This is a genomic window from Streptomyces sp. SAS_281, assembly GCF_052542855.1.
The window spans coordinates 1-47,286 of sequence record NZ_JBMNDO010000062.1; the positions used below are offsets into that span (position 1 = coordinate 1).

General features: G+C 72.6%; 32 protein-coding genes and 2 pseudogenes. 22 read left to right on the forward strand and 12 right to left on the reverse strand.

Annotation, left to right across the window (positions count from 1 at the left end; genetic code table 11):
* Positions 1 to 44: 44 nt before the first annotated feature.
* Complete coding sequence (locus tag ACN6LM_RS22665; protein WP_445067208.1) at positions 45 to 449, reverse strand: DUF5997 family protein; 405 nt, start codon at positions 447 to 449, stop codon at positions 45 to 47.
* Between the two features lie 58 nt (positions 450 to 507).
* Here ACN6LM_RS22665 and ACN6LM_RS22670 point away from each other — a divergent pair, with 58 nt between their 5' ends.
* From ACN6LM_RS22670 to ACN6LM_RS22685, 4 genes are all read left to right on the forward strand, one after another.
* Entirely contained in the window at positions 508 to 1,287 is a 780-nt protein-coding gene (locus ACN6LM_RS22670) for a LysR family substrate-binding domain-containing protein (RefSeq protein WP_445067209.1), read from the forward strand.
* A 38-nt stretch (positions 1,288 to 1,325) separates the two neighbouring features.
* Entirely contained in the window at positions 1,326 to 1,838 is a 513-nt protein-coding gene (locus tag ACN6LM_RS22675; RefSeq protein ID WP_445067210.1) for a DinB family protein, read from the forward strand.
* Between the two features lie 45 nt (positions 1,839 to 1,883).
* On the forward strand, positions 1,884 to 2,381 hold the full coding sequence (locus ACN6LM_RS22680) for a peptidylprolyl isomerase (RefSeq protein ID WP_445067211.1): 498 nt from the start codon (positions 1,884 to 1,886) through the stop codon (positions 2,379 to 2,381).
* A 129-nt stretch (positions 2,382 to 2,510) separates the two neighbouring features.
* Positions 2,511 to 3,266: a Clp protease N-terminal domain-containing protein gene (locus tag ACN6LM_RS22685; RefSeq protein ID WP_445067212.1), complete on the forward strand. Its 756-nt coding sequence runs from the start codon at positions 2,511 to 2,513 to the stop codon at positions 3,264 to 3,266.
* Positions 3,267 to 3,282: 16 nt separating this feature from the next.
* Here ACN6LM_RS22685 and ACN6LM_RS22690 read toward each other — a convergent pair whose 3' ends face one another.
* Together ACN6LM_RS22690 and ACN6LM_RS22695 are read right to left on the reverse strand one after the other, a co-directional pair.
* A complete protein-coding gene (locus ACN6LM_RS22690; RefSeq protein ID WP_445067213.1) occupies positions 3,283 to 3,846 on the reverse strand; it encodes a histidine phosphatase family protein in 564 nt (187 codons plus the stop codon).
* Between the two features lie 54 nt (positions 3,847 to 3,900).
* Positions 3,901 to 5,373 (reverse strand): aminotransferase-like domain-containing protein, encoded by a 1,473-nt coding sequence (locus ACN6LM_RS22695; RefSeq protein WP_445067214.1) that lies wholly within the window; start codon positions 5,371 to 5,373, stop codon positions 3,901 to 3,903.
* Between ACN6LM_RS22695 and ACN6LM_RS22700 the strand changes: the two genes are divergently transcribed.
* Together ACN6LM_RS22700 and ACN6LM_RS22705 are read left to right on the forward strand one after the other, a co-directional pair.
* Entirely contained in the window at positions 5,372 to 6,316 is a 945-nt protein-coding gene (locus ACN6LM_RS22700; RefSeq protein ID WP_445067215.1) for a DMT family transporter, read from the forward strand. The two genes, ACN6LM_RS22695 and ACN6LM_RS22700, sit on opposite strands and share 2 nt — an antisense overlap.
* Positions 6,317 to 6,367: 51 nt before the next feature.
* A complete protein-coding gene (locus tag ACN6LM_RS22705) occupies positions 6,368 to 6,583 on the forward strand; it encodes a DUF1918 domain-containing protein (RefSeq protein WP_161212815.1) in 216 nt (71 codons plus the stop codon).
* Between the two features lie 3 nt (positions 6,584 to 6,586).
* Here the strand turns inward: ACN6LM_RS22705 and ACN6LM_RS22710 are convergent, their stop codons facing one another.
* Positions 6,587 to 7,864: a glycoside hydrolase family 10 protein gene (locus tag ACN6LM_RS22710; protein WP_445067216.1), complete on the reverse strand. Its 1,278-nt coding sequence runs from the start codon at positions 7,862 to 7,864 to the stop codon at positions 6,587 to 6,589.
* Between the two features lie 208 nt (positions 7,865 to 8,072).
* On the opposite strand from ACN6LM_RS22710, the gene ACN6LM_RS22715 reads away from it, so the two are divergent.
* Positions 8,073 to 8,933 (forward strand): 3-hydroxybutyryl-CoA dehydrogenase, encoded by an 861-nt coding sequence (locus tag ACN6LM_RS22715; protein WP_073967866.1) that lies wholly within the window; start codon positions 8,073 to 8,075, stop codon positions 8,931 to 8,933.
* Positions 8,934 to 9,011: 78 nt separating this feature from the next.
* On the opposite strand, the gene ACN6LM_RS22720 is transcribed toward ACN6LM_RS22715, so the two are convergent.
* The 4 genes and pseudogenes from ACN6LM_RS22720 to ACN6LM_RS22735 all read right to left on the reverse strand — a co-directional run bounded on the left by ACN6LM_RS22720 (position 9,012) and on the right by ACN6LM_RS22735 (position 21,732).
* On the reverse strand, positions 9,012 to 10,370 hold the full coding sequence (locus ACN6LM_RS22720) for an MFS transporter (protein ID WP_445067217.1): 1,359 nt from the start codon (positions 10,368 to 10,370) through the stop codon (positions 9,012 to 9,014).
* Positions 10,371 to 10,416: 46 nt separating this feature from the next.
* The gene (gene dpgD / locus ACN6LM_RS22725; RefSeq protein WP_445067218.1) at positions 10,417 to 11,220 is read right to left on the reverse strand and encodes an enoyl-CoA-hydratase DpgD; all 804 of its coding nucleotides are present in this window, start codon (positions 11,218 to 11,220) and stop codon (positions 10,417 to 10,419) included.
* A gap of 74 nt (positions 11,221 to 11,294) precedes the next feature.
* Positions 11,295 to 15,164 (reverse strand): annotated as a pseudogene (locus tag ACN6LM_RS22730) (type I polyketide synthase); the annotation flags it as partial.
* Between the two features lie 43 nt (positions 15,165 to 15,207).
* A complete protein-coding gene (locus ACN6LM_RS22735) occupies positions 15,208 to 21,732 on the reverse strand; it encodes a beta-ketoacyl synthase N-terminal-like domain-containing protein (RefSeq protein WP_445067219.1) in 6,525 nt (2,174 codons plus the stop codon).
* A gap of 269 nt (positions 21,733 to 22,001) precedes the next feature.
* Here ACN6LM_RS22735 and ACN6LM_RS22740 point away from each other — a divergent pair, with 269 nt between their 5' ends.
* The 12 genes and pseudogenes from ACN6LM_RS22740 to ACN6LM_RS22795 all read left to right on the forward strand — a co-directional run.
* Positions 22,002 to 23,279: an NAD(P)/FAD-dependent oxidoreductase gene (locus ACN6LM_RS22740; protein ID WP_445067220.1), complete on the forward strand. Its 1,278-nt coding sequence runs from the start codon at positions 22,002 to 22,004 to the stop codon at positions 23,277 to 23,279.
* 37 nt (positions 23,280 to 23,316) lie between these two features.
* Positions 23,317 to 25,002: an NAD(P)/FAD-dependent oxidoreductase gene (locus tag ACN6LM_RS22745; protein WP_445067221.1), complete on the forward strand. Its 1,686-nt coding sequence runs from the start codon at positions 23,317 to 23,319 to the stop codon at positions 25,000 to 25,002.
* A 149-nt stretch (positions 25,003 to 25,151) separates the two neighbouring features.
* A complete protein-coding gene (locus tag ACN6LM_RS22750) occupies positions 25,152 to 25,682 on the forward strand; it encodes a flavin reductase family protein (RefSeq protein WP_445067222.1) in 531 nt (176 codons plus the stop codon).
* Positions 25,683 to 25,710: 28 nt separating this feature from the next.
* The gene (locus tag ACN6LM_RS22755; RefSeq protein ID WP_445067223.1) at positions 25,711 to 26,370 is read left to right on the forward strand and encodes an isochorismatase family protein; all 660 of its coding nucleotides are present in this window, start codon (positions 25,711 to 25,713) and stop codon (positions 26,368 to 26,370) included.
* An 80-nt stretch (positions 26,371 to 26,450) separates the two neighbouring features.
* A complete protein-coding gene (locus tag ACN6LM_RS22760; protein ID WP_445067224.1) occupies positions 26,451 to 27,962 on the forward strand; it encodes an MFS transporter in 1,512 nt (503 codons plus the stop codon).
* 211 nt (positions 27,963 to 28,173) lie between these two features.
* Positions 28,174 to 30,969 carry an AAA family ATPase gene (locus tag ACN6LM_RS22765; RefSeq protein WP_445067225.1) on the forward strand — a complete coding sequence of 932 codons (2,796 nt, stop codon included), beginning with the start codon at positions 28,174 to 28,176 and terminating at the stop codon, positions 30,967 to 30,969.
* Positions 30,970 to 31,098: 129 nt separating this feature from the next.
* Complete coding sequence (dpgA, locus tag ACN6LM_RS22770; RefSeq protein WP_445067226.1) at positions 31,099 to 32,184, forward strand: 3,5-dihydroxyphenylacetyl-CoA synthase DpgA; 1,086 nt, start codon at positions 31,099 to 31,101, stop codon at positions 32,182 to 32,184.
* Positions 32,185 to 32,239: 55 nt separating this feature from the next.
* A complete protein-coding gene (gene dpgB / locus ACN6LM_RS22775) occupies positions 32,240 to 32,947 on the forward strand; it encodes an enoyl-CoA-hydratase DpgB (protein WP_445067227.1) in 708 nt (235 codons plus the stop codon).
* 26 nt (positions 32,948 to 32,973) lie between these two features.
* Positions 32,974 to 34,338, forward strand: a complete 1,365-nt coding sequence (dpgC, locus tag ACN6LM_RS22780) for a (3,5-dihydroxyphenyl)acetyl-CoA 1,2-dioxygenase DpgC (RefSeq protein WP_445067228.1) — start codon at positions 32,974 to 32,976, stop codon at positions 34,336 to 34,338.
* A complete protein-coding gene (locus ACN6LM_RS22785; protein ID WP_445067229.1) occupies positions 34,335 to 36,071 on the forward strand; it encodes a thiamine pyrophosphate-binding protein in 1,737 nt (578 codons plus the stop codon). Before dpgC ends, ACN6LM_RS22785 begins: the two co-directional genes overlap by 4 nt.
* Before the next feature lie 45 nt (positions 36,072 to 36,116).
* The gene (locus ACN6LM_RS22790) at positions 36,117 to 37,568 is read left to right on the forward strand and encodes a benzaldehyde dehydrogenase (RefSeq protein WP_445067230.1); all 1,452 of its coding nucleotides are present in this window, start codon (positions 36,117 to 36,119) and stop codon (positions 37,566 to 37,568) included.
* 114 nt (positions 37,569 to 37,682) lie between these two features.
* A pseudogene (locus ACN6LM_RS22795) lies at positions 37,683 to 37,781 on the forward strand (IS481 family transposase); the annotation flags it as partial.
* Positions 37,782 to 37,824: 43 nt separating this feature from the next.
* Here the strand turns inward: ACN6LM_RS22795 and ACN6LM_RS22800 are convergent.
* The 4 genes from ACN6LM_RS22800 to ACN6LM_RS22815 form a co-directional block, all read right to left on the reverse strand.
* Positions 37,825 to 39,051 (reverse strand): AMP-binding protein, encoded by a 1,227-nt coding sequence (locus ACN6LM_RS22800; RefSeq protein WP_445067231.1) that lies wholly within the window; start codon positions 39,049 to 39,051, stop codon positions 37,825 to 37,827.
* A 68-nt stretch (positions 39,052 to 39,119) separates the two neighbouring features.
* Positions 39,120 to 40,388: a cation:proton antiporter gene (locus ACN6LM_RS22805; protein ID WP_445067232.1), complete on the reverse strand. Its 1,269-nt coding sequence runs from the start codon at positions 40,386 to 40,388 to the stop codon at positions 39,120 to 39,122.
* Between the two features lie 142 nt (positions 40,389 to 40,530).
* Positions 40,531 to 42,429: a BTAD domain-containing putative transcriptional regulator gene (locus tag ACN6LM_RS22810; RefSeq protein WP_445067237.1), complete on the reverse strand. Its 1,899-nt coding sequence runs from the start codon at positions 42,427 to 42,429 to the stop codon at positions 40,531 to 40,533.
* Between the two features lie 85 nt (positions 42,430 to 42,514).
* Positions 42,515 to 43,858, reverse strand: a complete 1,344-nt coding sequence (locus ACN6LM_RS22815) for a salicylate synthase (RefSeq protein ID WP_445067233.1) — start codon at positions 43,856 to 43,858, stop codon at positions 42,515 to 42,517.
* Positions 43,859 to 44,620: 762 nt separating this feature from the next.
* Between ACN6LM_RS22815 and ACN6LM_RS22820 the strand changes: the two genes are divergently transcribed.
* The 3 genes from ACN6LM_RS22820 (at position 44,621) to ACN6LM_RS22830 (ending at position 47,231) form a co-directional block, all read left to right on the forward strand.
* The gene (locus ACN6LM_RS22820; RefSeq protein WP_445067234.1) at positions 44,621 to 45,310 is read left to right on the forward strand and encodes a TetR/AcrR family transcriptional regulator; all 690 of its coding nucleotides are present in this window, start codon (positions 44,621 to 44,623) and stop codon (positions 45,308 to 45,310) included.
* Positions 45,307 to 46,461 (forward strand): saccharopine dehydrogenase NADP-binding domain-containing protein, encoded by a 1,155-nt coding sequence (locus tag ACN6LM_RS22825; protein ID WP_445067235.1) that lies wholly within the window; start codon positions 45,307 to 45,309, stop codon positions 46,459 to 46,461. Before ACN6LM_RS22820 ends, ACN6LM_RS22825 begins: the two co-directional genes overlap by 4 nt.
* An 83-nt stretch (positions 46,462 to 46,544) precedes the next feature.
* The gene (locus ACN6LM_RS22830; protein ID WP_445067236.1) at positions 46,545 to 47,231 is read left to right on the forward strand and encodes a TetR/AcrR family transcriptional regulator; all 687 of its coding nucleotides are present in this window, start codon (positions 46,545 to 46,547) and stop codon (positions 47,229 to 47,231) included.
* The last annotated feature ends 55 nt before the right edge of the window (positions 47,232 to 47,286 follow it).

A 47,286-nucleotide genomic window follows, 5' to 3' on the forward strand; every position in this document is an offset into this window, starting at 1 on the left:
CCTTCCGCGAGCGCGGAAGGGGCCCCCTCATACGTTCTGCGGTGTCAGGCGCGCTCGTCGCGCGCCTTCGCCTCGCGCTCGGCGTTCCGCTCCTTGATGCGGATGTTCTCCTTGCGGACGTCCGCCTGGGTGGCACGCTCCTGCTGCAGCCACTCGGGGTTGTCCTGCTTCAGGGCGTCGATCTGCTCGGTGGTCAGCGCCTCGGTGACCCCGCCGCGGGCCAGGCCCGAGATGGAGACGCCCAGCTTCGACGCGACGACCGGGCGGGGGTGCGGGCCGTTGTTCCGCAGGTCGCGCAGCCACTGGGGCGGATCGGCCTGGAGGGCCGCCAGCTCGGCGCGCGAGACAACACCCTCCTGGAATTCGGCGGGGGTGGCGTCGAGGTACACACCCAGCTTCTTCGCCGCGGTCGCGGGCTTCATCGTCTGGGCGGTCTGGTGGGACTTCATGAGGTCAAGGGTATCCAGCGCGTGCGGCGCCTCCGACCACGGCCGGTAACCTGGCCGGGTGACAGGCCCCGAAACCACCCCCTCGTTCCGGCTGGCGTACGTCCCCGGAGTGACCCCCGCCAAATGGGTGCGGATCTGGAACGAGCGCCTGCCGGACGTCCCCCTGGCCCTCGTCCAGGTCCCCGCGCACGGCGCCCAGGAGCTGCTGCGCGCAGGTGACGCCGACGCGGCGTTCCTCCGGCTGCCGGTCGAGGGCACCGACCTCAGCGCGATCCCGCTGTACACGGAGACCACGGTCGTCGTGGTTCCCAAGGACCACCTGTTCGCGGCGGTGGAAGAGCTGTCGGTCGCGGAGCTGGCCGACGAGATCGTGCTCCACCCGATGGACGACGCCCTGCCCTGGGAGCAGCTGCCCGGCCGCCCCGCGCTGGAGCGGCCGGCGACCACGGCGGACGCCGTCGAGCTGGTCGCTGCGGGCATCGGCGTGCTCGTCGTCCCCCAGTCGCTGGCCCGGCTGCACCACCGCAAGGACCTGACGTACCGGCCGCTGACGGACGCGCCGGAGTCGCGCGTCGCGCTTTCGTGGCCGCAGGAGAAGACCACCGACCAGGTGGAGGACTTCATCGGCATCGTCCGCGGCCGTACGGTGAACAGCTCGCGCGGCCGGGCGGGGGCGGCGCCCGCCGCACAGCCGAAGACCAAGGACAAGGACAAGGGCAGGCGCGCTTCCGGTACGGGGGCGGGGAAGGGCTCCCGGGGCGGCTCGGGAGGCTCCAAGGCCGCCAAGGGCGCTCGCGGCGGCGCCGCCAAGCGCGGCAAGCCCCGCCGGAGGCCGTGACCGCCCCGTTGTCGGACCCGCCTGGCAGCATCGGGAGCATGACGCACACCGAACGCCCGATGCCGCCCCTCGACGCCGACGAGCGCACCGGCCTGGAGAGCTGGCTCGACTTCTACCGGGCCACCGTGGCCCGGAAGGTCGAGGACCTCACCGACGAGCAGGCGCGCAGCGCCTCCGTGCCGCCGTCGTCGCTGACGCCCACGGGGCTCGTCCAGCACCTCGCGGAGGTCGAGCGGAACTGGTTCCGGCGGGTCCTGACCGGCGAGGACGTCCCGCCGGTGCACGGCGGACCGGTCCGGCCCGAGGGCCATGACGGGGGCTTCGAGCTCGCCGGGGGCGCCACGCTCGCCGGTGCCCTCGCGGCCTGGCGGGAGGAGGTCGCGGTGGCCCGCGCGGTCTGCGCCGAGCGCTCCCTGGAGGACTCGGCGCCCTTCATGGGCGGCGAGGTGAAGCTCCGCTGGATCTACCACCACATGATCGGCGAGTACGCCCGCCACAGCGGTCACGCCGATCTCCTCCGGGAGCGGATCGACGGAAGCACCGGTGTCTGACGGGCCGGGCGTCGGGACCGTTCGGGCGGATGTCAGGATGGTTGTATGACGAGCCAGGTTTACTTCGACATCACCATCAACGACGAGCCCGCCGGGCGGATCGTCTTCAATCTGTTCGACGACATCGTTCCCAAGACCGCCGAGAACTTCCGCCAGCTGGCGACCGGCCAGAACGGCTTCGGTTACAAGGGCTCCTCCTTCCACCGGGTCATCCCGCAGTTCATGCTCCAGGGCGGCGACTTCACGCGCGGCGACGGCACGGGCGGCAAGAGCATCTACGGCAACAAGTTCGCCGACGAGAACTTCCAGCTGAAGCACACCAAGCCGGGTCTGCTCTCGATGGCCAACGCCGGACCGAACTCGAACGGTTCGCAGTTCTTCATCACGACGATCGTGACGTCCTGGCTGGACGGCAAGCACGTCGTCTTCGGCGAGGTCGCCGACGAGGACAGCATGATCCTGGTCAAGCGCATCGAGGGCCTCGGCTCGCAGAGCGGCCGCACCCAGGCGAAGATCACCATCGCGGACTCCGGCATCCTCTGATCCCGGATCCCCGGCGCACCGAACGCGCCGTCCGACGTCTTCCGTCGGGCGGCGCGTTTCTGCATTCGACAACACGTTTGCTGTCAACCATCAGTTGACACTCAGGGACTGTCAACTTACGGTTGACACATGACGAATCCCGTAGTCCCCTCGCAGCCCGTCCGGCTCGACGACCTGATCGCGGCCATCAAGAAGGTGCACTCCGACGCCCTGGACCAGCTCCAGGACGCCGTCATCGCCGCCGACCACCTCGGCGACGTCGCCGACCACCTGATCGGCCACTTCGTGGACCAGGCCCGCCGCTCCGGCGCCTCCTGGACCGACATCGGCAAGAGCATGGGCGTGACCCGGCAGGCCGCCCAGAAGCGCTTCGTCGCCAAGGACCCCGGCGAGGGCGCCGCCCTCGACCCGAGCCAGGGCTTCGGCCGCTTCACGCAGCGCGCCAAGAACGTGGTGATGGCGGCCCAGAACGAGGCCCGGGCGGCCGGCAACACCGAGATCGGCACCGCCCACCTCGTCCTCGGCCTGCTCAGCGAGCCCGAAGCCCTCGCGGCGGTGTTCATCAAGGCCCAGGGCGTGGTCCTGGACTCCGTCCGGCAGGCGGCCACCGAGGCGCTGCCCCCGGCCACCGAGGGCGAGATCCCCGAGCTGATCCCGTACAACGCCGACGCGCGCAAGGCGCTGGAGCTCACCTTCCGCGAGGCCCTGCGGATGGGGCACAACTACGTCGGCACCGAGCACATCCTGCTCGCCCTGCTGGAGCACGAGGACGGCTCCGGCGTACTGAGCGGCCTCGGCATCGACAAGGCGGCCGCCGAGCAGGCCATCGCCGAGGCGCTGTCGATCCTCACGGTCGGCAAGGAGACGCCCGCCCAGGAGGGATGAGCCGCCCGGCGCGTCGCTACTCCAGGCGCAGGCTCCAGCGGCGGGAGCGGCCGGTGAGGGTGAGGGTCGAGAGCGGGCCTACGTCGACGTTCCAGTACGTGGCCGGCGGGGCCTTCAGCGCGTACACGAGGGCGGCGCGGACCACGGCGGGTTCGGCGACGGCGACGATCGCACCGTCGCAGGCGGGGCGGGTGTCCAGCCAGCCGCCTATCCGCGAGATGAAGGCGAGCAGCGGCTCGCCGCCGTGCGGCGCGGACCGCGGGTCCGCCAGCCAGGCGTCCACGGCCGCCGGCTCCCTGGCGGTGATCTCGGCGAGGGTGCGGCCCCGCCACCGCCCCATGTCGCAGTCGCGCAGGGCGGGCTGGACCAGGGGGTGGAAGCCCAGCGCCTCACCGGTGGCGCGGCTGCGCGGGGTCGGCGAGCAGTAGCGCAGCTCGGCGGAGCCCAGGGGCGCCAGGGCCGGAGCGGCGAACCGCACCGCGTACCAGCCGGCCTCGTCGAGCGGCCGGTCGTCATCGAATCGCTCGCCGAGCAGGGCGGAGCCGCGCGCCGCGGCGAGGAGCGTGACCCGAACACTCATGGCCGCGATCGTGGGGCGGATCGCGGCGCGGGTCAAGAGGTCGTTCGCGCAGACCTACGCCCGAGTGGACCGGGGGCGAGCGGCCGGGGTGCCCTCCCAGGCCCTGCGCAGTCGGTGGACGCCCTCCGTGATCTCCGGCGGCCCGGCGACCGAGGCGAAGCTCAGGCGGATGTGCGATGCCGGCGGTTCGGCCGAGAAGTACGGGCGCCCCGGGGCGACGGCCACGCCCGCACGCAGGGCGGACTGGACCATCGCGGACTCGTCCGTGCCCGCCTCGGAGCCGGGCAGGGTCAGCCAGAGGTAGCCGCCGCCGGCCGGGACGTGGGGCAGTCCGAGGCCCGGCAGGGCCGTCCGCAGGGCCGCCGTCATCGCCGTGCGGCGGGCGGCGAGTTCGGCCGACACGGCGCGCAGGTGGCGTGCCCAGGCGGGCGAGCCGACCAGTTCGAGCGCCGCCTCCTGGAGCGGCCGGGGAACGAAGAAACTGTCCACGATCTGGATGGAGCGCAGCCGCTCCAGGGCCGGGCCGCGGGCGGCCAGCGCGCCCACCCGCAGGCTGGGCGACGCGGCCTTGGTGAGCGAGCGGGTGTGGACGACGACGCCGTCGGGGTCGTCGGCGGCGAGCGGCGCCGGCAGCGGGCCCGCGTCGTCGTGCGCCAGGAGGCGGGCGAAGTCGTCCTCGATGACGAAGGCCCCCGCCTCCCGGGCGATCCGGACCACCTCGGGGCGCCGGGCCTCGGAGAGCACCGTGCCCGTCGGGTTCTGGAACAGCGGCTGGCAGACGAAGACGCGGGCCCCGGTCGCCCGGAACGCGGCGGCGAGCAGGTCGGGCCGGACGCCCTCGGAGTCCACCGGGACCGGCACCGGCCGCAGCCCGGCCGCGCGGGCGGCCGCCAGCATGCCGGGGTACGTGGGCGACTCCACCAGCACGGGGGCACCGGGCGGGGCGAGGGCCCGCAGCGCGGTGGCCAGGGCGCTCTGCCCGCCCGCGGTGATCAGCACGTCGGCGGCGCCGAGCGAGGGCCCGATGTCGCGGGCGAACCAGGCGCGCAGTTCGGTGAGCCCGTCGATGGGCGGGCGGCTCCACGCGCCCGGGCGGCGGCCGGCCCGGGCCAGGGCGGCGGCCAGGGCCCGTTCGGGCTGGATGGAGGCGTGCAGATAGCCGCCGTTGAGCTCGATGACCCCGGTGGGCGGGGTGGCGAGGCTGAACAGGAGGCCGGAGACGTCGACGCTGCGGGGCACCGCCTCGGGGGCGCCGTCGCCGCTGAGCGAGACCTCCTGCCAGGAGGTGTCCCCGGCCGGGGGCACCGGCCGGGCGGAGGGGTGCGCCCGGTAGGCGCCGGAACCGGGGCGGGTCACGACGAGCCCTTCGGCGGCGAGCTGGGCGACGGCCCGCGACACGGTCACGGGGCCGGCCCGGAAGCGCTCCACCAGAGCCCGGCTCGACGGCAGCTTCTCCCCCGGCGAGTAGCGGTCGAGCTCGGACCGCAGGGCTTTCACCAGTTCCGCCACACTGCTACGCTCATGCATGAGAGCAGAGAGTAGCGCTACTGAGCCGAACACGAAAGCGGTCGCCCCCGCCGGCCTCCGCCCGCTCCCGTCCGCCCCGGCCCGGCGGGGAACGCTGCTCGCGCTGCTGGGCGTGGTGACGTTCTCGCTGACCTTCCCCTCCACCGCCTGGGGCCTGGAGAGCTTCGGCCCCTGGTCCCTGGTCGCGCTGCGCAGCCTGCTGGCCGCCGCGCTGGCCGGCGGCTTCCTGCTCGCGGGCCGGGTCCGGGTGCCGGCCCGGGAGCACTGGGCGGGGCTGGCCGTCGTGGCCGGCGGGGTGGTGGTCGGCTTCCCGCTGCTGACGACGCTGGCGCTGCGGACGTCCACGACCTCGCACGCCGCGGTGGTCGTGGGGCTGCTTCCGCTCACCACGGCGGTCTTCTCCTCGCTGCGGACCGGGACCCGTCCGCCCCGCGCCTTCTGGGCGGCCGCGGTGGCCGGGGCGGCCGTGGTGATCGCCTTCACCGTGGCGCAGAGCGGCGGGGCGCTGTCGGCCGGGGACCTCTTCCTGTTCGGTGCGCTGCTGGTGTGCGCGGCCGGGTACACGGAGGGCGGCAGGCTGGCGAAGGCGATGCCGGGCTGGCAGGTGACCGGCTGGGCGCTGATCCTCACGCTGCCGCTCAACCTCGCGGGCGCGGCCGTCGCGCTGGCGTACGAACCGGTGCGGCTGAGCGTGCACGGGGTCGTCGGCCTGGTCTGGGTGGCAGCCGGCTCCACCTTCCTCGGGCTGTACGTCTGGTACCGGGGCATGGCGGAGATCGGGGTGGCCCGGGCCAGCCAGCTCCAGCTCGCCCAGCCGCTGCTCACCCTGTTCTGGTCGTTCTTCCTGCTCGACGAGGAGGTCTCGGCGGCGGCCCCGGTGGCGGCCGTCGCGGTCCTGGTCTGCATCGCGCTCACCCAGCGCGCGGCACGCACCCGGTCCTAGACTGGTCAGCAGCACGGCACGCAACGCCACCCCGCGAGGAGGTCACTCCCGATGGAGGCACACAAGGGCGACCGGCTGCTGACGCACGGCAGGACCGTGGGCCAACACGACCGGGTCGCGGAGATCGTGGAAGTGCTCGGAGACCGGGGCACTCCCCCGTACCGCGTCCGCTTCGGCGACGGACACGAACATCTGCTCGCACCGGGCCCCGACACCGTCGTCCAGCACACCGGGTGCACGGCGGGCCGGGACGCGGACATCACATAACCCTCAGCGCGGCGGCCTCGCGCGGCTCCGGTAGTGGTCGGCGACCACCCGGTCCATCGCGCCGATCCGGTCCGCCGCCACGCTCTTCGCCGAGAAGTACGCGTGGCCGCGGACCTGGTCGTGCCCGGCCGCCAGGCCGATGTGGCGGGTCAGCTCCGCCGGGTCCTGCCAGGCGGCGGGCTGGGCCGGGTCGCCGCACTTGTACAGCGCCTCGCCGATGAAGAGGTCGACGCCCGTCCCCCGTACGGTGTCGGACCACCACGGCACGAGCTCGGCGTAGTCCGCGGCGGCGTTGCCGATGTGCCAGTACAGCTGCGGGACGACGTAGTCCAGCCAGCCCTTCTGGATCCAGCCGCGCGTGTCGGCGTACAGGTCGTCGTACGTCTGCACCCCCGCCCTCGTCGGTGAGCCCGCCGGGTCCGTGTCCGCGTTGCGCCAGACGCCGAACGGGCTGATCCCGAAGCGGACGCCGGGCTTCAGCGCCCTGACGCGCTCGGACATCTCGCGCACCAGCCGGTCCGTGTTGTCGCGGCGCCAGGCCGCCCGGTCGGGAAAACCGGCGCCGTACTTCTCGTAGGCGGCCCCGTCCGCGAAGCTCTGGCCGGCCACCGGGTACGGGTAGAAGTAGTCGTCCCAGTGCACGGCGTCGATGTCGTAGCGGCGGACCGCGTCGAGCATCGCGTCCTGGACGAAGGCGCGGACCTCGGGCAGGCCCGGGTCGTAGTAGAGCTTGCCGCCGTACGGGAGCACCCAGCCGGGATTGCGGCGCGCGGGGTGGGAGGCGGCCAGGCGGGACGGGTCGGTGTGGTTGGCGACCCGGTACGGGTTGAACCAGGCGTGCAGCTCCAGGCCCCGGTCGTGCGCCTCCCGCACGGCGGTGCCGAGCGGGTCCCAGCCGGGGTCCTTGCCCTGCGTCCCGGTCAGGCACTCTGCCCACGGCTCGTACGCCGACGGCCACAGCGCGTCGGCGGTCGGGCGGACCTGGAGGATCACCGCGTTCAGCTTCCGCGCCACGGCCCGGTCGAGGACGGCGGCCAGCTCGTCCCGCTGCGCGGCGGCGGACAGACCCGGCTTCGACGGCCAGTCCGTGTTGGCAACGGTCGCCACCCACATGCCGCGCAGCTCGCGGCGCACCACATCGTGTCCGGCGGCCGGACCGGGCAGGGGCCGCGCCCGCCCGGGCCGGGCGACCGCGTCACCGGCCACCGCCGCCGCTCCCGCCACCCCGGCGACCGCCCCGGCCGCACCCGTCACGAACCCTCTCCGGGCCATTCCTCGCATCGCGTCGTACCCGCTCTCTCTGCGTACACGTCCGAGCCCCGCCGTATCCTCGCAATCCGGGCACAGGGGGTGTCCAGAGCCGAGCATGCACGCCCCGGCCTGCTATCCCTGGTAAGGCGCGGAGTAACGTCGGGGAGTCGTGGTGGAGCCCGGAACCAGACGGAAGCCGCCGAACGGGAACAGCGAAAGGCACGAGGTGACGGACTCTATGGCCGACATTGCACGCGTCGGAGTGGTGGGCTGCGGCCAGATGGGCGCGGGCATCGCGGAGGTGTGCGCGCGCAGCGGCCTCGACGTCAAGGTGGCCGAGACGACCGGCGAGGCGCTGGAGATCGGCCGGACCCGGCTCCACAACTCCCTGTCGAAGGCCGCCGAGCGCGGCAAGATCACGGCGGAGGAGCGCGACGAGACCCTGGCCCGGCTCAGCTTCACCACGGACCTCGGCGAGTTCGCCGACCGCGACCTGGTCATCGAGGCCGTCGTGGAGAACGAGCAGGTCAAGACCGAGATCTTCCAGGTGCTCGACCAGGTGGTGACCCGCCCGGACGCGATCCTGGCCTCCAACACCTCCTCGATCCCGCTGGTGAAGCTGGCCGTCGCGACCTCCCGCCCGGACCAGGTCATCGGCATCCACTTCTTCAACCCGGCGCCGGTGCAGCGGCTCGTGGAGCTGATCCCCGCGCTGACCACCTCGGACGAGACGATCAAGCGCTCGGAGGCCGTGGTCCAGGACATACTGGGCAAGCACCCGATCCGCGCCCAGGACCGCTCCGGCTTCGTCGTCAACGCGCTGCTGATCCCGTACCTCCTCTCGGCGATCCGGATGTTCGAGTCGGGCATCGCCAGCCGCGAGGACATCGACAACGGCATGGAGATGGGCTGCGCCCACCCCATGGGCCCGCTCAAGCTCGCGGACCTCATCGGCCTGGACACGGTCGCCTCGGTCGCCGACTCCATGTACGCCGAGTACAAGGAGCCCCTGTACGCCGCTCCCCCGCTGCTCCAGCGGATGGTGGACGCGGGCCGGCTGGGCCGGAAGTCGGGGTCGGGGTTCTACCCGTACGCGTGACACGTCCCGGCAGGCCCGGCGCCGATGCCGGCGGGCCTGCCCGGCGCGCGTGCCCGGGCCGGATGCGGCTCCCGGGAATCAGGGACGCCGGCCTTCCCCGTCGTGGAGCAGCAGCGCGGCCACGGCGGTGAGAGCCAGTGGGGCGCTGAGCGCGTAGAGAATGCCCGAGATGCCCCATCCCGCGCCGATCAGCATGCCGCCCAGCAGACCGCTGGCGAGCGTGCCGACGCGGCCGACGCCGGTCATCCAGCCCATGCCGGTGGCCCGCAGCGCCGCCGGATAGGCCAGCGCCCCGACGGCCTGGAGCGAGCCCATGGAGCCGCCCAGGAACACACCGAGGGCGAAGACGAGGGCGTACATCCGGGCATGCCCGGTCCCCGCGGCCGCGGCGGCGCAGACGGCGACCGCGCTCAGCGCCGCGGCGAGCGCGAGGAAGCGGAAGCGGTCGTACCGTCGCAGGCCGAACGACGCGAGCAGCTGTCCGCACAGGGTGCCCACACCGAACAGGGCCACGACGGCCCCGGTGCGCGCCGCGGTCAGTCCGGCTCGCGCGGTCATGAGCGGCAGGTAGTTGAGGAGCAGGTAGACGACGCCCAGCAGGGCGAAGTAGCAGACCCAGATGAGCAGCGTGATCCGCGTGTAGGAGCGCGACAGCACGATCTCCCTGAGCTGCTCCGGCTCCCGCTCCTCGTGCCGGACCCGCGTCAGGTCGACGTGGGACATGTCCCTGCCCGGCACCAGCAGCGCGAGACTCGTGTGGATGTCCTCGACCGGGCGGCCACGCGCGACGAGAACGCTCACCGATTCCGGGACGCAGGTCACCACGAGGGGGACGAGCAGGAGGGGTGCCAGGCCGCAGAGGGCCAGCAGGAGCTGCCAGCCGTGGCCGGGGATGACCGCCGATGCGAGGAACCCGCCCGCGACCGTTCCCGCCGCGATGCCGGAGAAGGCGAGGGCGACGACCGAAGCCCGGCAGCGCGCCGGTGTCGCGTCGGCGACGATCGCCATGACGCCGGGGGCCACGGCGCCGAGTCCGAGGCACGCCACGACGCGCAGGAGCGCGAAGAGGCCGATGCCGGTGGCGAGCGCCATCGCCGCCGTGGCCGCGCCGAAGACGAGGACTCCGGCTGTGGTCACGCCCTTGCGCCCGTACCTGTCGGCCAGCGGTCCGGCCACCACGCCGCCGATCGCCATACTCAGCACGCCGGTGGTCACGATGGTGGTCACCACACCGATCGGCGTTCCCCAGTCGTGCATGACGTGGGGGTACACGAAGCTCGCGATGGTGATGTCGAGGCCTTCCGCGACCATCACCACGAGGCCGATGAGGGCGACCAGCCGCTGTCGCGCCCCTACGGGGGCCGAGTCGATGAACTCCTGGACGCTCAGTCGCGCCGCGGGCGTCCGGCCGGCGTCCGGCAGGGAGTCGAGGGACATGGGTAACCTTTCGTCGCGCGGGGGGGGGGCATTTCCTACGGTCCGGTCAGCGTCCGGTCCACTTCGGGGTGCGCTTCTCGACAAAGGCGCGCGGGCCCTCCAGGGCGTCCCGGCTGTGCATGCGCCGCTCCTCCCACGCGTACCGGGTGGCGAACGCCCGGTGCAGCGGCATCGTGGCCGAGACCGCCGCGGCCTCCTTGGCGGCCCGCAGGGACAGCGGAGCGCAGCTGAGGACGTCCTCCAGCCAGCCGTTCAGACAGGCGTCGAGACCGTCGGCCGGCACCACCTCGTTGACCAGGCCCAGCTCGTACGCGCGCGCAGCGGTCATGCGGCGGCCGGTCAGCAGATACCCCATGGCCGCGCGGTAAGGCGCCTGCCGGGTCAGCCGGAACACGCCCCCGGCGCCCGCGACCAGGCCCAGTCTCGCCTCGGTCAGCGCGAACTCGGCGTGTTCCGCGGCGATCACGATGTCGCAGGCCAGGGCCAGTTCGAAGCCGCCGCCGAAGGCGTAGCCGTTCACCCGGGCGATCAGTGGTTTGAACAGGGAGAACCGCTCGGTGAGCCGGGGCCAGCCCGGCTTGTCCCGGCTGCCGAAGGTCGAGGTGGCGGTGCCCTCCTCGACCCGGCGGACCAGCTCCTTGAGGTCCTGCCCCACGGAGAAGGACCGGTCGCCGGCTCCGGTGAGCACGCCCACCCAGAGGGCGTCGTCCTTCTCGAAATCGTCCCAGACCTCGGCCAGTTCGGCATGCGTCCGCAGGTCCATGGCGTTGAGCACGTGCGGACGGTCCAGGGTGATGTACGCGACGTGGTCGCGCTTCTCGTAGCGGACGCACTGCAAGGCGTCGAGCATCCGTCATTCCTCATTCGTCGGCCGGGCACTGATACGGGGGATGTCCGCGCTGCGGGACCACGGCAGTCGCCGGGTCACACCAGCGGGCTCGCCCACCTCTCCACCGCCTCGGCCGTGGTCGTGGAGTGCTCCTCCAGCATCGTGAAGTGATCGCCCGTCACCTCGGCGGCCTCGTGCGGGTGATGCCAGGAGGCGATCCGCCGTGCGTCGGGCCCGTACGGGGTGGCGGCGTGCACCAGCAGAGTGGGGGCCGCGATCGGCTCGGGCCTCCAGCCGCCGAAGAGACGCGCGTAGGCCGCCATCGCGGTCAGCCGGTAGTCGTCGACCGTGACGAGCCGGCTGTCGCGCTCCAGCATGCCGCCGACCATCACCCCGTGCCCCCGCGGGTCCTCCCCGCCTGCCGGGGTGTCGAGCAGCACGACGCCGACGGGCTTCTCGCCCATCCGCTCCAGGGCGGCCGCCACCTCATGGGCCACCCAGCCTCCCGCGGAGCGGCCGACCAGCAGGAGCGGGGCGCCCTGCGCCAGCTCATGGACCGTCCGGGCGTGCAGCTGGGCCAGGACTTCGACCGACTCGGGCAGCGGCTCGCCCGGCGAGAACCCCGGATGGGCCAGCGCCGCCACCTTCCACGCGTCGCTGAACCCGTCGGCGAAGCGGGCGTACACGTGGACGCCCGCTATCGCGCTGAAGGAGGGCAGGCAGACGACCGTGGGACGGGCCGCCCGTCGCCCGAGCCGGACCGGGACGCGCCGGACGGCGGGGTCCGCGGGGTCGGTGAACCTCCTGCGCATCCGCGCGGCGGCATCGGCCAGCTCCGCCGCGTCCTCGATCCGCCCGGCCGCGACCGCTTCCCGGAACAGCTCGGTGAGCAGCCCGGTGCGCTCCACCCCGGACCCGGCGTCGTCCGCGCGCCGTCCGGCGGAGGCGTCCTCCAGGCGGGCGTCGATGAAGGCCGCGACGGAGGCCAGGTCCTCGTGGTCCAGGACCAGCGTGGCGGGCAGTCGCAGCCCTAGGGCGCGGCTGAGCCGGTTGCTCAGCTCGATCGAGGTCAGCGAGTCGAAGCCGAGCTCCTGGCGGGTCATGCCCGCCGTGATCGTCGTACCGGTGTGACCGAGGGCGTCCGAGGCCTCGTTCCGTACGAGCTCCACCAGGGCGGCCAGTCGCTCGGCGCCGGTCAGCCCGGCCGGAGATCCCGCCGCCCCGTCCTCCGCGCCCGCTCCTGCGCCGGCGTCCCCGACGGCCTCTTCGTCGGGGGCGGTGGCCCGACGGCCCGTGGACGGCGACGGCGACGGCGACGGGGAGGTCGTCGTCGACACGTGGTCCTCGACCCAGAAGTGCTGGTACTGGAAGGGGTAGGTCGGAAGGTTCACCAGCGTGCCGGGGCCGGGCATCAGCCGGCTCCAGTCGACCGTCCCGCCGTCGACATGCGTCTGGGCCAGGGCTGTCACGAGCGACTCGGTCTCCGGGCGGTCCGCGCGCAGGGCCGCCGCGAAGACCTGCCCCTCGTCCTCGGGCACGATCCGCTGTGCCAGGGCGGCCAGGACGCCCCCCGGCCCGACCTCCAGCCAGCGCACGGCCCCGGACTCGCGGGCCTGGGCCACGGCGTCGGCGAAGCGCACGGGCCGGCGCACGTGCCGCACCCAGTACTCGGGGTCCACCACCTCGGCGGGCAGACCCGCCGCCACGGGTTCACGCAGTTCGATGCCTGCCACGACCCGGCGGAACTCCGCCAGCATCGGGTCCATCAGCGGTGAGTGAAACGCATGACTGACCGTCAGCCAGTGCGTGCGCACGCCTCGTTCGCGCCAGCCGTCGATGAGCTTGCGGACCTCGGCCTCCTCGCCGGACAGGACGACGGAGGTGGGGCCGTTGACGGCGGCCAGCGCCACCCGGTCCTCCAGTCCGGCCAGGGCCGCCATCGCCTCGTTCTCGGACACCTCGGCCGCCGCCATCGCGCCCCCCTCCGGGAGCGCCTCCATCAGCCGGCCGCGTGCCTCCACCAGTCGGCACGCGTCCTCCAGGGACATCACGCCGGCCGCATGGGCCGCGGCCACCTCGCCCACCGAGTGGCCGACGACGGCGTGGACCTCGACACCCAGATCACGTATCAGCCGGTACAGCGACACCTCCACGGCGAACAGGGCCACCTGCGCGTAGCGCGTACGGTCGAGGGCTCCGTCCCGTACAGGGCCGAAGACCACGTCCTTCAAGGGCAGCCCGGTGTGCTCCGCAATGGCGTCGAACGATTCCCCGAAGACGGGATGGGCGTCGTACAGTTCCCGGCCCATGCCGAGCCGTTGGCTGCCCTGGCCGGGGAACAGCAGGGCCGTGCCGCCAGGCCGCGCCACGCCGGTGATCTCGCGGATGCCCGCGGCGCTCCGGAGAAGCACCGCGCGGTGCCGGAAGACCGCGCGCCGCGCGAGCGTGAAGCCCACGTCCCGGGGGTCGGCCGGGGCCTCGCCGAGGGAGGCCCGCAGCCGCGTGATCTGTTCCCGCAGCGCTCCGGCGGTGAGCCCGGACAGCGGCCACGGCACCGGCGCAGGTACGGAGGATTCCACCGCCGGGCCTTCTGTTGCGGCGTCCGGCGGCGTCTGCGCGTCCGGTGCCGGCGCCGCTTCCAGTATGACGTGGGCGTTGGTGCCACTGATCCCGAAGGAGGAGACCGCCGCCCGGCGGGGCCGGCCCGTCTCCGGCCAGTCGCGCCGGCTCGTCAGGAGCTCGACCGCTCCCGCCGACCAGTCGACATGCGGGGTGGCCTCGTCCGCATGCAGGGTCCTGGGGAGGATCCCGTGCCGCATCGCCTCGACCATCTTGATCACTCCGCCGACTCCGGCCGCGGCCTGCGTGTGACCCACATTGGACTTCATCGACCCCAGGTAGAGGGGCAGGTCGGCGTCGTGTTCCAGGCCGTACGTGGCCAGCAGCGCCTGGGCCTCGATCGGATCCCCGAGCCTGGTGCCGGTGCCATGGCCCTCGACGGCGTCGACGTCCCGGGCGGAGAGCCCCGCATGGGCCAGGGCCTTGCGGATCACCCGCTGCTGGGACGGGCCGTTGGGCGCCGAGAGTCCGTTGGAGGCGCCGTCCTGGTTCACCGCGGACCCCCGCAGGACCGCGAGCACCGGGTGGCCGTTCCGCCGGGCGTCCGACAACCGCTCGACGAGCAGCATGCCCACCCCCTCGGCCCATCCCGTGCCGTCGGCCCCGGCCCCGAACGCGCGGCACCGGCCATCGGGCGACAGGCCGCGCTGCCGGCTGAAGGAGAGGAACGCGCGCGGTGTCGCCATGACCGTGACGCCGCCCGCCAGCGCGAGCCCGCACTCCCCGGAGCGCAGCGCCTGCGCCGCCTGGTGCAGGGCGACCAACGAGGACGAGCACGCGGTGTCCACGGTCACCGCCGGCCCCTCGAAGCCGAAGGTGTACGCGATGCGGCCCGAGGCCACCCCGCCGGACAGGCCGGTGACCAGATAGGGCTCCAGAGCGTCCGGCACCGCCGCGGTCGCGTAGTCGTGGTGGACGACCCCGGCGAACACGCCCGTGTCGCTGCCGCGCAGTGAGGCCGGGTCGATCCCGGCGCGCTCGAACGCCTCCCAGGCGGCCTCCAGGAGCAGCCGCTGCTGCGGGTCCATCGCCTGCGCCTCACGGGGCGAGACTCCGAAGAACTGCGCGTCGAAGAGACCGGCATCGTGCAGGAAGCCACCCTCACGGGCGTTGCAGGTCCCCGGCCGGTCGGGGTCCGGGTCGTAGATGCCCTCCAGGTCCCAGCCCCGGTTCGACGGGAATCCGGAGATGGCGTCCCGCTCCTCCAGGACCAGCCGCCACAGATCCTCGGGGGACCGTATGCCGCCGGGATAGTGGCAGGCCATGCCCACGATGGCGATCGGCTCGCGACTCGCCGCGGTGGCGTTGCGGAGCTTCCGACGGGTCTCCTGCAACTCGGCGGTGACCTTCTTGAGGTAGTCGACCAGCTTCTCCTCGTTGCCCGTCACGTCACAGTCCCTTCAGTTCGTCGTCGATGAGGTCGAAGAGCTGGTCGACCGTCGTGGCCTGGAGGATCCGCTCGCCGGGCGCCCCGTCGTCCGCGCTCCCGGGGGACCCCGCCGGGCCCTCCACGAGGTGCGTGGTCAGGGCGCGCAGCCGCTCCACGAGCCGGTCCCGGGTGGCGGCGTCGGGACGGTCGCGTTCGACGGACGCCTCGAACCGGGCCAGTTCCCCGAAGACCGTGCCTTCCGGTGCCCGGGCGGCCTCACCGTCCCGGGCGAGGCCGGAGGCGTGGAGTGCGGCGAGCACGTGGCGTGCGATGGCCGTCGATGTCGGGTGGTCGAAGGCCAGGGAGGCGGGCAGTCCGAGCCCGGTCCGCTTGCCGAGGCGATCGCTCAGGTCGACGACGGAGACGGAGTCGAGCCCGAGTTCGGTCATGCTGCTGTGCGCCTCGAACTCATGGGGACCGTCGAAGCCTGCCACCTCGGCGACCTCCTTGCGGACGAGATCGGTCAGCTTCCTCTCCCTCAGCTCGTCGGAGAGGCGTGCCAGTTCGGCGCGGAGCCGTTCCACGGCCGAGGGGTCGTCCCGCGCGGGCGGCGGTTCCGGGGCCCGGGCCTGCGCGCTTGCCCGCGTCTGCTCCGCGGTGGTCCCCGCCGGAACGGAGGCGAGCCAGTAACGCCGGTGCTCGAACGGGTAGACGGGCAGGTCGACCGGGCGTGCGGGGCGCCCGGCGAAGAACGCCGGCCAGTCCACGGGAACGCCGTGCGTATGGGCCCGCGCCACCGCGTCGAGCAGGGAACGCGCTTCGGACCGGCCGCGGCGCAGTCCGCCGCACAGGTCCAGTTCGCCGCCGGGCAGGCTGTCGCGCACCATCCCGGTGAGCAGCCGGTCGGGCCCGAGTTCGAGGAAGGCGGTGACCCCCTGGGACGGGAGGGCGGTCACCGCGTCCGCGAAGCGGACGGTCCCGCGCACATGGCGCACCCAGTAGTCGGGCGAGCAGAGTTGGGACGTCTCCGCGAGCCGCCCGGTCAGGTCGGAGATCATCGGGATCACCGGCGGCCGGTAGACCGCCTGCTTCGCCACCGCCCGGAATTCCTCCAGCATGGGTTCGATCAGCGGCGAGTGGAAGGCATGACTGACCCGGAGTCCGGTGACCCGCCGCTGCCGTGACCGGAACGCCTCACCGACGGCTCGTACCGCCTCTCGGGTGCCGGACACCACGACCGAGCGCGGACCGTTGACGGCGGCGACGGCCACGGCCTCGGCGCCCGCCCCGCCGACGGTGGCGCACGTGTCTCGGGCCTCGTCGTCGGTCGCCTCGATCGCCGCCATGGCGCCTGTGGAGGGCAGCGCGGCCATCAGCCGGCCGCGCGAGGCGACGAGCGACGCCGCGTCCTGGAGGGACAGCACCCCGGCCGCGTGCGCGGCGGCCAGCGCCCCGACGGAATGGCCCATGACGAGATCGGGAACCACACCCCACGACTCGACGAGCCGGAAGAGCGCGGTCTCCAGGGCGAACAGCGCGACCTGGGTGAAGTCGGTGCGGTCGAGGAGCGCGGCCCCGGGGGTGTCCCCGGGGGCCCACATGACGTCGCGCAGCGCACGGTCCAGGTGCGGGTCGAGCGCGGCGCAGGCCGCGTCGAGCGCGGCGGCGAAGACGGGATAGGAGTCGTACAACTCCTTTCCCATGCCCGGTCGTTGACTGCCCTGCCCGGTGAATCCGAGGGCCAGGGACGGCTCGCCGCGGGCCCCGTCCGGTGCGACTCCGCGATCCTCGCCGGCGGCGACGGCCGCCAGGTGGCGCTCCAGTTCCGCCGCGCCGTCCACGACGAACGCGGCGCGCCGCGGGAATGCCGTACGGGTGGTGGCCAGGGCGGCCGCGAGGTCGGGGACGCGGACGTCCGATTCGGTCCGGACCAGGTCGAGCAGGAGTCCGGCCTGGTGGCGCAGCGCCGGCCCGGTGCGGGCGGACAGTACGACCGGCACGGTGCCGGGCGTTCCGGCCGGATCGGGGGCGGGCGGTGTTTCCGGGGCCTGTTCCAGGATGAGGTGGGCGTTGGTGCCGCTCACCCCGAACGAGGACACGGCGGCACGTCGGCGGTCCGCCGTCCCGGGCCAGACGGTGTGCTCCTGGAGCAGGCCGACCGCGCCCGAGGCCCAGTCGACGGCAGGGGTCGGCCGGTCGGCATGCAGGGTGCGGGGCAGTTCGCCGTGCCGGATCGCCTGCACCATCTTGATGACGGCGCCGACGCCGGCCGCTGACTGGGCGTGGCCGATGTTGGATTTGAACGAGCCTACGAGCAGCGGGTTCTTCGGGTCCCGGCCGCGTCCGTAGGTCGCGAGGAGGGCGTTGGCCTCGATCGGATCGCCGAGCACGGTACCGGTGCCGTGGGCCTCGACGGCGTCGATGTCGTCGGGGGCCAGGCCCGCGTCGGCAAGGGCCCGGCGGATGACCTGCTGCTGTGCCGGCCCGCTGGGCGCGGTGAGGCCGTTGCTGGAGCCGTCCTGGTTGACCGCGCTGCCACGGATCACGGCGAGGACGGGATGGCCGTTGCGTCGTGCGTCGGAGAGCCGTTCCAGGACGACGACGCCGACGCCCTCGGACCAGCCGGTGCCGTCGGCATCCGCGCCGAAGGGCTTGCACCGGCCGTCCGGTGCCAGGCCGTGCTGCCGGCTGAACTCCACGAAGGTGGCAGGGGTGGCCATCACCGCCACACCACCGGCCAGCGCGAGCGAGCAGTCGCCGCGGTGCAGTGCCTGCGCGGCCAGGTGCAGGGCGACGAGCGAGGAGGAGCAGGCGGTGTCGACCGTGAGGGCGGGGCCGTGGAGGCCCAGCGTGTAGGCGAGGCGCCCGGAGGCGACACTGCCCGCGGTGCCCGTGCCGAGGAGTCGTTCCAGGTCCTCGGGGAGGGGGCCGGGGTTCTTGGCGTAGTCGTGGAACATCAGCCCCATGTACACGCCGGTGTCGGTCTGCCGCAGGGCGGTCGGATCGATGCCGGAGCGCTCCACCGCCTCCCAGCCGACCTCCAGGAGCAGTCGCTGCTGCGGGTCCATGGCGAGGGCCTCGCGGGGGCTGATGCCGAAGAACGCGGCGTCGAAGTCGCCGGGCGCGTCGAGGAATCCTCCCTTGCCGGTCGCCGAGGTTCCGGGCTCCTTGCCGTCGCCGGACAGCAGCCGCTCCAGGTCCCAGCCGCGGTCGGTGGGGAACGGGCCGATCGCGTCGCGGCCCTCGGCCACGAGCCGCCACAGGTCCTCGGGGGAGGCGACGCCGCCCGGGTAGCGGCAGCCCATCCCGATGATGACGACGGGGTCGTCGTCGGCGCGCGTGGGGGCCGGGCCGGAGTCCTCGTCCGGTCGGCGGCCGAAGAGCTCGCGGTCCAGGGCCGCGGCCAGCGCCCCGGCCGTCGGATGGTCGAAGGCCAGGGTCACGGACAGCCGCAGACCGGTACGGGCGGCCAGCCGGTCGCGCAGGGCGACGGCGGTGAGCGAGGTGAGCCCGAGGTGGGTCAGGGCACGGTCGGCCTCGATGCGCTGAGGCTCGTCGAGGCCGAGGACGTGCGCCGCCTCGGCCCGTACGAGCTCGGTGAGCGCCCGCTGTCGCGCCCGGTGGGGCAGGCCGCCGACCCGCTGCCGGAGCCCTTCGTGGTCTGTGCCGGCGGGGTCGTCGGCGGGCGTGTGGAGCAGTCTGCGGAGCGGGGCGGCCTCCGGGGACCGTACGGCCCAGGGGTCGGTGCGCAGTACGAGCGCCCGGCCGCCCCCCGCCGCCCGCGCGGCGTCGAATGCGTCGCCCGCCTCCCGCGGGGTGAGTGCGGCGAGGCCGGGCGGCGGGGTGTCGGAGACCTCCCCGTCCACGGCGACCGGCCCGAAGGCCAGGAAGGTGACGTGGCCGGCGTCGTGGGCGAGGGCGGCGGCACGGGCCGCGGCCGCCGCCGCGGTGGCCGCGCCCGGCCGGGCGGAGGCGCAGTCCGGGAAGCGGGCGAAGAGACCGTCGGGCGTGCCCAGCAGCGTGACGGTGGTGCGCCCGGCTCCTCGGGTGAGGGCGACCAGCCGCTCGGCGGCCGAAGCGTCGGCGGATGTGGCCACCGGGTGGACGATCGTGTCGGGTGCGCGGTCCGGGCCGAGGGCGGCGATCAGGGCGGCGGCGCCCTCGGCGGTGTCCGGCCGTTCGGTGCGTACGGTCACGGTGGCGCCGAGTTCCGTCAGCCGGGCGGCCAGGGATGCGGCCGCGGCCGGGTCGGTGTCCGTCACGGTGATGTCGCGGACGCCCTCGTCCACCACCAGGTGAGCCGCGACGATCCGGGTGAGGGCCGTGCTCGCGCCGGTCACGAGGGCCGTGCCGCCGGCCCGTGGCGCGCCGGCGGCGACCGCGGCCGACGCCCGTGCGCGCCTGAGCCGCGGCACGAGGACCGTCCCGGCGCGGACGGCGAACTCCGGCTCCTGCGGCAGGGCTTGCAGAATGGTGCGCCAGGCGGCGACGTGCGTCTCCCCGGCCGGCTCCCCCGGTTCGAGGTCGACCACGGCGGCCCGGCCGACGCCATCGGCGAGCATCCGTGCACGGGCGGCCGCCGCGGTGGGGTCCACCCGGTCCTCGGGACGGGCGGCCGTGGCGCCCCGGGTGACGACGACGATCCGGCCGTCGGAGGGGACGTCCCGCTGCCATGCGGGCGGCCCGTCGATCGCACCGTACGGCGGGGCGAGGTCCGACGGCCCGGTGCCGGAGGTGCGGTCGTCCGGCGTGCCCGGTGTCAGCAGATAGCCGTGGAACGGTCCGGCCGCGTGCGCCGCCGCCAGGTCCGGGAAGACATCGGTGGTGCCGCCTGCCTGGCGCAGGGCCTGCGCGAACGCGGGTTCCCCGGGCCCGATCACGGCCCAGCGTGCGGTCGTGTGGTCCGCCCTCGCCGCGCCGCCGTCCGGGCCGGCCGGCTCCCACGGAACCCAGGCCGCGCGCCAGAGGTGCTCGTGGTGGCTCGTGCCGACGCCCCGCAGCCGGGCGGGCACCTGGGCGAGCCGGCGGCGGCTGACCTTGCCGGAGCCGGTCAGCGGAAGCGCGGCGACCTCGTAGAGTGCCGCCGGTACCTTGAAGTAGCTGAGCTTGTCCCGGCACGCCGCCAGGGCCTCGGCCGGCGACCACGACCCGGGCGCGGGGACCACGTAGGCGACGGGGACTTCACCGAGCTCCTCGTCCGGACGGCCGGTCACGGCCGCGTCCTCGATGCCCGGGACGCTCCGCAGGACCTCCTCGATCTCGCCCGGGTGAATGTTCTCGCCGGCGCGGATGACGAGCTCCTTGACGCGGCCCGTGATGGTCACGGACCCGGCTGCGTCGATCCGGGCCAGGTCTCCGGTGTGGTACCAGCCGTCGCGCAACGCGGCCGCGGTCTCCTCCGGCCGGCCGTGGTAGCCGAGCAGCAGGCTCGGGCTCCTGACGAGGACCTCGCCCTCGTCGCCGGGGCGTACGTCGAGGCCGGTGCGCGGATCGGCCAGGCGCAGCGTCGTGCCGGGCACCGGGGTACCGCAGCTGCCGGGCGGCCGCGGGGAGCCGGGACGGCTGAGGGTGATCGCGCCGCAGGTCTCGGTGGCGCCGTAGCTGTTCACGAGCGGTGCGCCGAGCACGCGCTCGACGGCCGAGGCGAGCGCCGCACCCGTCGCGGCACCCGAGACCACGCAGACCCGGGGCCTCGGGACCGTGCGGCCGGCCGCCTCGGCCTCCTCCACCGCCTCGACCAGCTGGAAGTACATCGACGGGACGCCGACCAGCAGGGTGAACGACCCGGTGTGCAGGGCGTCGAGCACGTCGCCGACGCCGAAGCCGGGGAGGATGCGCGCGGTGGCCCCGGTGGTGGTGACGCCCAGGACGCAGAGCATGTGTGCGAGGCTGTGGAACAGCGGAAGGGGCCACAACACCCGGTCGTCCGGCGCGAGTCCGAGGACTCCCTGATAGGAGGAGTGGACCGACCACAAGCACGCCCGCTGGTGGGAGACCACGCCCTTGGCCGGTCCGGTGGTGCCGGAGGTGTAGAGGATCCAGGCCGGCTCGTCGAGGCCCAGGTCGTCCCGCGGCGCCTGCTCGGGCTCGCTCTCCGCGAGCTCCTCGAAGGCGTGGACGTCACTGCCGAAGGCGCTGCCGTGCGCGAGGACGACGGTCATGCCGGCCCGGGTGGCCCGCATGCGTTCGACCTGCTCCGTGTGCGCGGCGTCGGTGATGACGAACCGGGCGCCGCTGTCGTCCAGTTGGTGTGCCAGTTCGGCGTCCGATGACCGGGGGTTGACCGGCACGCCCACGGCGGCGGCGCGGGTGACGGCGAGATAGCTCTCGACGGTCGTCACGCTGTTGCCGAGCAGGATCACGATCCGGTCGCCGCGTTCCGCCCCGAGCCCGGCCAGGTGGCCGGCCAGCCGCCCCGTGCGCTCGGCGAGCCGGGCATAGGTGACCTGGCGCTCCTCGTCGGCGAAGGCGACTTTGTCCGGACGGTCGAGCGCATGCCCGCGCAGTACCTCGGAAAGTGGCCGAATGTCTTCGACGTGCGTCACTCGTACGCTCCTGCCTGCTTGAGCCTGCCCATCCCTCTGCCGCAACCGGCGAGCACACTTCGAGGAAGACTAGAAAGGCGGTCTCAGGGAATGCAACCCCTATTTATTGCCCTGATCCAGTGCGCCTTCCGAATTCCACAAGGAGTTGTCCAGATGCTGTACAGAAGGCATTCAGCACGTCTCGCCGAACCTGACTGAGTCCAGCCAACGCAGTGCTGCGGATGCCCGCTCGACGGGATGTGGCACGTTTCGGATCGGGAAGGTCGAGCATGCCCTCCACTCTCACTGGCATACCCTCTGAATTCGATGTCGTCGTCATCGGTGGCGGGCCGGCCGGTGCCACCACCGCCGGCCTTCTGGCAAAACGCGGCCACCGGGTACTGATTCTCGACCGGGAGCGTTTTCCGCGTTATCACGTCGGCGAATCACTTATTCCGGTCGTCATGGCCCCCATGGAGGAAATGGGGCTGACGGAACGTCTCGAACAGCGTGGCTTCGAGCGCAAGTACGGCGGCACTTTCGTCTGGGGCAGCGAGGAGGCCGCCTGGGACTTCTCCTTCGTCGACGGCGGCGACTACCCCTTCGCCTACCACACCCGGCGCGCCGACCTGGACGCGGTGATCCTCGACCGGGCGCGGGAGTTGGGCGCGTACGTCGTCGAGGACGCGACGGTGAAGGAGCCCGTCGAGGAGGACGGCCGGGTCACGGGCGTCCGCTTCACCGTGCGCGGGTCCAAGGAGCCGTACGAGGTCGGCTCCCGGATGGTGGTGGACGCGTCGGGCCAGGCCCGCGTGCTCACCCGCAAGTACTCGGAGATCCACTGGCACGACAATCTCCGCAACGTCGCCGTGTGGACGTACTTCGACAACTGCGAGCGGCTGCCCGGCGATCAGTACTCGAACATCCTCATCGAGGGCATCGAGAACGGCTGGTTCTGGGGGATTCCGCTGGACAAGGGGACGGTCAGCGTCGGCTTCGTGACGCCGAGCACGGTCGCCGGCGAGTCCGACCAGAACCTGGAGCAGCTGTTCCGCGACGAGGTCGAGAAGACCTCGAAGCTCAAGCACATGCTGCGGGACGCCCGCCAGTCGGCCGGCTTTCGCAGTGCCCGCGACTGGTCGTACACGAACCAGACCATCTACGGGAAGGGCTGGGCCGCGGTCGGTGACGCGGCCGCCTTCGTCGACCCGCTGATCTCGACCGGGGTCGCGCTGGCGACGACGGCGGGCAGCATCCTGTCGCGGGTCATCGACAAGGTCCTGCTCCACCCGGAGATCGAGGAGGCGGCCTTCAAGCGCTACGCCACCGCGTATCTGAGCTTCTTCAACGAGGTCCGTTCCTTCGTGGAGCGCTTCTACGACCGGTCGCTGAAGAAGGACGACTACCACAAGCTGGCCCAGTCGGTCATCGACCCGGAGGAGAAGAACGCGCCGGCGCAGGACTTCGTCACCCTCCTCGCCGGTATGCGCGGCAAGCACCTCGCGCTGGACATCTCCGTCGACGACCTGATCCCGCAGCCCGGGCCCTCCGCCACCGTCGAGAACTGAGCCGACCGGAACGAACGCCCAAGGGAAGGAAGAACTGGTGCAGGACAAGAACTCCGCCTCCGCGGCGGCGGACCGGTACGACGTGGTGATCCTCGGCAGCGGCATGGCCGGGGGCATGCTGGGCGCGGTGCTCGCCCGCAACGGGGTGAAGACCCTCATCCTGGACGCCGGCACCCACCCGCGCTTCGCGGTCGGCGAGTCGACCATCCCGTACACCTCGGGCATGGCGAGGCTCATCGCCAAGCGTTACGACGTGCCCGAGCTGAAGGCGTTGTCGAACTACAAGGGGACCATCGAGGAGATCTCCCCCAACTGCGGCCAGAAGCAGAACTTCGGGTTCGTCTACCACCGCGAGGGGCAGCCGCAGAATCCGCAGGAGATCAATCAGCTCGTCGTCCCCATGGACCTGCGCACGGAGACCCATCTGTTCCGGCAGGACGTCGACGCGCATCTGTTCCACGTGGCGCTCACCTACGGCGCGGAGGCGCGGCTCTCGACGCGGGTCACCGAGATCGACATCGATCCGGACGAGGGTGCGGTCCTGCGCACGGAGCACGGTGAGGAGTTCCGGGCCTCCTACGTAGTGGACGGCAGCGGGTTCCGCTCGCCGCTCGCGGAGAAGTTCGACCTGCGTGAGACGCCGACCCGCGCCCGGACCCACTCGCGCTGCCTCTTCACGCACATGATCGGCGTGAAGCCGTTCGACGACTCGCCCACGGCGCGGCCCCACGACCAGCCGAGCCCGTGGCATCACGGCACGCTGCACCACGTCTTCGACGGGGGCTGGCTCTGGGTGATCCCCTTCGACAACCACGACAAGGCCCGCAACCCGCTGTGCAGCGTGGGCCTGACACTGGACCCGCGGAAGTATCCGAAGGGCCACCTCCCGCCGGAGCAGGAGTTCCAGGACTTCCTCGCACGGTTCCCCGAGATCGCCTGGCAGTTCGAGGGGGCGAAGACGGTCCGCCCCTGGGTGTCCACGGGCCGGCTCCAGTACTCCGCCAAGACCGTCGTCGGTGACCGGTACTGCCTGACGTCCCACGCGGCCGGATTCATCGACGCCCTGTACTCCCGCGGTCTGGCCAACACCCTGGAGCTCGTCAACGCACTCGGCTGGCGGCTCATCGCGGCCTCCCGGGACGGGGACTGGTCCAAGGAGCGGTTCGCCCACGTGGAGGCGCTGCAGCAGGGGCTGTTCGACTTCCACGACGACCTGGTCTACAGCTCGTTCGTCGGCTTCGGCCACTACGAGCTGTGGAACGCGGTCAACCGCACCTGGATGCTCGGCACGATGAGCGGCAACATGATGGTCGAGGACGCCTACTACCGGTTCAGCGAGACCGGCGACCCCGATGTCTTCCTGGAGGCCGAGCGGTCCGGGAACCCGGGTTCCCCGCTGCCCATCAGCGAGACCTTCGTCCGGCTGGGCACACTGACCCGTGAACTGTGCGAGGCCGTCGAGGGCGGCACGCTGGAACCGGACGCGGCGGCCGCGCGCATCCACGAATACATCCGCAAGGAAGTGGACTTCATCGCGCACGCCGACAAGTTCGGACTGCCCGAGAACCGCTGCTTCAACATGACGCGGGAGCGGATGGAGGCGGCCGAGGAGTGGTCGCGCACCCAGGCGCCGCCGGAGATCGGCAAGCGCATGCTCAACGCCGCACGCGGCATGGCGCTCGCCAAGGAGGCCGAGGCCGGGACCGGTTCCGCGGGCTACTGATCCCGGTCCGCCCGACCCCCGCGGCCGGCTCACCGGCCCGGTCCACCCCTCCCCCACCCGCCGGACGGCCCCGTGGCCGAGCCTTACGAGCCCGCGCGGCCGTCCGGCCCCTCCTGTTCGCACCTCCGTCACCGAGGCGAGTGAGGACCATGTCACACCAGCCGCACCAAGCCGACCTGCGCCGACTGATGGCCGGATTCCCCACGGGCGTCTCGGTCGTCACCGCGCTGGCCCCCGATGGCACCCCCTGGGGGATGACCTGCACCTCCTTGTGCAGCGTCGCCCTCGACCCGCCCACGCTGCTCGTCTGCCTGCGGGCCGGCAGCCCGACCCTCCGCGCGGTCCTGGACAGCGGGGAGCTCTCGGTGAACCTGCTCCACCAGCGCGCACGCGCCACCTCCGAGCTGTTCGGTTCGGGGGCCCCGGACCGGTTCGGCCAGGTGCCGTGGGTTCCGGCCCCGAACGAGGGCGGCCCGCATCTGATCGAGGCGGCGCACACGATCGCCGACTGCGTGGTCACCGCCGAACAGGCCGTCGGCGACCACGCCGTGGTCATGGCCCACGTCACCCTCGTCACGTCGCTGCGCCGGCCGATTCCCCTGCTCTACGGCATGCGCCGCTACGGGTCCTGGGCGGAGGACGCGGAGAACGGCTTCCTGTCGTACGACTTCATCTCCTGACGGCGGCGGCGGAGAGGAACGGCGGACCATGGACGCCTTCGTGATCGATCCCTATGCGATGCCCGGCGGGGACCCGCTCGTCGAGAACAGGGCCACCTGGACCGTGGACGCCCGGCGCTCCGCCCTGGTCGTCCTGAACATGCAGGGGTTCTTCCTCCGGCCGTACGCACGCGGCACCTCGCCGCTCGATCCCCTGCTCGCCACCTGTTCGGACCTTCTCAGGACGTGTCGCCGCCTGCGGGTACCGGTCGTGCACATGGTGCAGCCGGGCACCCAGGCGCCGGGCGAGCGCGGTCTGCTCACCGACTTCTGGGGGAAGGGCCCGGACGACGCGCTGGAGGACGCGGCCATCGCGCACGAGCTCGCACCGGATGCGAGCGGTGCCGTGCTGACCGCGTGGCGGTACAGCGCCTTCTTCGGCTCGGGCCTGGAGCGGCATCTGAGGTCGCTGGGCCGGGACCAGATCGTGATCTGCGGCCTGTACGCGCACCTGAGCTGCGTCGCCACGGCGCTGGACGCCTTCAGCCACAACCTGGAGGTCTTCCTGGCGGCCGACGCGGTCGCGGACTTCAGCGCCGAGGAGCACCGGGCGGCGCTCGCCTGGGCGGCGAGCTGCTGCGCGGTCGTGAAGCCCGCGGCGGCGTTCACGGCCCAGTTGCTCGGTGCCGCACGCCCGGTCCCGGAGTGACCTGCCTGAAGGCCCCCGTACAGGCCGTGGGCGCACGGTTTTCGCTCGACAAGGCCTACCCCCCGGGCTACTATTTTTACATGTACAAAAACTCTGTACGAGAGGAACAGGCCGTCAGCCCCGGCGGCGTCCTGTGGACCGTCTCCGTGGCCCAACTCATGGTTTCGCTCGACGTCTCGGTGGTGAACGTCGCCCTGCCGTCGATGCGCACGGCACTCGGCTTCGACGAGTCGGGACTGTCCTGGGTGGTCAACGCCTACACGCTCACCTTCGGCGGACTACTGCTCCTGGGAGGCCGGGCAGCCGACCGCTTCGGCCGCAGGCCCCTGCTCCTGATCGGACTCGTGCTCTTCGGCATCACCTCGCTCCTGGGCGGCCTCGCTCAGGCCCCGGGCCAGCTGATCGCCGCACGCGCGGTCCAGGGGGTGGGCGCCGCTCTGATCGCCCCGGCCGCTCTCGCGGTCCTGACGACGAGTTTCCCGGCCGGCCCCCAGCGGGGTAAGGCCCTCGGCGTGTACAGCGCCGTCACGGCCGGAGGTGCCGCCGTCGGCGTGGTCGTGGGCGGTCTGCTCACGGAGTACATCAACTGGCGCTGGGTCATGCTCGTGAACGTCCCCATGGCGGTCATCGGTGTCTGGCTCGCCCGCCGGCACGTGGCGAGGGCCACCGCGGGCGACACGGCACGCCGGCTCGACGTCGTCGGCGCCGTCCTGGCCACCCTGGGGACGTCCCTGCTGGTCTTCGCGCTGGTGAGGACCGAGAGCGAGTCCTGGGGATCGGCGGCCACGATCGGCAGTCTCGCCGTCGCGGCGGTCCTGCTCGCCGGGTTCTTCGTGTACGAGGGCACGTGGGCCAAGGAGCCGCTGCTGCGGCTGCGGGTGCTCACCAACCGGTCCGTGTCCGGCTCGAACCTCTACATGATGATGGTCTCCATCACGATCTTCACCTCCTTCTACTTCGTCTCCCTCTACCTGCAGCAGGTTCTCGGGATGGGCGCGCTCAGCGCAGGGCTCTCGTTCCTGCCGTTCTGCCTGGGCCTCGTGGTGGGGTCGCTGTACGCGGTGAAGCTGCTCGCCCGGTACTCGGCGCGGCAGCTGCTCATCGTCGGCGGCATCATCGGCGCCGCCGGCATGGCCTGGTTCAGCCAGATCCGGCCGACCGGGAACTTCCTGGTCGACGTCCTGGGCCCGTCCCTGGTGACCAGCTTCGGCATCGGGCCGCTCCTCGTCCCGATCGCCAACGCGGCGACCGCGGGAGTCGCACCGCACGAGGCCGGCATGGCGTCGGGCCTGCTCAACAGCGCACGGCAGCTCGGCGGCAGCATCGGCCTGGCCGCCATGAGCACGGTCGCGGCCACCGCGACGGCTAACGCGGCCGCTTCGGACTCCGCGGACCAGCGGCTCGCCCACGGGTACGGCATGGTGTTCGCGTGCAACAGCGGTCTGCTGCTCTTCGCGGTGCTCGTCGCCGTGTTCCTGCTCCCCCGCCAGAGCCCCAGCCCCATGCCGGGGCCGGCGCCCCGCCAGGGCGCGGGCGGGGACGCCCCCCGCGACGCACGACGCGGGGAGGCGGCTCCGGCGGAGCGCGGCTGAGGCACCGGCCACCGCCACCGCCGCACGCCGCGGCGCCCCCCATCCGACCCCCGACCATCCGACCGGCCGTGAACGGGATCTCCCGCGCGGCCGGTCCGTCGTGTGTGCGACCTGCCGCGCTCCGCTCCGGCCACGGGGAGAGAACGTCCAGCACTCCTTCAGACGAGCCCGCGCAGACTGAAGCCGTCACGGCCCCAGGAGGTGCACACGGATGGTGTTGGTCGAGCGGGAGCGCCAACTCGCCGAGCTCGCAGGACTGCTGGAGGAGTGCCTGCACGGAACCGGCAGCGTCGTCGTACTCCGCGGCCCGGTGGCGGTCGGCAAGACGGAACTGCTGCACACCCTCGCCGAACAGGTGGCGGGCGACCGGGTGCGCGTCCTCGCCGCCGCCGCCTCACCGGTGGAGCGGCACCTGTCCTTCGGTCTGCTCAGCCAGCTCATGCACGGCGCCGACCCGGCGTACGCGCGACGGGCCGAGGCCGTCATGCGCGGCGGAGTCCGCGAGGAGGGCGAGGTCGGCCCCCAGGTGCTGGAGGAGATGTCCCGGGTCTTCCTCGACATGAGCGCCGGGGAACCCCTGCTCATCGAGGTCGACGACGTCTGCCACGCGGACATGGACTCCTTGCAGTGTCTGCTCTTCCTCGCCCGGCGGCTGCGCCGGTCGCGCATCATGCTGCTGCTGAGCGACCAGGACCGCTCCGGCATCCGGCACCCGGACTTCCGCACCGAGCTGTCGCGCCACCCGTACTGCACGCAGATCCGGCTCGCCCCTCTCACGCACGACGGCGTCGCGGCGCTCCTCGCCCACGACCTCGACGCGCATGTGGCCCACAGTCTCGCCCCGGCGGCGTTCGCCCTCTCCGGCGGCAACCCGCTCCTCGTCCGGGCGCTGGCCGAGGACTGGGAGGCGTCCACCCGCTCGGCGGGCAAGGAGCCGCCCACCGGCCCCGTGGTCGGGGACCGGTTCGCCGAACGGGTCGTCAGCTGCCTCCACCGGCTCGAACCGGACGCGCTCGACGTGGCGAGGGCCGTCGCCGTGGTCGGCGAGGCGACCCGCCCGGAGCTCGTCGCCCGGCTCAGCGGGGTGGGCGCCATCGAGACCCGCGCCCTCGTCGACCTGCTCGACGAGTCGGGGCTGCTGCACCAGGGCCGCTACCGGCACCACGCCGCCCAGGACGCCGTCCTGAGGGACTTCGGGGCGCCCGCGCGCATCGCCTGGCACCGGCGCGCCGCCGCGCTGCTGCACGCGGAGGGGGGCCGCTCCACGTCGATCGCCCACCAGCTGATCGCCGCCGGGGAGGCCGAGCAGCCATGGGCGGCGGCGGTGCTGAGGGAGTCCGCGGCCAGCGCGACCGCCAGCGGCCAGATCGACTTCGCCCTCGACTGCCTCGAACTGGCCCACTCCCTCGCCGACGACGAGCAGCAGCGCGCCGTGAGCCGCGCGGTGCTCGCCGAGACGGAGTGGCGCGTCGACCCCGCGGGCGCCGTCCGCCATCTCGGGGCGCTCACGGACGCTTCCCGGCGCGGTCTGCTGACCGGTCGACAGCCGGTGGCGGTCGTCGAGTACCTGCTGTGGCACGGCCGCGTGGACGAGGCGGCCGCCGCGCTCGACCGGCTCGCCGCCACCGCGTCCGGGCCGGAGGCCGTGGAACTCGACGCCGTGCGCGCCTGCCTGGAGCTCTGCTACCCGGCCCAGCGCCGGCGGACGGGCCCCGGCGCCGTGCCGCCCCCGCGCCCGGAACCGCGCGCCGACGGACCCGCTTCGCTGGTCGCCACCGCTCTCGCCGCCGTACGGGGGGACGTGGCGGTGTCGAGCGATCATCTCGGCCAGGGCCTGCACACCGACGCGCCGCTCACCCGGATCGCGCTGGGCCTGCTGGCGCTGGCCCGGCCCGAGCGGCTGTCGACCGTGGCGCCGTGGTGCCTGCCGATGCTCGCGGACGCCGCGGGACGGGAGGGCCCGCGCTGGGGCCGCCTGTTCACGGCGGCACGGGCCGACGCCGCTCTGCTCCGGGGCGACCTGGCTGCCGCCGGCTGGTTCGCGTCCGCGGCCCTGGACGAGACGTCACGGAGCAGCTGGGGGGTCCTGGCGGGGGCGCCGCTCGCCTGTCTGCTCATCACCGCCGTGGAGACCGGGCGTTACGAGGATGCGGCCGGCTATCTCAACATGCCGACGCCGGGCGCGCTGCTGGAGACGCCCTTCGGGCTGCGGTACCTGCGGGCGCGCGGGCAGTACCACCTGGCGGTCGGCAGGCCCTACGCGGCCCTCAGCGACTTCCGGACCTGCGGCCGGCTCGTGACGGAGTGGTGGGACGACGGTCCCCGGCAGCTGCCGTGGCGGGTCGACGCCGCCCAGGCCCTCGTACGCCTCGAACGCCGGGACGAGGCGCGCGTGCTCCTGGAGGAACAGCTCGACGGTCTCCCGGTGGACGACGAGCGCACCCTGGGACGGGCGCTGCGGCAACTGGCCGCGACCCTGGAACCGCACGAACGGCCCTCGCTGCTCAACGACTCGGTGGACGCCCTGCAAGCGGCCGGCGACCGGCTGGAGCTCGCCCACGCCCTCGCCGATCTCGGCGGCGCGTTCGCCGCCAACGGCGATTCCCGGCGGGCCAGGCCGGCCCTGCGACGGGCGTGGCGGGCAGCGCAGGAGTGCCACGCGGAGCGTCTCGCCCGGTCCTTGCAGCCCGGACTCGCGGGCACGTCGTCGTCCCGGGCCGCCTCCGGCGGACCACATCTTCGCGGCGATCTCGCGGCGGAGCTCAGCGCGGCCGAGCGCCGGGTCGGAGGGCTGGCCGCGCAGGGCCACAGCAACCGGCAGATAGCGCAGCGGCTGTGCATAACCGTCAGCACGGTCGAGCAGCATCTGACGCAGGTCTACCGAAAGCTCCGCGTGAAGAACCGCACGGACCTTCCCGTGCTCCTCGACGCCGGGGAAAACGAATCGGAGGTGGCGGAACCCTTACTCACCGAGGCCCTTTTCAATTCTTCCCCCTATTCCCCCTAGGGGGGCCGGTGACTCCCTTCACAGCGGGAGGGGTATTCCGTCGATGAATTCCTCGACTAGGCTCGTTCCGTGACTCTTTCGCAGAGCATCGAGGGCATTTCCCACCGACATCAGCGAGGGGCAGTCAGAATGATTCCCAGTGCAGAAACGACCTCCTGGGCCGCCACGCGAAGCGGGCCGACCATATTGGGCGTCGGCACCTCGACCCCGGATTCCTCCTATTCCCAGAAGGATCTCCTGGACCTGTACGGGATCCAGGACGATCGGATTCGTTCGGTATTCCTCAACAGCGCGATCGACCGGCGCTTCCTGAACGTTCCCCCCTACGGCGGCGACGGCCGGCCCACCATGGAGACCCAGGGCGAACTGCTCGCCAAGCACAAGGCCCGGGGCACCGAGATGGGCGCCCGTGCGCTGCAGTCCTGCCTCAAGCGGATCGGCGCCGCGGTCAGCGACATCGGCTATCTGGTCTGCGTGACCTCGACGGGGCTGCTGACCCCCGGCTTCAGCGCCCTCCTCATCCGCGAGCTGGGCATCCCCACCGACTGCGGCCGGCTCGACATCGTCGGTATGGGGTGCAACGCGGGCCTCAACGCCCTGAACGCGACCACCGGCTGGGCCTCGGCCAACCCGGGGAGGATCGCCCTGATGGTGTGCATAGAGGTGTGTTCGGCCGCGTACGTCTTCGACGGCACGATGCGCACCTCCGTCGTCAACAGCCTCTTCGGCGACGGGTCCGCGGCGATCGCGGTCTCGCGCGACACGGAACGCCCCGGCCCCCAGGTGCTGAAGTACGCCAGCTGCATCGTCCCCGACGCGGTCGACGCGATGCGCTTCGACTGGGACGACGAACAGGGCAAGTTCAGCTTCTACCTCGACCGTGACGTCCCCTATGTCGTGGGCGCGCACGCCGAGGGCGTCATCGCGAACCTCCTCAGGGGCACCGGCCTGCGGCGCAGCGACATCGCGCACTGGCTCGTGCACTCCGGCGGCAAGAAGGTCATCGACTCGGTCTCGGTCAACCTCGGTCTCACCCGGCACGACGTGCGGCACACCACCGACGTGCTGCGTGACTACGGCAACCTGTCGAGCGGCTCCTTCCTGTTCTCGTACGAGCAGCTGCTGCGGGAAGGCGCCACGCGCCCCGGCGACTACGGCGTCCTCATGACCATGGGCCCCGGCTCGACCATCGAAACGGCGCTCGTCCGGTACTGAACGGCGACGCCCGCACCCAACTCCCCCCGTCGGACCAGACGATCAGGACTCAGACATGCCCATAACGGAACTCGCCCAGGCCCCCTCATCCGACACCCTCCTGGAGATCGACAGCACGCGCCCGCTCTGCCCCCTGCTGGTCGCCGACGTCAACGCCCTCTGCGACCGCCTTGAGGACGCGCAGGGCAGGACGAGTGCCGTGATCCGGCTGCACGGCACCGGCCCGGCGGAGAACTGGCCCGGCGCCGTGGGCATCGACCTGGTGAGCCGCTGGGAGAAGGCCCTGCGCCGGCTCGAACAGGGCTGGTTCGCGAAGATCGTGACGATCGAAGGCGTGTGCAGCGGCCCCGCTCTCGACGTGCTCCTCACCGCCGACCACCGCATCGGCGCGCCCGGGACGCGGATCGCCGTTCCGGTGAGCAACGACGGCGTGTGGTCGGGCATGGCCTTGCACCGGCTCACCAACCAGCTCGGTGGTGTGCACGCCCGCCGGCTCATGCTGTTCGGCGCCGAGCTGTCCGAGCAGCGGGCGCTGGCAGCGGGTCTGATCGACCAGGTGACCAAGGATCCGGCCGCGGTCGCCGCGAGGCTGGCGGAGCGCTTCGCCCGGCTGGACCCGTCCGAGCTGGCCATCCGGCGCCAGCTCATCATCGAGGCCGGAGTGACCGCCTTCGAGGAGGCGCTGGGCAAGCATCTCGCGGCGTGCGACCGCACGTTGCGCCGCAGCCGCGGTGAGTTCCTCGGCGCGGGCGGCAACGCCTGATGACCGACACGGAAGGAGTCGAGAACATGACGGCACGTCCTCTCCCCGGTGCGGAGCGGTGGTCCGTCCCGGCACCGGTCCTCAGCGGCTCGCTGCTGACCGACGCCGAGGCCCTGCGGGCGTACACGGCCGAAGCGGAGAAGCTGCTCGGGGAGCTCCCGGCCAAGCCCGGCCGGGACGCCGGACAGCAGCAGCTCGCTGCCGAGGTGATCGCCGATCAGCGTCGGCTGCGCAGCGCGTTCCTGGAACTGCACGTCGAGCGCGTCTACCTCGCGCTGACCGGGGGCCTGCGTGAGCAGCGTTCGCTGTCCGAGCTGGTGTTCGCCGCCGCCGAGGCATTCCCGGGCCTCACCCCGACCGAGGCCCAGATGGCGGCGGAACGCGAGTGCGGTCAGTCCGACAAGGAAGGGCGGGAGATCGACCAGGGCATCTTCTTCCACTGGGTGCTCCGGTCGCCGCAGGCCGGTCCGCATCTGATGCGGGCCATGCTGCGACCCACTCAGCGCGCCCGTTCGCTGCTCGGGGAGTTCAGCCGGACGGGCAGCCTCGACCTGGGAACCGTACGGCTGGAACTGATCGACCGGGCGGCCCACATCACCCTGTGCAACGGCCGGTTCCTCAACGCCGAGGACAACCAGCTCGTCGACGACCTGGAGACCGCCGTCGACCTGGCCCTGCTCGACGACCGCGTCAAGGTCGGGGTGCTGCGCGGCGGGAAGATGACCCACCCGCGCTACCAGGGCCGCCGGGTCTTCTGCGCCGGAATCAATCTGGTCGACCTGCACCAGGGCCGGATATCCCTCGTGGACTTCCTGCTCCGCCGCGAACTCGGCTACCTCCACAAGCTGATCCGCGGCGTCCAGGTCGACGACGCCTGGCCCCGGCCCCTGGTCGAGAAGCCGTGGGTGGCCGCCGTCGACACCTTCGCGATCGGTGGCGGCATGCAGATGCTGTTCGCGGTCGACCACGTCGTCGCGGCGGCCGACTCGTACGTGAGTCTTCCGGCGGCGCAGGAGGGCATCGTGCCCGGCATGGCCAACCTCCGGCTGACCGCGCTCGCCGGCGGACGGCTGTCGCGGCAGGTCATCCTGTCAGGCCGGAAGCTGTGGGCCGGCGAGCCCGATGCGGGCGTGGTCTGTGACGAGGTGGTCGACCCCAAGCTGATGGACGCGAGTGTGGACGCGGCGGTCGACCGGCTCGCGAGCCCGGCCGTCGTACCGAACCGGCACATGATCAACCTCTCCGAGGAGCCGATGGACCGGCTCCGCGCGTACGCCGCCGAGTTCGCGCTCGAACAGGCGTTGCGGCTGTACAGCCCCGACGTCATCGACAAGGTGGACCGGTTCAGCGCCGGCGCGTCCTCGGACCGGCGGAACGGCAGCGTTTCGTGAGGCCCGTCGACGCGATGCTGGAGGTGCTGCGCGACGAGGGCGTCACCCGCGTCTTCGGCAACCCGGGCACGACGGAACTGCCCTTCGTGGAGGCGGTCACCGCGGCCCCGGACCTCCAGTACGTCCTGGGGGTCCAGGAGGCCTCCGTGGTCGCGATGGCCGACGGGTACGCGCGCGCCACCGGCCGGCCCGCCTTCGTCAGCCTGCACATCGCGGCCGGGCTCGCCAACGGCCTGGTCGGGCTCCTCAACGCGAGCCGCTCGCGCACGCCGATGGTGGTGACCGCGGGCCAGCAGGACCGCCGCCACCTGGCGCAGGACCCCATGCTCTCCGGGGACCTCGTGGGCATCGCCCGGGCAGCGGTGAAGCACACCTTCGACGTCCAGCACGCCCACGATCTGCCCCGCATGCTGCGCCGGGCCTTCGCGCTGGCCGTCCAGCCGCCAGCGGGCCCGGTCTTCCTGTCGATCCCGATGGACCTGCTGGAGGAGGAGGGGCCGGTCGACCGGCCCGCGCCGAAGTCGCGGCTCGGCGGGCTCGGCCCCGCCCTCGGCTGGCCGGAGGCCGCCGAGCGGCTCGCCGGGGCCGCCCGGCCGGCGGTCGTCGCCGGGGACGGGGTGGGACGCGACGGTGCCGTCGCCGAGCTGGTGGCGGTCGCCGAAGCCGTCGGAGCCACGGTCTACCACCAGCCGATGCACGACGGGGTGAACTTCCCCACCGTGCATCCGCTCTACGCGGGCATGCTCGACGCCCGCTACTCGGCGATCCGCTCGGCTCTCGAAGGCCATGACGTGGTCCTGGTCGCGGGCACCCGGGCGTTCATGGCACACCATTACGAGCCGGGCTCGCCGATCCCCACCGGTACCTCCGTCATCCAGCTGGACGACGATCCGGGCGAGCCGGGGCGGACCTTCCCCGTGGCCCTCGGGCTTGTCGGCGGGGTGCGGGCCACCCTGAGCGCGCTGGCCGCGCAGCTCGCCGGAAAGGTGCCCGAGGCCCCTGGGCGGCTCAGGGAGACCGGCCGCCTGCACGAGGCGACCCGTGGCAGGCTGACGAAGCGGGCGCTCGCGGCTTACGGCGACGCCCCGATGGACCCCCTGGCCGCCGTGCACGCGATCGTCTCGGGGCTCCCCGCGGACGCCGTGGTGGTGGAGGAGGCGATCACCAGCGGACTGCTGCTGCGCGGCGTCCTGCCGCTGGAGCGTCCGCGTTCGTACGTGCACACCGTCGGCGGTGGTCTCGGGTCCGGCATCGGCGCGGCCATCGGCTCCCGGATGGGAGACCCCGGTCGGCCGGTCGTGGCCGTGCTCGGCGACGGCTGCACCCTGTTCGGACTCCAGGGGCTGTGGAGCGCCGCCCATTACCGCGTCCCCGCCACCTTCGTGGTGATGAACAACGGCGAGTACCGCACCCTCAAGGAGACGGCCGCCCGACGGGAACGGAGCCGGGCCGCCCGCCGGCGGTCCGGGGGCCTGGAACTCACGCCTCCCCGGATCGATCTGACGCCCGCCCGGGACTTCCTGGGGCTCACGGACGGATCACCCGGTGTGCCCGACGGCCTCGACCTCGCACCGCCGGTTCTCGACTTCACCCGCGTCGCCGGATTCTTCGGCATCAGGGCGGTGCGGGCCCGTTCGACGGGCCACCTGGCCGAGGCCGTGGCGCGGGCGGCCGCGGGGACCGAGCCGGTCCTCATCGATGTCCCCATCACGAGCTGCGCCGACGGTGCCTGACCGGGCCGCCGGGTGCTCGGACCATCACAACGTCAGGAGAGAACCATGACAGGCCTGGTCGACGTGGACCGGCTCACCGGGACGGTGTTCAGCGACGGCTGGCGGCCCGCGTCCGGCGGCGCCGTCGCCGACGTGGTCGAGCCGGCGACCGGGAAGACGCTTGTCCAGGTCGGTGTCGCCGCCGCTTCGGACGTCACCCGGGCCGCGAGCGTCGCGGCCCGGGGCGGGCAGGCGTGGGCTGCCCGCCCCGCGGCAGATCGCGCAGCGGTGCTGCGGCGGGCGGCGGGCCTTCTGGAGGAGCACCGGGCCGAGGTCGCCCGGTGGCTGGTCCGTGAGGGCGGTGCCGTACGGGCCAAGGCGGAGACGGAGATCGCGGACACGGTGGAGGAGATCCTCCAGGCCGCGGCCCTGGCCACGCAGCCGCACGGTCAGGTCCTGCCCTCCGCTCCGGGCCGGTCGAGCCTGGCCCGCCGGGTGCCACTGGGCGTGGTCGGGGTGATCAGCCCGTGGAACGTGCCGCTGCTGCTCGCCCTGCGTTCGGTGGCCCCCGCGCTCGCTCTGGGGAACGCCGTGATCCTCAAGCCGGACATCCGTACGCCGGTCTCGGGGGGCCTGGTCGTGGCCCGTCTGTTCGAGGAGGCGGGACTCCCGAGGGACGTGCTGCACGTGCTGCCGGGTGACGCGGTGGCCGGCGCCGCGCTGACGGCCGATCCGATCGTGTCGATGGTGTCGTTCACGGGCTCCACCGCGGTCGGCCGGGAGGTGGGAGCAGCGGCGGGCCGGACGCTCAAACGGGTCTCGCTCGAACTCGGCGGCAACAACGCGCTGATCGTCCTGGACGACGCCGGTGTCGAGGCGGCCGCGGCGGCGGGGGCCTTCGCGTCGTTCTTCCACCAGGGGCAGATCTGTATGGCCGCGGGCCGCCACATCGTGCACACGGCGGTCGCCGAGGCGTATGTACGGCGGCTGACCGAGGAGGCCCGCCGGCTCACCGTCGGCGATCCCTGGACCGACCCGGTCGACCTGGGTCCGGTCATCGACGGCCGGCAGCTGGAACGTATCCACACGATCGTGCGCGACAGCGTCGCCGCGGGCGCCGAACTGCGCTGCGGCGGAGCACCGGACGGGCCGTTCTACCCGCCGACCGTCCTCGCCGGGGTCACCAGGAGGATGCCTGCGTTCACGCGGGAGATCTTCGGCCCGGTGGCCCCGGTCGTGGTCGTCCGGGACGACGACGAGGCGGCGGCCGTCGCCAACGACACGGAGTACGGTCTCGTCGCCGCGGTCCGGACGGGTTCGGTCGAACGTGGGCTCCGGCTGGCCGACCGGCTGCGGACGGGCATGATTCACGTGAACGACCAGACGGTCAACCATCAGGCCGTGGTGCCCTTCGGCGGCTTCGGTGCCTCGGGCAACGGGGCCCGGCACGGAGCGCAGTTCGCCTGGGACTCGTACACCCAGTGGCAGTGGCTCACGACCCGTGAGGACAGGCCCTAGGTGTTCTGTCCACGGAGGTCGGTGACAGGGTTCACGGTGGAGTGATCCTGAACGAGTGAGGGCCTTCCGGGTTCGGTGTGGATTGCGACGTCTGCACCGACCGGAAAGGCCCTCGTGGTCCACCGTGACGCACCCCTGACCGAGACCGGCCGCCTGCGCCTGGCCCGCTGCGTGGTCGGGGGCGGCCGGCCGTTGCGCCGGGCCGCCGAGCGGCACGACAGGGAGGCCGCGGCCCGAGGGGCTGCGGCCTCCTGCTTCATGCGGGACCCGTGAGTTCCACGACCCCGTCCGCGTTGCGCCGGCCGGCGAAGCCGGAGCGCAGCAGGGTGCCTCCCCAGCCGGTGGCGGCAGGGGCGCCGATGACGTCGAACGGCAGGGTGCGCCCTCGCGCGCACACCTCTCCGGCCTGGCCGGCCCGGAGGTTCTCCCCCAGGGCGTCACGCACACTCAGCCGTACGCCGGGGGCCGCTCCGACCACAGGACCTCCGCCGGACGGTGTTCCCTGGCCGGCCCGGTACGTGCTCACCGCCCAGGGGAGCACACTCCCGCCGGGCGCGAACTCGGCGCGCAGGACGGTCTCGGGCAGAAGCTCGACGTGCCGGGCCACGGTGTCCGGGGTGCAGGGGGCTCCGACCAGGACGACCATCCGGGGCCGCGTCGGGCGGGGCTCCCGGGCCAGGGCGTCGAGCACGCGCGGGTACTGGGCCGACTCGTACACGACGACCGCCCCGTCCGGGCCCGTGACGGGCCCGCCGGGCCGCGCGACCAGTGTGCTACCTGATCCGAAGGCCCACCACATCGCGGACAGGGTGGCGGGTCCGACAGGCTGTTCGGTGACGGCGACCGCCCGCCCGGCGGGTCCGATCTGCTCGGACCGGGCGGCCATGGCCAGATGCCAGGCCCGGTGGTCCACGAGGTGACCGGAACCCCAGTCGCCGGCCTCCCGCGCCGTCAGCAGGTAGGCGGGCTCGGCGGGTGCGGAGATCGGCAGCGCCCGGTCGACGGAGCGTGCTCCGAGCCGCTTCCACAGTTCGGGATCGTCCAGGAGGAGTCTGCGCCGACACCCGGCGCGGTCCCATGCCTCCCGGGTCGCCCGGCTGCACAGCACCGTATCGGCGCCGCTGACGGCGGCGAGCCGGCGGGTCCGCCCGGCCGGCAGGTCGCGGGGCACCGGCACGCATACGCCGCCGGCCTTCATCACCGCCAGCTGGGCCACGAGCGCCTGCCGGTGATCGGAGCAGTGCACCACGACGGGGTCACCCAGCTGGACGTCGGCCCTCAGCAGTGCCGTGGCGAGCTGCGCCGAGAGGGTGTCGGCCCGGCCGTACAGGAGGGTGCTCGGTCCCTCGCGCACCACGACGGCCTTCGGGTGGCGCCGGGCGGCGCGGCCGAAGAGGCCGTCGAGCGTCCGGCCCGGCTGGCCCGGGTGGTCCTTGCCGCCCGTAACGGGGCGTACGGCGTCCCGGAGTTCGGCCGAGAGCATGTCTGGGTCTCCTTCTGGTCATGGCGCTGCTCCTGCTGCGTGTGGTGCGTGGTGCCGCCGGCCGGGTCTCAGCGCCTGACGGAGGAGGGGCGGTCGGTCTCCCGGCCGGGCTCTACGGCCGTGGCCGCCGGGACGATCACGGGCTTGGCGTACGTCCGGGACAGCAGCGGGCCGGTCATGGCCGTGGTGACCAGCGCCATGACGACCATGAGGGAGTACAGCCCTTCATCGAGCAGCCCGGCCTGCAAACCGACACCGAGGATGACGAGCTCGGTGAGGCCGCGGGTGTTCATGAGCGCGGCAAGCGCCGTGGCAGGTCTGGCGGGCAGCCCCGCGCTCCTGGCGCCCAGATACGTGCCGCCGAACTTGCCGCCCACGGCGACCAGCAGGACGGCGACGAGTTCGGCGATCTCCGCCCAGCCGAAGTGCCGGAGGTCCACCTTGAGGCCGGCGACGACGAAGTAGACGGGAAGCAGCACGGAGGTCACGGTGCGGGTGTGCTGCATGAGGTCACCGCGCAGCCGCTCGGCGCCCTCGTCCGGCATGACGACGCCGAACAGGAAGGCACCGAAGATGTAGTGCAACCCCATGGCCTCGGTCGCCGCGCCGCACAGCAGCGCTCCGATCAGGACCTGCGCGTACCACCATCCCGACGTGGTCCCGTGCCCCTCCCCGCGGACGAGCCGGCGGCGAAGCAGAGGGCGCACGACCAGGACGAGCACCAGGATGAACGGGATCATGAGGGCCACGCGCCAGTGGGCGCCCGCGTTGCCTGTCGCCGCCTGCACCCCCGCCAGGGCGGTCCAGGCGACGACGTCCACGAGGGCCGCCGTCGCGAGGGCGATACCGCCGAGGGCTGTGCCGGCGATGCCCCGGTCGGACAGGACCCTGGCCAGCACGGGGAAGGCGGTCACGGACACGGCCAGGCCGATGAAGACGATGAACGCGGCCTTCTGGTCGGTCTCATGACTGCGCAGCAGGAAGAAACCGAGCCCGGTGCCGAGGACGAAGGGCACCGCCGTCGATCCGAGGCTCACGGCCGCGGCCATGCGGCCGCGGCCGCGCAGCGCCTGGCGCTCGATCTCCAGGCCCACGCCGAACATGAACAGGGTGACGCCGACATCGGCCATCGCGCTCAGCAAGGGCCGGATCGTCTGGGGGAACAAGGTGTCGGACACCGCCCCGTTGAGGATTGTCGGCCCGAGAAGCACGCCGGCGAGGATCTCGCCCACGACGGGTGGCTGCCCGATCTTGGTGGCGAGATACCCGAGTCCCTGGGCGAGGACGAGGATGAGAGCGAGGTCGAAGAGGAGAAGTGCCACCTGATTACTGCTCATGGCGACCACTCTCCTTCAGCCGCCTACAGATGCTCTGAACGGTCTCTGATGGCAGGCGGCGCCCCGCGGACACGCCTGTGCCCCATGGATCGGGGGCCATGGGGCACAGGAGATACGGGGCGCGGGCGACCGCGGCGCTCGTCTACGGCAGACGTGCCACGGCGGCACTCCGGTGGGTCAGCGGCTCGCGCTCGGCGCACTCGGCCGCGTAGAGCCTCATCAGCTCGTGGATCCGGTACAGCCCCCCACCGGCCTCGCGGAGCAGATGACGGCGGGCGAGGAGCCTGAGAACTTCCGCGGCCTCCTGCTCGGTCGTACCGGCCAGGCCGGCGGCCGCCGACACGGTGATCAGCCCGCCGCTGAAGAGACCGAGGAGCCGGAACATCCTCGCCGCCTCGTCCGGCAACGCCCGGTAGGACGTCTCGAACAGGGTGTGCAGGCTGGTCGAGGCATCGTCACCCGCCGTCAGCCGGTCCAGCCGGCCGTGTTCCTCGACTATGTGCCGCACCAGCGCGGCCAAGGAGACGTCCGGATTGGCGGCCAGCGTCTCGGCCATCATGCGCAGCGCCAGGGGCCGCCCGCCGGACAGCCCCACGAGGCGCCGGGCGACAGCCTCCTGGTGATGGAGACGGTCGCCGCTGAGACAGCGGAGCAGCCTGAGCGCGTCCTGGGTGCCGAGCGGGTCGAGCCGCAGGAGATGCGCGCCGTCCCGGACGGCGAGGCCGCCCAGGCGCTGCCGGCCGGTGCTGAGCACACACGAGGAGCCACCGGGGATCAGCGGCCGCAACTGGTCCGCGCTGAGCACGTCGTCGAGCATCACGAGGACACGTTTGCCGTGCAGCAGGCTCCGGTACAGCGTCGCGCGGCTCGCCAGGTCCGCGGGGATGCGGCTGTCGTCGACCCCCAGGCTGCGCAGCACCTGAAGCAGGGCCTCGGAGGCGCTCAGCGAGCGGCCCTCGACGCTCGTACCGCGCAGGTCGACGTAGAGCTGCCCGTCCGGAAAGTGGTCGGACAGCCGGTGGGCCAGTTCGAGGGCGAACGCGCTCTTGCCGACGCCGACGGGACCGTCGATGACGACGATGGGCGTGGAGGCGCCCCGCGGTTCCGTCTCGGTGAGCAGCCGCGCGAGGCGTTCCAGCTCCCTGGAGCGCCCGAGGAACCCTCTGGCCACGGGCGGAAGCTGGGCCGGCTTGGGCGTCTCGGAGAGCACCAGCCGGGGGGCCGGAGGCTCCGGTTCGGGTGCCCCCGTGCCGGCCGGCTGGACGGCGTTCGGACGGAAGGCTCCGGCCGGGGCGACCGGACCGCCGGTGAGGATCTGCTGGTGCAGCGTCCGGAGTTCGGCGCTGGGGTCGATGCCCAGCTCGCGCCGGAGCAGCCGCCGGGTCTCGGCGTAGACCTCCAGGGCGTGCGCCTGGCGTCCGCACCGGTAGAGCGCCGCCATCAGCAGCCAGCGCAGCTTCTCGCGCAGCGGCTCCTCGGCCACGGCCCCCAGCAGTACGGTCACCGCCTCGACGGGGCGGTCCGCCTCCAGCATGTCGGCGGCCCACTCCTCGACGGCCGTGAGCCGGAGGTCCTGGAGCCGGGTGCGCTCCATCGCCGCGAAGGGGCCGGGGACTCCCGAGTGCGCCTCCCCGTGCCACAGGGACAGCGCGGACTCCGCCACGTCCAGGGCTTCCTGAAGACGTCCCTCGGTCCGGGCACGGCGCGCCTGGGCGTGGCGGCGGGCGAAGAGCGTGGCGTCGACCGTCGCGGGATCCGTCTGCAGCGCGTAGCCGCCTGCCGTCGAGACCAGCAGCGCGCCGCTCTCCCGCCTGCTGCGCTCCGGTTCGAGGACCCGGCGGAGCCCGGCCACGTAGGTGTGGACGCCATTGGCAGCGGTCTGCGGGATGTCGCCGCCCCAGACCGCGTCAATGATGTGGTCCACGCTCACGACGTCGTTCGCCCGGCCGGCCAGCAGCGCGAACACGGCTCTCTGCTTGGGCGGCCCGAGCACGACCTCGCTGCCGTGCCGCCAGGCACGTACAGGCCCCAACAACTGCACTTCCAAGGGCACCCCCGTCATCGGCATTGCCCTGTCGCCTCCTGAGTCGTGGCTGCGGCCGCCGGACCGCTCGCTGCCAAAGATTTCAGACGTACGAGTGCTTCTCGGCCACGACTTCGGCCGACGCTGTCGCGCTTCCTGGCGCCACAGCCACCAGGCGGTCTGCCACGCACTTCAGCTTCTCCCGGGTCTCCTCGAGTTCACGCTCGGGTACGGAGTGTTCGACCACCCCGGCACCGGCCTGCAGCCACGTCTCGCCGTTCCGTCGGAAGACGCTGCGCAGGGCGAGCGCGGCGTCCATGGAGCCGTCCTGCGCGACCGTCATCACGGTGCCCGCGTAGAGGCCGCGCGCCCTCGGTTCGCAGTCCGAAATGACGTCGTAGGCGGCGGCCTTGGGCACGCCCGACGCGGTGACGGCGGGGAAGACGGCGGCGAAGGCGTCCCAGGCACTGGCGTCCTCGGCCATCCGCCCCACGACGCGGGAAGCGAGATGCTGTACGGAGCCCCGCTCCTTGATCACCATGTACTCCTGCACGACGACGGTCTCCGGCCGGCAGGGCTCGGCGAGTTCATCGACGGCGACCTTCACCGAGATCGCGTGTTCATGGAGTTCCTTGGGGTCCGCCAGAAGATGCTCGCGCAGTCTCCGGTCCTCGGCGGCGTCGCCGGTCAGGGCCCGGGTGCCTGCCAGCGGCTGGCTGGAGACACTGCGGTCGGTGCCGACCTCCACGACGGTCTCCGGGCTGAACCCCAGGGCCTGGAGTTCGCCCATGTGCAACAGGTAGGACCGGGCAGGGGTGTTGGCGCGGCGTCCGACGAGGTAGCTCGCCGGGAAGTCGATCTCGGAGGTGACGGGGACGACCCGGGATACGACGGCCTTCTGCAGCTCGCCCGCGCGTATCCGGTCCACCACCGTGGCGACGCAGGAACGATACGCCTCAGCGCCCACCTCGATGTCCACGCCGACCGGCAGGTACCCGGGGGCCCCGGGGGCCTCCTCCAGGCCGGCCAGTGCCTTCTCGACGAGGGCCGCCTCCTGCGGATCCACGCTGCGGACGAGGGCCTGCCCCGCGAGCAGGCGTATCTCGGTACGCGGGACGACGAGATGGAGAAGGACGCCCGTACCGACGGGGCGGCCGGCGACGGCGTACGCCAGTTCGAAGGCACTCCAGCCGTAGGCCCGCCAGTCGGTCAGCTCAAGGCCGTCCAGGAACTCACGCACCTGACCCAACGGGTCGCCCTGCCAGGGGCGTTCGACGGTCCGGCCGTCCTTCGTGCATCGGACGGTGTCCTGTCCCACGACGACTTCGGCCACGATTCCGCCCGCGACGGACCACGCGTCCGGACCTTCATAGACGACGTAGGTGGAGAACAGGCCGGCGGCGACAAGCCCGGCCGCCGCGACAAGTGGCTCGAGTTCCGTTCGCACGCTTGTCGATCGATACGAGATAACCACGGATCTTCCTCCTGCAGTTGACGACCGAAATTGACCACTACGAGGGCGGAAAACACTCGACCGATCCCCACAGGAGGTAATCAGGGAAATATTGACGGCATGTTACAAGAAAGCCATCGCAGGATGATGTGGCAAAACGCCGGTCGCCGCATCCACACAGCCGAAGACATTCAGGCACGCCAAGACCTGCGACGCTCTCCTGAAGACAACGCCGGTCACTCCCGAAATAAAAAAAGATACTCCGGGCTCTCCCCCCGACAACCCCCTGAATATGCAGGAGCGGCCGAACGGGACGACTCTACCTAACGACTTCGACTCGAATCAACAATTTTCACTCGCCGCCACGGCTTGACCATGACTTGACCGGATTTGAACGCAGCCCTACAGGAATACAGGGCGCGATCACTTCACCTTTCCCCACAGCCCGCCTTGGGGCGGCCCGGCGCTTTTGCACGGGGGATTGCCGGGCCGCCCGGACCGCGCCGGGCACCATGCCGTACGGCGATGCGCGGCGAGGCCGCCTCATGGAGGTGCCCACCCCCGCCCCGGACCTGCGTCCAGCCCCGGCATCGGACCCCTCCATAGAGTTTTTATACCCGTAAGACGTACGCGTACAATAACTGTAGCCCGGGCTCCTGTCGATGTCACCCCCCGCCCCGAAGAGCCCAGCGCAGCAAGGTGATCCGGAGCGCGCCGCGGCCCGGACAGCTCAGCACTCGGATGGGAGAACCAGGCATGAAGCCCCGTAACCGGCGCAGGGCCGACTCACGTCGGTCCGCGCCCCTCTCGCAGGAGACGATCGTCGCGGCCGGGCTGCGCATCCTGGACACCGAGGGGCCTCAGCAGCTGTCCATGCGCCGGCTCGCCCGGGAGCTCTCCATCACACCCATGGCCCTCTACCACCATGTGCGCGACCGGCACGAACTGCTCCTGCTCCTGGTCGCCTCCCGCTCCCGGGAACGCCCCCGGCCGGTCCTGCCCGAAGACCCGCGTGAGCGGCTGCTGGCGGCCGCCCAACTGCTCCACGATGTCCTCGAGGAGTACCCGTTCCTCAACGAGATCCTCGCCTCCCCCGACCTGCTGGCCGTATCCGCGCTGTGGGTCATGGAGACGCTGCTCGACGCAGCCGTCGAATGCGGGCTCACCCCCGTGGAGGCGGCCCAGGCCCACCAGGCCATCTGGCACTTCACGGTCGGCGTCCTCCTGATCCGGACGACCAGCCGTCAGCACCACGCCGAACTGACCCGTCCCACACAGCGTGAACAGGTTTTCGCCACCCTGGCGCCCACCGACTTCCCCCGTGTGACCTCGCTCGCCGGCCGCTGGTCCGCGCTCACCTCGCGGGACACCCACCGCGAGGCTCTGGAGGACATCGTGGAGGGGCTGCTCGGCGGGCGTCCGGCCCACCCGGGAGAGCATGCATGAACACCGACCCCACACCCATGATCGGCATCCTCGGCGGATACGGGCGCGTGGGCGCCACCGCTGCCCGCATCCTCGCAGCCGAGGGCGGCTACCGGCTGCGCATCGGCGGACGCTCCGCCGAGACGGCCTGGCGGTTCGCCCGCGAACTGGGCGACGGCGCGGAGGCGGCGGTGGTCGACACCCGCGACGACCAGAGCCTGACCCACTTCACCCGCGGCTGTGCCACCGTCCTCGACTGCTCCGGGACCGCGTTCGCGCTCCGCGGCCAGGTGCGCGCAGCGGTACTCACCGCCGGCGTCCATTACGTGGGCATGACGGACGACGGCGGTTCGCGCACCCCGGCGGGGGCGTGCTCGGCCGTTCTCTTCACCGGGCTCTCGGGCACGCTGGCCGGATGGGTGCCGCGCTGGCTGGCGGACGGGCTCGACTCCGCCACGCGGTTCAGCGGCTGGTGGGGCGGTCTCGGCGCCATCCCGTCGCACACAGCCGTCTCCTGCCTCCTCGGCAGGCGGCACGCGGTCGACCTCCCCGCCGAGCACGCCCCCGGCCCGGTGCCCTTCGACGGCGACGTCACCCCGGTCCCGGGCCACGCCACCGCCGTCCGCCGTGTCCTCCCGGAGGAGCTGCGGGAGCAGGCCTACCTTCTGCGGCTGCGCGAGGCCCACTGGCACGAAGTGCTCAAGGGTCCCGGCGTGCCCGCCTTCCTCGACCGGTTCGCCGCCCAGCACCCGGCGGCGGGCGACGGCAAGGCGCTCATGGCCGCCGCACGGGAACTGGCCCGGGTGAGTCTGCGGGACTCGGCGGGCAGCTCCGCGTACCAGATCCTCTACGGAACGCTCGACGGAGTGACACCCGACGGCGTCCCGGTCCGCCGGAGCGCACTGCTGCACTCCACGGACGTGACGGGCCTGGTGGGCGTGATCGCCTCGATCACGGCGCACGAGGTCACGACGGGCCGAATCCCCTCCGGCGTCCATGTCATGGCGGCTACGCTGCCGCCCGAGGCCACCGCCGACTGGATCGTGCGTCACCTTCCCCGGTCGACGGCGCAGGCGACGGAAATGCCGAACCGTGAACCGGGCATGATGGCATCGGTGTCACCGACCGACCGGCGCCCCGGGGCGAGGTCGCGGGCCGACAGCGGGCCGTGAGGACCAGGGACACCTGCCCGGCCGCCACGGCCCGCGACCGGCACCCACTGCGCATCAGGCACGAGCAACAGGAAGAGATGAGGATGACACCTCAGACCCGACGTACCGGCAGAACGGGCAGGCCCCCGAGACTGTCCCAAGAGGCCATTCTCACGGCCGCCCAGGGCATTCTGGACGGGGAGGGCCCGGAGAACCTGTCGATGCGGCGACTGGCTCAGGAGCTGTCGAGCACGGCGATGGCGCTCTACCATCACGTGCGCGACAAGGACGAGCTGCTGCTCCTGCTGCTGGAACGTCACGCCCAGAGCTTCCCGCGCCCGGAGCTGCCCGCCGGCCCCCGTGACCGGCTGATCGCGGCGAGCCAGGCTCTGCACGACATTCTCGCCGAGTGTCCGTGGATCGTGGAGGTCCTCGCCTCCGACGACCTGATGGCCGTCTCCGCGCTGTGGATCGTGGAGAACATGATCGACGCCGCGATCGAGTGCGGACTCACTCCCGACGAGGCCGTCTACGCCTACCGGGTCATCTGGTACTACACCGCCGGTGAGCTCACCATCCGGGTGAACCGGGAACGGCACCACGCCGGTCTGGAGCGGCCCCCGCACCGCGACGCGGCCATCGCCACGCTGGCCCCGGAGGAGTTCCCCCGGCTCGCCTCGCTCGCGAGCCAGTGGGACACGATCACCACCCGCGACACCCACCACGAGGGCCTTGTGGCCATCGTCGACGGCCTGCTCGCGCGGACCGACGCAAAGCGGAAGGCGACATGACGGTGGGGACGGGGGGGGGGGGGGGGGGGGGGGGGGGGGGGGGGGGGGGGGGGGG

What these genes read in the sequence shown, in the direction of transcription:
- ACN6LM_RS22665 (WP_445067208.1), bottom strand. Translation starts at nt 449, where the DNA reads ATGAAGTCCCACCAGACCGCCCAGACGATGAAGCCCGCGACCGCGGCG.
- ACN6LM_RS22675 (WP_445067210.1), top strand. Translation starts at nt 1,326, where the DNA reads ATGACGCACACCGAACGCCCGATGCCGCCCCTCGACGCCGACGAGCGC.
- ACN6LM_RS22680 (WP_445067211.1), top strand. Translation starts at nt 1,884, where the DNA reads ATGACGAGCCAGGTTTACTTCGACATCACCATCAACGACGAGCCCGCC.
- ACN6LM_RS22685 (WP_445067212.1), top strand. Translation starts at nt 2,511, where the DNA reads ATGACGAATCCCGTAGTCCCCTCGCAGCCCGTCCGGCTCGACGACCTG.
- ACN6LM_RS22690 (WP_445067213.1), bottom strand. Translation starts at nt 3,846, where the DNA reads ATGAGTGTTCGGGTCACGCTCCTCGCCGCGGCGCGCGGCTCCGCCCTG.
- ACN6LM_RS22700 (WP_445067215.1), top strand. Translation starts at nt 5,372, where the DNA reads ATGAGAGCAGAGAGTAGCGCTACTGAGCCGAACACGAAAGCGGTCGCC.
- ACN6LM_RS22695 (WP_445067214.1), bottom strand. Translation starts at nt 5,373, where the DNA reads ATGCATGAGCGTAGCAGTGTGGCGGAACTGGTGAAAGCCCTGCGGTCC.
- ACN6LM_RS22705 (WP_161212815.1), top strand. Translation starts at nt 6,368, where the DNA reads ATGGAGGCACACAAGGGCGACCGGCTGCTGACGCACGGCAGGACCGTG.
- ACN6LM_RS22710 (WP_445067216.1), bottom strand. Translation starts at nt 7,864, where the DNA reads ATGCGAGGAATGGCCCGGAGAGGGTTCGTGACGGGTGCGGCCGGGGCG.
- ACN6LM_RS22715 (WP_073967866.1), top strand. Translation starts at nt 8,073, where the DNA reads ATGGCCGACATTGCACGCGTCGGAGTGGTGGGCTGCGGCCAGATGGGC.
- ACN6LM_RS22720 (WP_445067217.1), bottom strand. Translation starts at nt 10,370, where the DNA reads ATGTCCCTCGACTCCCTGCCGGACGCCGGCCGGACGCCCGCGGCGCGA.
- dpgD (WP_445067218.1), bottom strand. Translation starts at nt 11,220, where the DNA reads ATGCTCGACGCCTTGCAGTGCGTCCGCTACGAGAAGCGCGACCACGTC.
- ACN6LM_RS22740 (WP_445067220.1), top strand. Translation starts at nt 22,002, where the DNA reads ATGCCCTCCACTCTCACTGGCATACCCTCTGAATTCGATGTCGTCGTC.
- ACN6LM_RS22750 (WP_445067222.1), top strand. Translation starts at nt 25,152, where the DNA reads ATGTCACACCAGCCGCACCAAGCCGACCTGCGCCGACTGATGGCCGGA.
- ACN6LM_RS22755 (WP_445067223.1), top strand. Translation starts at nt 25,711, where the DNA reads ATGGACGCCTTCGTGATCGATCCCTATGCGATGCCCGGCGGGGACCCG.
- ACN6LM_RS22760 (WP_445067224.1), top strand. Translation starts at nt 26,451, where the DNA reads ATGTACAAAAACTCTGTACGAGAGGAACAGGCCGTCAGCCCCGGCGGC.
- ACN6LM_RS22765 (WP_445067225.1), top strand. Translation starts at nt 28,174, where the DNA reads ATGGTGTTGGTCGAGCGGGAGCGCCAACTCGCCGAGCTCGCAGGACTG.
- dpgA (WP_445067226.1), top strand. Translation starts at nt 31,099, where the DNA reads ATGATTCCCAGTGCAGAAACGACCTCCTGGGCCGCCACGCGAAGCGGG.
- dpgB (WP_445067227.1), top strand. Translation starts at nt 32,240, where the DNA reads ATGCCCATAACGGAACTCGCCCAGGCCCCCTCATCCGACACCCTCCTG.
- dpgC (WP_445067228.1), top strand. Translation starts at nt 32,974, where the DNA reads ATGACGGCACGTCCTCTCCCCGGTGCGGAGCGGTGGTCCGTCCCGGCA.
- ACN6LM_RS22790 (WP_445067230.1), top strand. Translation starts at nt 36,117, where the DNA reads ATGACAGGCCTGGTCGACGTGGACCGGCTCACCGGGACGGTGTTCAGC.
- ACN6LM_RS22800 (WP_445067231.1), bottom strand. Translation starts at nt 39,051, where the DNA reads ATGCTCTCGGCCGAACTCCGGGACGCCGTACGCCCCGTTACGGGCGGC.
- ACN6LM_RS22805 (WP_445067232.1), bottom strand. Translation starts at nt 40,388, where the DNA reads ATGAGCAGTAATCAGGTGGCACTTCTCCTCTTCGACCTCGCTCTCATC.
- ACN6LM_RS22820 (WP_445067234.1), top strand. Translation starts at nt 44,621, where the DNA reads ATGAAGCCCCGTAACCGGCGCAGGGCCGACTCACGTCGGTCCGCGCCC.
- ACN6LM_RS22825 (WP_445067235.1), top strand. Translation starts at nt 45,307, where the DNA reads ATGAACACCGACCCCACACCCATGATCGGCATCCTCGGCGGATACGGG.
- ACN6LM_RS22830 (WP_445067236.1), top strand. Translation starts at nt 46,545, where the DNA reads ATGACACCTCAGACCCGACGTACCGGCAGAACGGGCAGGCCCCCGAGA.